The sequence below is a fragment of the Cohnella mopanensis genome (assembly GCF_022352055.1).
Taxonomy (GTDB): domain Bacteria; phylum Bacillota; class Bacilli; order Paenibacillales; family Paenibacillaceae; genus Cohnella; species Cohnella mopanensis.
On the sequence record NZ_JAKRWM010000006.1, the window covers coordinates 403,699 to 461,369 of the forward strand.

The 57,671-nt window shown below is 47.9% G+C and carries 50 protein-coding genes (2 of these 50 only partly in view); 11 read left to right on the plus strand and 39 right to left on the minus strand.

Features of this window, described 5'->3' with window-relative positions:
• The 4 genes from L3D05_RS12460 to L3D05_RS12475 all read right to left on the minus strand — a co-directional run.
• Positions 1 to 392 carry the beginning of an ATP-binding protein gene (locus tag L3D05_RS12460; RefSeq protein ID WP_239616373.1) on the minus strand. 1,231 nt of this gene lie to the left of the window's left edge, so only the first 392 of its 1,623 coding nucleotides appear in the window; its start codon is at positions 390 to 392; its stop codon lies beyond the left edge, outside the window.
• Entirely contained in the window at positions 389 to 820 is a 432-nt protein-coding gene (locus tag L3D05_RS12465; protein ID WP_239616374.1) for an EcoRII N-terminal effector-binding domain-containing protein, read from the minus strand. Before L3D05_RS12465 ends, L3D05_RS12460 begins: the two co-directional genes overlap by 4 nt.
• 12 nt (positions 821 to 832) lie before the next feature.
• A complete protein-coding gene (locus L3D05_RS12470) occupies positions 833 to 2,728 on the minus strand; it encodes a DEAD/DEAH box helicase (protein WP_239616375.1) in 1,896 nt (631 codons plus the stop codon).
• Between the two features lie 355 nt (positions 2,729 to 3,083).
• On the minus strand, positions 3,084 to 3,395 hold the full coding sequence (locus tag L3D05_RS12475) for a PfkB family carbohydrate kinase (protein ID WP_255807505.1): 312 nt from the start codon (positions 3,393 to 3,395) through the stop codon (positions 3,084 to 3,086).
• A 188-nt stretch (positions 3,396 to 3,583) separates the two neighbouring features.
• On the opposite strand from L3D05_RS12475, the gene L3D05_RS12480 reads away from it, so the two are divergent.
• Positions 3,584 to 4,192 carry a DUF1349 domain-containing protein gene (locus L3D05_RS12480; RefSeq protein ID WP_239616377.1) on the plus strand — a complete coding sequence of 203 codons (609 nt, stop codon included), beginning with the start codon at positions 3,584 to 3,586 and terminating at the stop codon, positions 4,190 to 4,192.
• Positions 4,193 to 4,260: 68 nt separating this feature from the next.
• Here L3D05_RS12480 and L3D05_RS12485 read toward each other — a convergent pair whose 3' ends face one another.
• On the minus strand, positions 4,261 to 4,623 hold the full coding sequence (locus L3D05_RS12485) for a divergent PAP2 family protein (protein WP_239616483.1): 363 nt from the start codon (positions 4,621 to 4,623) through the stop codon (positions 4,261 to 4,263).
• A 20-nt stretch (positions 4,624 to 4,643) separates the two neighbouring features.
• Positions 4,644 to 5,081 carry a UbiA family prenyltransferase gene (locus L3D05_RS12490; protein WP_255807482.1) on the minus strand — a complete coding sequence of 146 codons (438 nt, stop codon included), beginning with the start codon at positions 5,079 to 5,081 and terminating at the stop codon, positions 4,644 to 4,646.
• Positions 5,082 to 5,119: 38 nt separating this feature from the next.
• Here L3D05_RS12490 and L3D05_RS12495 point away from each other — a divergent pair, with 38 nt between their 5' ends.
• Entirely contained in the window at positions 5,120 to 5,569 is a 450-nt protein-coding gene (locus L3D05_RS12495) for an ion transporter (protein WP_239616379.1), read from the plus strand.
• 125 nt (positions 5,570 to 5,694) lie between these two features.
• On the opposite strand, the gene L3D05_RS12500 is transcribed toward L3D05_RS12495, so the two are convergent.
• On the minus strand, positions 5,695 to 8,481 hold the full coding sequence (locus L3D05_RS12500) for a glycoside hydrolase family 3 C-terminal domain-containing protein (RefSeq protein ID WP_239616380.1): 2,787 nt from the start codon (positions 8,479 to 8,481) through the stop codon (positions 5,695 to 5,697).
• Positions 8,482 to 8,702: 221 nt separating this feature from the next.
• On the opposite strand from L3D05_RS12500, the gene L3D05_RS12505 reads away from it, so the two are divergent.
• On the plus strand, positions 8,703 to 9,620 hold the full coding sequence (locus L3D05_RS12505) for an aldo/keto reductase (protein WP_239616381.1): 918 nt from the start codon (positions 8,703 to 8,705) through the stop codon (positions 9,618 to 9,620).
• A 92-nt stretch (positions 9,621 to 9,712) separates the two neighbouring features.
• On the opposite strand, the gene L3D05_RS12510 is transcribed toward L3D05_RS12505, so the two are convergent.
• Complete coding sequence (locus tag L3D05_RS12510; protein ID WP_239616382.1) at positions 9,713 to 10,297, minus strand: TetR/AcrR family transcriptional regulator; 585 nt, start codon at positions 10,295 to 10,297, stop codon at positions 9,713 to 9,715.
• Positions 10,298 to 10,450: 153 nt separating this feature from the next.
• Between L3D05_RS12510 and L3D05_RS12515 the strand changes: the two genes are divergently transcribed.
• The 4 genes from L3D05_RS12515 to L3D05_RS12530 all read left to right on the plus strand — a co-directional run bounded on the left by L3D05_RS12515 (position 10,451) and on the right by L3D05_RS12530 (position 13,188).
• A complete protein-coding gene (locus L3D05_RS12515; protein ID WP_239616383.1) occupies positions 10,451 to 10,888 on the plus strand; it encodes an anthrone oxygenase family protein in 438 nt (145 codons plus the stop codon).
• Positions 10,889 to 11,051: 163 nt separating this feature from the next.
• A complete protein-coding gene (locus L3D05_RS12520) occupies positions 11,052 to 11,681 on the plus strand; it encodes a YfbR-like 5'-deoxynucleotidase (protein ID WP_239616384.1) in 630 nt (209 codons plus the stop codon).
• A 214-nt stretch (positions 11,682 to 11,895) separates the two neighbouring features.
• A complete protein-coding gene (locus tag L3D05_RS12525) occupies positions 11,896 to 12,519 on the plus strand; it encodes a DUF1796 family putative cysteine peptidase (RefSeq protein ID WP_239616385.1) in 624 nt (207 codons plus the stop codon).
• A gap of 18 nt (positions 12,520 to 12,537) precedes the next feature.
• Positions 12,538 to 13,188 carry an SGNH/GDSL hydrolase family protein gene (locus L3D05_RS12530; protein ID WP_239616386.1) on the plus strand — a complete coding sequence of 217 codons (651 nt, stop codon included), beginning with the start codon at positions 12,538 to 12,540 and terminating at the stop codon, positions 13,186 to 13,188.
• Positions 13,189 to 13,299: 111 nt separating this feature from the next.
• On the opposite strand, the gene L3D05_RS12535 is transcribed toward L3D05_RS12530, so the two are convergent.
• From L3D05_RS12535 to L3D05_RS12555, 5 genes are all read right to left on the minus strand, one after another.
• On the minus strand, positions 13,300 to 16,722 hold the full coding sequence (locus L3D05_RS12535) for a glycoside hydrolase family 2 TIM barrel-domain containing protein (RefSeq protein ID WP_239616387.1): 3,423 nt from the start codon (positions 16,720 to 16,722) through the stop codon (positions 13,300 to 13,302).
• Positions 16,723 to 16,819: 97 nt separating this feature from the next.
• On the minus strand, positions 16,820 to 18,493 hold the full coding sequence (locus L3D05_RS12540; RefSeq protein ID WP_239616388.1) for an ABC transporter substrate-binding protein: 1,674 nt from the start codon (positions 18,491 to 18,493) through the stop codon (positions 16,820 to 16,822).
• Between the two features lie 103 nt (positions 18,494 to 18,596).
• Positions 18,597 to 19,469, minus strand: a complete 873-nt coding sequence (locus L3D05_RS12545) for a carbohydrate ABC transporter permease (protein WP_239616389.1) — start codon at positions 19,467 to 19,469, stop codon at positions 18,597 to 18,599.
• A gap of 15 nt (positions 19,470 to 19,484) precedes the next feature.
• Positions 19,485 to 20,447, minus strand: coding sequence for an ABC transporter permease (locus L3D05_RS12550; RefSeq protein WP_239616484.1), 963 nt, complete (start codon positions 20,445 to 20,447; stop codon positions 19,485 to 19,487).
• 80 nt (positions 20,448 to 20,527) lie between these two features.
• Positions 20,528 to 22,639, minus strand: coding sequence for an alpha-glucuronidase family glycosyl hydrolase (locus L3D05_RS12555; protein WP_239616390.1), 2,112 nt, complete (start codon positions 22,637 to 22,639; stop codon positions 20,528 to 20,530).
• Positions 22,640 to 22,932: 293 nt separating this feature from the next.
• Here L3D05_RS12555 and L3D05_RS12560 point away from each other — a divergent pair, with 293 nt between their 5' ends.
• Positions 22,933 to 23,715 carry an AraC family transcriptional regulator gene (locus L3D05_RS12560; RefSeq protein ID WP_439647944.1) on the plus strand — a complete coding sequence of 261 codons (783 nt, stop codon included), beginning with the start codon at positions 22,933 to 22,935 and terminating at the stop codon, positions 23,713 to 23,715.
• Between the two features lie 233 nt (positions 23,716 to 23,948).
• Here the strand turns inward: L3D05_RS12560 and L3D05_RS12565 are convergent, their stop codons facing one another.
• From L3D05_RS12565 to L3D05_RS12610, 10 genes are all read right to left on the minus strand, one after another.
• On the minus strand, positions 23,949 to 24,884 hold the full coding sequence (locus tag L3D05_RS12565; RefSeq protein ID WP_239616391.1) for a DUF2628 domain-containing protein: 936 nt from the start codon (positions 24,882 to 24,884) through the stop codon (positions 23,949 to 23,951).
• A gap of 142 nt (positions 24,885 to 25,026) precedes the next feature.
• Positions 25,027 to 26,418 (minus strand): ADP-ribosylglycohydrolase family protein, encoded by a 1,392-nt coding sequence (locus tag L3D05_RS12570; RefSeq protein WP_239616392.1) that lies wholly within the window; start codon positions 26,416 to 26,418, stop codon positions 25,027 to 25,029.
• Between the two features lie 49 nt (positions 26,419 to 26,467).
• Positions 26,468 to 27,400 carry a nucleoside hydrolase gene (locus tag L3D05_RS12575; protein ID WP_239616393.1) on the minus strand — a complete coding sequence of 311 codons (933 nt, stop codon included), beginning with the start codon at positions 27,398 to 27,400 and terminating at the stop codon, positions 26,468 to 26,470.
• Positions 27,401 to 27,426: 26 nt separating this feature from the next.
• Positions 27,427 to 28,371 carry a nucleoside hydrolase gene (locus L3D05_RS12580; protein ID WP_239616486.1) on the minus strand — a complete coding sequence of 315 codons (945 nt, stop codon included), beginning with the start codon at positions 28,369 to 28,371 and terminating at the stop codon, positions 27,427 to 27,429.
• Between the two features lie 21 nt (positions 28,372 to 28,392).
• Complete coding sequence (locus L3D05_RS12585) at positions 28,393 to 29,328, minus strand: ABC transporter permease (RefSeq protein ID WP_239616394.1); 936 nt, start codon at positions 29,326 to 29,328, stop codon at positions 28,393 to 28,395.
• A gap of 1 nt (position 29,329) precedes the next feature.
• Entirely contained in the window at positions 29,330 to 30,388 is a 1,059-nt protein-coding gene (locus L3D05_RS12590) for an ABC transporter permease (RefSeq protein ID WP_239616395.1), read from the minus strand.
• Positions 30,385 to 31,929, minus strand: a complete 1,545-nt coding sequence (locus L3D05_RS12595) for an ABC transporter ATP-binding protein (RefSeq protein ID WP_239616396.1) — start codon at positions 31,927 to 31,929, stop codon at positions 30,385 to 30,387. Before L3D05_RS12595 ends, L3D05_RS12590 begins: the two co-directional genes overlap by 4 nt.
• Positions 31,930 to 32,022: 93 nt before the next feature.
• Positions 32,023 to 33,114, minus strand: a complete 1,092-nt coding sequence (locus tag L3D05_RS12600; RefSeq protein ID WP_239616397.1) for a BMP family lipoprotein — start codon at positions 33,112 to 33,114, stop codon at positions 32,023 to 32,025.
• A 20-nt stretch (positions 33,115 to 33,134) separates the two neighbouring features.
• Positions 33,135 to 34,067, minus strand: a complete 933-nt coding sequence (gene rbsK, locus L3D05_RS12605) for a ribokinase (protein WP_239616398.1) — start codon at positions 34,065 to 34,067, stop codon at positions 33,135 to 33,137.
• Positions 34,064 to 35,062, minus strand: coding sequence for a LacI family DNA-binding transcriptional regulator (locus L3D05_RS12610; protein WP_239616399.1), 999 nt, complete (start codon positions 35,060 to 35,062; stop codon positions 34,064 to 34,066). Before L3D05_RS12610 ends, rbsK begins: the two co-directional genes overlap by 4 nt.
• Before the next feature lie 160 nt (positions 35,063 to 35,222).
• Between L3D05_RS12610 and L3D05_RS12615 the strand changes: the two genes are divergently transcribed.
• Together L3D05_RS12615 and L3D05_RS12620 are read left to right on the plus strand one after the other, a co-directional pair.
• The gene (locus L3D05_RS12615) at positions 35,223 to 35,480 is read left to right on the plus strand and encodes a hypothetical protein (RefSeq protein ID WP_239616400.1); all 258 of its coding nucleotides are present in this window, start codon (positions 35,223 to 35,225) and stop codon (positions 35,478 to 35,480) included.
• A 325-nt stretch (positions 35,481 to 35,805) separates the two neighbouring features.
• The gene (locus tag L3D05_RS12620) at positions 35,806 to 36,894 is read left to right on the plus strand and encodes a M24 family metallopeptidase (RefSeq protein WP_239616401.1); all 1,089 of its coding nucleotides are present in this window, start codon (positions 35,806 to 35,808) and stop codon (positions 36,892 to 36,894) included.
• A 109-nt stretch (positions 36,895 to 37,003) separates the two neighbouring features.
• Here the strand turns inward: L3D05_RS12620 and L3D05_RS12625 are convergent, their stop codons facing one another.
• The 7 genes from L3D05_RS12625 to L3D05_RS12655 form a co-directional block, all read right to left on the minus strand.
• Positions 37,004 to 38,464 carry an FAD-dependent oxidoreductase gene (locus L3D05_RS12625; protein ID WP_239616402.1) on the minus strand — a complete coding sequence of 487 codons (1,461 nt, stop codon included), beginning with the start codon at positions 38,462 to 38,464 and terminating at the stop codon, positions 37,004 to 37,006.
• An 87-nt stretch (positions 38,465 to 38,551) separates the two neighbouring features.
• The gene (locus L3D05_RS12630) at positions 38,552 to 39,130 is read right to left on the minus strand and encodes a hypothetical protein (protein ID WP_239616403.1); all 579 of its coding nucleotides are present in this window, start codon (positions 39,128 to 39,130) and stop codon (positions 38,552 to 38,554) included.
• Between the two features lie 132 nt (positions 39,131 to 39,262).
• Positions 39,263 to 39,946, minus strand: coding sequence for a Crp/Fnr family transcriptional regulator (locus L3D05_RS12635; RefSeq protein WP_239616404.1), 684 nt, complete (start codon positions 39,944 to 39,946; stop codon positions 39,263 to 39,265).
• Between the two features lie 121 nt (positions 39,947 to 40,067).
• Complete coding sequence (locus L3D05_RS12640; RefSeq protein ID WP_239616405.1) at positions 40,068 to 41,936, minus strand: serine hydrolase domain-containing protein; 1,869 nt, start codon at positions 41,934 to 41,936, stop codon at positions 40,068 to 40,070.
• Positions 41,937 to 42,107: 171 nt separating this feature from the next.
• Entirely contained in the window at positions 42,108 to 42,731 is a 624-nt protein-coding gene (locus tag L3D05_RS12645) for a hypothetical protein (protein ID WP_239616406.1), read from the minus strand.
• Between the two features lie 227 nt (positions 42,732 to 42,958).
• Positions 42,959 to 44,029, minus strand: coding sequence for an LLM class flavin-dependent oxidoreductase (locus L3D05_RS12650; RefSeq protein WP_239616407.1), 1,071 nt, complete (start codon positions 44,027 to 44,029; stop codon positions 42,959 to 42,961).
• A gap of 36 nt (positions 44,030 to 44,065) precedes the next feature.
• A complete protein-coding gene (locus L3D05_RS12655; RefSeq protein WP_239616408.1) occupies positions 44,066 to 44,470 on the minus strand; it encodes a DoxX family protein in 405 nt (134 codons plus the stop codon).
• 140 nt (positions 44,471 to 44,610) lie between these two features.
• Between L3D05_RS12655 and L3D05_RS12660 the strand changes: the two genes are divergently transcribed.
• A complete protein-coding gene (locus L3D05_RS12660; protein ID WP_239616409.1) occupies positions 44,611 to 45,144 on the plus strand; it encodes a helix-turn-helix domain-containing protein in 534 nt (177 codons plus the stop codon).
• 204 nt (positions 45,145 to 45,348) lie between these two features.
• Here the strand turns inward: L3D05_RS12660 and L3D05_RS12665 are convergent, their stop codons facing one another.
• The 9 genes from L3D05_RS12665 to L3D05_RS12705 form a co-directional block, all read right to left on the minus strand.
• Positions 45,349 to 46,107 carry an ABC transporter ATP-binding protein gene (locus L3D05_RS12665; RefSeq protein WP_239616410.1) on the minus strand — a complete coding sequence of 253 codons (759 nt, stop codon included), beginning with the start codon at positions 46,105 to 46,107 and terminating at the stop codon, positions 45,349 to 45,351.
• Between the two features lie 4 nt (positions 46,108 to 46,111).
• Positions 46,112 to 48,433: an ABC transporter permease gene (locus tag L3D05_RS12670; RefSeq protein ID WP_239616411.1), complete on the minus strand. Its 2,322-nt coding sequence runs from the start codon at positions 48,431 to 48,433 to the stop codon at positions 46,112 to 46,114.
• A gap of 55 nt (positions 48,434 to 48,488) precedes the next feature.
• Positions 48,489 to 49,118 (minus strand): TetR/AcrR family transcriptional regulator, encoded by a 630-nt coding sequence (locus L3D05_RS12675; RefSeq protein ID WP_239616412.1) that lies wholly within the window; start codon positions 49,116 to 49,118, stop codon positions 48,489 to 48,491.
• 226 nt (positions 49,119 to 49,344) lie between these two features.
• Positions 49,345 to 51,696: a glycoside hydrolase family 31 protein gene (locus tag L3D05_RS12680; RefSeq protein WP_239616413.1), complete on the minus strand. Its 2,352-nt coding sequence runs from the start codon at positions 51,694 to 51,696 to the stop codon at positions 49,345 to 49,347.
• Between the two features lie 5 nt (positions 51,697 to 51,701).
• Positions 51,702 to 52,544, minus strand: coding sequence for a carbohydrate ABC transporter permease (locus L3D05_RS12685; RefSeq protein ID WP_239616414.1), 843 nt, complete (start codon positions 52,542 to 52,544; stop codon positions 51,702 to 51,704).
• Entirely contained in the window at positions 52,541 to 53,425 is an 885-nt protein-coding gene (locus tag L3D05_RS12690; protein ID WP_239616415.1) for a carbohydrate ABC transporter permease, read from the minus strand. The genes L3D05_RS12685 and L3D05_RS12690 overlap by 4 nt, the downstream gene beginning before the upstream one ends.
• Before the next feature lie 66 nt (positions 53,426 to 53,491).
• A complete protein-coding gene (locus L3D05_RS12695) occupies positions 53,492 to 54,757 on the minus strand; it encodes an ABC transporter substrate-binding protein (RefSeq protein ID WP_239616416.1) in 1,266 nt (421 codons plus the stop codon).
• A 114-nt stretch (positions 54,758 to 54,871) separates the two neighbouring features.
• A complete protein-coding gene (locus L3D05_RS12700; RefSeq protein WP_239616417.1) occupies positions 54,872 to 56,419 on the minus strand; it encodes a response regulator in 1,548 nt (515 codons plus the stop codon).
• Positions 56,416 to 57,671, minus strand: partial view of a cache domain-containing sensor histidine kinase gene (locus L3D05_RS12705; protein WP_239616418.1) — the 3' portion only. Its footprint extends 502 nt past the window's final position; 1,256 of the gene's 1,758 nt are visible here — the last part of the coding sequence; its start codon lies off the right edge, out of view; the stop codon is at positions 56,416 to 56,418. The genes L3D05_RS12700 and L3D05_RS12705 overlap by 4 nt, the downstream gene beginning before the upstream one ends.

Genomic DNA, 57,671 nt, shown 5'->3' on the forward strand with positions numbered 1-57,671 from the left:
TCTAAATCCCATTGAGCTTTTAATATTGTCTCACTCTCGCTAGAACGAGATGTAACTGAAAGGGATCTACAAAACGAAGTCGATGCTGTTTTTAGACCAAGGCCAAATTTCCCTAAACTCGCCCGATCAGGGCGCACTGAAGAACCATAACGCATAGCATTGATCAAACCTTCTTCGTTCATTCCTATTCCATTGTCGGTGATATAAACTTCAATATCTCCGACAAAATCCATATTTACTCTGATATCAATCAGAGTAGCTTTAGCAGCGATACAATTATCAACGATATCTGCTATAGCAGTGTTAAACTCGTATCCAGTATCTCTGAGACCTTCAATCATTCTATTAGCATCTGGCTGAACCACCAATGTTTTTCTGTCAATGATGCTCATATGTTAACCACCTTCCATGATGTGCCTAACCGTAAAACATTGTCGGTATCATTCTCTAACTTATTTGTCCTCTGATGTTTAATTAAGAGCCTCCCATCATCAAGCCTAAGGAATATTATTTTATCTCCAGCTTTAAGATTGTTCGATTTAATAAAGCCCGTCATGCTCGTCAATCTAAATTCGTTTCTAGTACCTTTGTAAAACTTATTATTGTAATATATATAAGTAAAGTTCCATATAGCTCCCGATAGATCTTCAAATCTCAGGACACATCTAGGATTTTTCGTTTCCTTTCCTAATTGGGGAAAAAAAGAGAGGATATCTTCATCTTTTGGAACCAGAATGCCTGCTTGATGACCTCCGGTTTCTCCTGTATCATTTGCACTCAATACTTTGCATATTGCTTGTGGATGTACTAATAACTCCATCTTTATCCCTCCTTATATAGGTGTCAAAGTCATCGCTTTTAAAATATCTAGATAGTCATTTTTACTGCCATCTATACCAACTATGGCAGTTTCAGAAACCATTCTTTTACGTTCTAATCTATCATTCATAGCTTCTTCAACTGTACTTGCGTAAAATAACTTATAAATATTCACAGGCCTAGTTTGCCCCCGCCTATATGATCGAGCAGATGCTTGATCTTCTATCGCGGGATTCCATTCCAAATTATAATGAATTACATGATTAGCTGCTGTAATATTCAGACCCGCGCCGGCAGCACGCGGATTTAATACTAATATTGCTGAATCTTCTATTTTTGAATAAATATCGATTTTCTGCTGTCGATCCGAAATGGGTACCCTACCATCAATAAAGTCGCAATATATGCCAAATCTATTGAACAAATCACCCACTAAAATATCACTCATTTTAGTAAATGAAGTGAAAATTAATATCTTTTCTTTGTTCGCAATAATTTCCTCAATAATTTCTAACATTCTCATATATTTAATAAATAGCGCTGGATCTTCTGATTTCCCCGAATATAACATTGGATGAGTACAATAGATCCTCAACTTGATAAGTGCGATTAGTGAAGCATTCTTTCCATGTTCATCAATTATTTGCTTTCTCAACATTTCATATTTAATTGCTTCATTTTTTTCCATTTTTAATACTTGAGGAATATTTATTCGTTGTGGGAGATCCTTTGCAACTTCATTCACCCTTCTTCTGAGCATGATAGGAGAAACTGTAGGTTCTAAGCTCTTTGCACCGTCGAGATCATCTGAAAATTTTTTTTGAAATTGAGATAAATCTCCAAGAAAACTTGGAAGCGCAAAGTCAGTTATTGACCACAAATCTGTAAGTCGATTCTCAACTGGAGTTCCTGTAACTGCTATCGAGACCCTTCTAGGGACCTGTTTAACCGCCACTGTCCTCTTAGCACTTGGATTTTTTATTGCTTGAGCTTCATCTAATACTACTAAATTCCACTTAATCATTTGTATCATAGACAGATCCCTTAAAACGGAATCATACGTGGTTATAACTACATCATAATTTTGAAGATTTTGATAAAATCCTGTTCTTTTTGTACCTTGATGAATCATTACTTTTAATTGTGGAGCAAATTTTTCTAATTCTCTCCGCCAATTCTCCATTAATGTGACCGGAGCAATTACTAGAGAAACAGATTGCCTTATTGTTTTCTCATAAGCTAATAAAGCTATCACCTGTGCAGTCTTACCTAATCCCATCTCATCAGCTAATATACATCCAGCTTCTTCTTCAGAAATCATCTTAAGCCATCTATACCCCTGGTACTGATAAGGATACAATCTACCGACAAATAATGGAATATCTTCACTCAGTTCAGGAAGAATTGTGTTTTTGTCGAGAAGCATCGTACCTACTTCATCTTGCAACAAATGAGATGCTGTATTTCTAATATATAAATACTGTTTTATTGTGATTTTTCCAACAGTCATAATTCCAGCCTGAATTAAGAGATTTTTTATCTCCTCAAATATACCCTTCACAAACGGGTGCCACGTATCATTTATTAGGATGTAATCAATACCTGATTCTAATATAGTATTTAATTTAATCATTTCTTTTTTGTGCGTGCTTATTATTTCAGCTTGTATTGAAATACTATTTTCATGGACATGTTGACGGAGTAATATTTTTAGACTCATAGGCAACTTTGAAAATTTAATATTAGATAAATCATCACTTGGTTTTTCAACTTTGATTCCATTAACAATTAGAACGGTCCTAAATTGGGCAAAATAAATATCCTCAGCACTCGGATAATAAGTTTCATCATCATTTGTGATTATACATATATATCCAGAATCCTTGAGCACCCATTTACCACTTTTCATTTGCAACTCGCCCTTAAAATTCTATTAGTAAAGTAAAATTGTCATAATGTTCTAAATATAGAATAGTTGAATGTTAGTTATGTGTCATTAATTATTTTACGCTTTCTTTATAGCTCAACTGAACGGGAATCTGGATGACGAACCCGCAATAACGTTGAGACCAGTCCCTCTCTACAATCTTTCGTGCGTAAACGATCCGTCTTGATAACACTTTGCCTCCGCTCACTAGGGGGGATATAGCAGCTAATGGCGCAATTGGAAATGTCTGATTGATTGACTAACTTCGGCTTCCCTCCAATGTCATCCTTGAGCTTAAAAGCCCGACCGAGAATGAGATATGGATTCTTATACTCTATCAGAATCGCTCTACTACCCCAATCCCAAGCATCCCCGCCTGAGCACCATACTTAGTCACCGACAGAGAAGCTGCTTTCACGGCGAAAGTAAGAAATTGTTCAAGGCTCCAACCGGAATCGCGCCGTTCGCCCCCCGGAAGAATAACGATGCAATTGTCCTCAGGCGTATGCAAGATAGAGGCAATTCCTGTAGGCGTCTGTTCGATGATCCCGATTCCGTCCGTACGGATGTCGTTTTCTTGCATGTTGGACATCATTACAGATCCAAACATGTCGTCTCCGATCAAGCAAAGGTAAAACGATTGATTCAGCGGAGAAGAAGGTAGAGTTTAATCTGTCGTTATTCAAGCGATCCGTACGAGAAGCGGTTCCGATGGCTCGGTTCCGCAGACGGGCTATCCCGCCGGCAGGGTCGGCTTCCGATGCCCCCCCAACCAACACCCATATGATAAAATAAGGCACATAAGAATTTAAGATTCAAAAAGGAGTGACCCCATCAATGAGCACTTCAAGCATCCCATGGAGCAAAGGAACATGGACGACGGAGCCTATCTCGTCCAAAGATGAAGGCGGAATTCTGAAAGTCGAGGCCAAGCGCGGGAGCGATTATTGGGAGAAAACGCTCTACGAGTTCGAGCATAGGGATGGACATGCGCTGCTTGCCGATTGGGAAGACAGTGATGCGATCGAAGTCGGCTTCCGGCTCGATTCCTTTACCGAATTGTACGATCAAGCCGGGCTGATGCTGTGGCAAGGTCAGGAACAGTGGATTAAGGCCGGGATCGAGCTGAACGACGGAATCCCGCACCTAGCCGTCGTCGCGACGGACGGTTATTCGGATTGGTCGCTTGCGCCGGTACCCGAATGGGTAGGGCAGGAAGTGACGATTCGCGCTTCGCGCATAAAGGACGCGGTCATTATTCGAGCCCGTTCACGTTCCGAAGGCTGGCGCACGGTGCGAGTGGCGCGTTTTCCGTATACGACCGGCAATCAGGCCGGGCCTTTCCTGTGCGCACCGACCAGAGACGGACTAGAGGTCGCGTTTACCCGTTGGGTACGGACCGCTCCCGATGCCGAGCTGCACACCGATCCCCCTACGGAAGATTAAAGATAGCGATCAAACAAACAAAAACCGCGCAGCATCATGCTTTCGCGGTTTTTTTCCTTTTGACAACCTCAACCCACAACACTCATCGCATACCCCAACAATGCTCCAAGAACAAGCCCCCCCATGATCTCAACCGCGTTATGCCCCACGCTTTCTCTAAGCCTTTTCCCCTCCGGGTTCAATCCGTTGATCAACCGAGCGTGATGGCCGACATAGCGCCTCAAGCCCGAAGCATCCAAGATCACGATGAAGGTGATAGCCGTTCCCAGACCGAACATCGGACTCCTGAAGCCTTCGTTGAACCCGATCAGCATGACCGTTGTCGTCATAATCGTCGTATGGTTGCTCGGGAATCCTCCGTTTCCGCTTCGTTCTCGGGCATTGCCATAGCGAAAATGATTGACGGCATATTTGAGAACTCCGGCAACCAGCTAAGCAACGAATGGTGCGATCAAATACAGCCTCCATTCCTCCTCAGCAGCAATTCATGCCTGCGCTTGCCGATCGCCAGGAACAACGATAGGAAGAACACGAACATCAAGAACCACGAGGTGAAACCCGTTCGGATGACGAGTCCTCCCCCCACCGCCCTCATGGCGAAGCCGCATGCGATGATCATGATGTCCAAGATGACGAAATGCTTCAATTTCAAGGAATAAGCGACGTTCATCCTGAAGTAAGCAACGAGCAGGAGCCCGAACAGAACGTTCTGATAAAACCCCGCGCCGAGCGAGACAACGAGTAAAACTCCGCCAAAGGTTAGAGCCACTCTAGGATCGAGCCTTCCCGAAGCCATCGGGCGCTTAACCTTATCCGGCTGCTGCTGATCGGCCTCCCTGCTAGCCCTGAAAGGATCTGTCCAAAATTGTGGTTTACCCTTCCTAATCATGCTACACTAATTTTGTTTTGAGGCAGGAGGAATTCGACATGGCCAACGGCAAAACGATTAAAAAGTGGTACCTGATTATCTCTTTTCTTCTCTCCTTATATCTCGTAGTCGTCACCATCGTAAGTCTCACCGCGGCTTCCCCAGAGATCAAAGCGCCGCTCGAAGCGGTTGCCCACTATATTCTATGGTTTTTCATTGCGGAGTTAGCCGTGCTGCTCATCGTTACCAAAGACTTTCGTAAGTTTCTCAAGGAACAATGGCTAAGCATTCTAGCGGTAGGGACATCGATTTCCGTCACGCAATTTATGGATGCCATCGTCGGAATCGGTTCATTAACGGGGATTAAAGCCGTGAAAGGATTGAAATCCTTAACCGCGTTAAAGTCGCTCAAATCGATGAAATTAGTTAAGGCCACGAAGAGCGTAAAGCTCGCCAAATCGTACAAAATCGGCAAAAAAGCTTCGAAAGCCGTAAAAAGCCGCAAGTGAACTCCTGTGTCCGTTTGGGTGAAGCCGCAACACGATATCACGTTCTTAACCATAATAAAAAGGCCAACCAGAATACTCTCTGGTTGACCTAGTAATACGAATCCTATAAAGCGCCGCGTCTCGGCTTACACTTGTTTAAACTCGATCCAATCGATCTGCAAGCCCGGTTTGACGAATTCCAATTTCAATTCATATAGACCCGCTTCCAGCTCGATTTTCACAAGCCTTTGCCTGATCCATTTGCCTTCCGTTCCGTTCGTCTGAATGGTCGTCATCAATTGATCGTTCAGCGTCACGTTACATGCGCTTTGAGCCAATTCGGGCTCCGGAGACATGATGCTGACTATGATCCGGTATTGACCGGCTTGATCGACTTTCATCAAGGTCGATCCCGCTACCGCCGGTTTAACTTGCGCATTCTCGGAAAGGGACTGCGCTTGCTCAGGCGACAAGGATGAATTGGCCTTGAAAGCTTCAACCTTCTCTTCGATCACCTGTTTTCTAGAGAATACCGGCGCGTTCATAATGAATTCGCAGATGTTCATGGCGGAACGCTGAAGCTCTCCGCGGGTTAACGTGCCCTCTTCCAGCGACTCTATGGTGTTGTCATCATAGCCATTGATTTCCGCGCCATAGTTCGGAACGACCATATACAGATCGTTCTGCGCGCGAACCATCCAGTTCGTATATTTCCGATCTGCCGCGCCACCATGCGCAACATCGTTCATGACGGCCCACCAATCGGTCATCACGATACCCTTGAAGCCCCATTCACCGCGAAGAATCGTCGTGTTTAAATCGTAATTCGAAGCCGCCCAATGCCCGTTGACGGGATTATAGGAGGTCATGATCGAATTCGCTCCACCCTGTTTCACAGCAATTTCGAAGCCTTTCAGGTAAATTTCCCGAAGGGCTCGTTCGGAGACGATAGCATCTACTTTACTGCGATGTTTCTCCTGATTGTTGCAGGCAAAATGCTTCAACGTGGCGTTAGAGCCGCCCTTTATTATGCCTTTAGTGCAGGCTGCGGCAAACACTCCAGAGATTAACGGATCTTCCGAAAAATACTCGAAGTTGCGTCCATTGAGCGGACTGCGTCGAATATTCAAGCCGGGTCCCAGCAAGGTGTCCACGTTGTTACTTACTAATTCGCGGCCTTCCATGACATAAAGCTCTTCGACCAGTTCCGCATTCCACGTTGCCGCCAGCAACGTTCCGATCGCAACCTGAGTCGCCTTCTGCCCGCTATCCATGCGAATCCCGGACGGTCCGTCCGACGTGCAAGCAACCGGAATTCCATAATTGAACAAGCTATCGCTTACCCCGCCGAAAGCAGAAGCCGTACCCGGCGTAACCAGCGGACTGCTCATGCCTTCTCCTCTGACGATCGCGGCCAGATCCTGATCGTTGAGCTGCGCGATGAAGTCCTCCATGCTCACTTTCCGGTCGTAAACATCCCTTAATCGATAGCCTTGATTACCGGTTTGCTCCAACGTTGCGGGGAGATTGTTCTCGATCCGTTCCGCTAAAGAGACCCGTTGCTTAGGCACTTCTACGAAGAGGAGTTCATAGGAACCGTCATCCCTCAGAGCGCCCGGCTTCATTCTCGTGAAGCTTTCCGTCGGCGCCAGCGCCTCTTGCAGCTGCTCGACGACTTGAAGGGTTTCCACCACGTAACCGCTTTGCCCTTGGACGCCGATTTCCGCCAGATTTTTGACGCTCGTCCCCGCATAAATGCGATAAGTCCCTGCTTCCAGCACATAAGCGTAAGGTTGACCCGTTACGCCGGAGTCGTCATAAGAAGCCATAGAATGAACAGGAAAGCTCACGGTTAGTCGCTGTGATTCACCCGCTTGGAGAACTTTGGTCTTACCGAATGCCGCCAAAGCTTTAGCCGGTTGTCCCAGTTTTCCTTGCGGCGCTTCATAATAGACCTGCACGACTTCTTTGCCGGCATAGTCCGCTCCCGTATTGGTTACGGTTACGTCGATTGCTACGTATGTTTGTCCATCTTTGGTCGTCAGCTTAGCTTCCTCGGGCTCGACATTAAAAGTGGTATAAGATATGCCGTAGCCGAACTCATACTGAACTTTATCCGGGCAGAACGTCTCGAAATAACGATATCCCACATAGATATCTTCCTGATAGAAGTTCTTGAATTCATTGCCGTAATTACGTGTCGAAGGATAATCATCGATGGAATAAGCGATCGTATCCGTCAATTTGCCGCTCGGAGTCACTTCTCCGGCCAGAACGTCGGCGATCGCGTTGCCCCCTTCCATGCCGCCATGCCATGAGTAAATAGCGCACGGAATCGGATGCACGTAACTTTCGTCGTTCATCCAGCTCATATCGATAATGTTCGATACGTTCAGCACGACGATGGTTTGTTCATAATAAGCCGTTACCTGCTTCAGCATCGCTTGCTCGTCCGCCGTGAGCTGATAACTTCCCGGAGCGTCGGCGTTATCCTGATCTTCTCCCGCCGTACGACCGATCACGACGATGGCCTTGTTCGATTTGCTTCTGGCCTCCGACACCAGTTCATCGGTTAGAGGCATCTCCTTCTGATGCCAAGGTTCCGCAGCCCAGCCGCCCCCGCCATTATCGAACGGATTTTGCTCGATCCACTTCTCGTAGACAGCAGCCAGCTCTTCGTTAACCTTAAAGTTCATCTTACCGCGAAGACCATCCAACAAATTGGTCGTATAGGAAACATGGACGCTTCCGCCCGAACCCGTGCCGCTGCGATAGTAATTCACTTGGGTTCTGCCAAAAATCGAAACGGTGTCGCCGTCTCGTAGCGGAAGTACCTGTTTATCATTCTTTAATAGAACCGCACCTTCAGCGGCTACCGTTCGGCTAAATTCAGCAAAACCTTCTAATGGGACTCCAATATTCTGAGTACTCAAATTGTTTTCCTCCTTTTATTATCCTGCGAGCCCATGCCTGTTCCTTATAAAGTCCTTTAAAGAATAAAAGATATAAGATCAATATACAAGCAGTTACCGTGCTGTTATAGCGACATATCCTTCTCTACCCTAAGTTTAACGGTTATAATGTCCTTATCCCGCTTAACTGCTTACAAAAACCGCAATTACCCAATGACATTTGAATGAGGTGGACAACCGTTATGAAAACAATGAAACTTGGAAGCAGTACATTAGAGGTGCCCGTATTAGCTGTCGGCTGTATGCGGATAGACTCGCTAGACAAAGCCGAAGCTGAGCGATTTGTCCAAGCGGCGCTGGAAGAAGGCGCGAATTTCTTCGACCATGCGGATATTTACGGAGCTGGAGCCTGCGAGGAAATATTTGCGGATGCCATTCATATGAACAACGACATTCGCGAGAAAATCATTCTGCAATCCAAGTGCGGCATCCGCAAAGGGACGTTCGACTTCTCCAAATCGCATATCCTGGAATCGGTCGATGGCATCTTGAAACGACTGAAAACCGATTATTTGGACATTCTGCTGTTGCACCGTCCTGATGCGCTTGTTGAGCCGGAAGAGGTTGCAGAAGCTTTCGATCTGCTCGAAAGCTCGGGTAAGGTTCGGCATTTCGGCGTATCCAATCAGAATCCCCTACAAATTCAATTGCTGAAGAAATCGGTTAAGCAGCCGCTTGTCGCCAATCAACTGCAATTGAGCATTACCAACGCTAACATGATCTCCAACGGCATTAACGTAAACATGGTTAATGATGCTGCTCTGAACCGTGACGGTAGCGTACTTGATTATTGCAGACTGAACGATATCACGATTCAACCGTGGTCGCCCTTCCAATATGGATTCTTCGAGGGCGTATTCCTTGGAAGCGAGAAGTTTCCCGAATTGAATCTTGTGATCGACAGAATCGCTAACAAATACGAAGTCAGCAACACGACTATTGCCATCGCGTGGATTTTGCGTCACCCTGCCCGCATGCAACCGGTCATCGGATCGATGAATATCGGCCGATTAAAGGATTGCTGCAAAGCAAGCGAAATAGAGCTAACGCGTGAAGAATGGTATGAAATCTATCGCGCGGCAGGCAACGTACTGCCGTAACGGCGTTATATCACACAACAAACCACATCCGTCTGCGGGTGTGGTTTGTTGGTTTTTACAGAGTTGTCGCTTACTTAAGCTCGACTCATCGATTAGGACTCGCAAACAATACGGATCAGCGCGATTGCCATTTCTCTCGCGGCTGCCACGATTTCATCGTCGGTGCGCTGCATTCCGCCGGCAGCCATAACTGCTGAGTTGATGCTCATGAACGCCATTCTCACCAGAAGCAGCCGTTTGCCGTCAGCCTTGTCGCCTGCGACAAATGTGGCAAGGGCCTCCAGCCCGTTGGCGATCTCGCGGGAGTCTTCCCACATGTTCCGCATCGTGGCGGGATTCGCGACCATAAAACGGATTCCGCGCAGCTTGTCTATCGAGGTCGAATCCACCCATCTCAGTACCGTCCGTTCCATAAGATCAGGACTAGGCTCTTGGCTGCGGGCCCAGGCAAGGAGCTCTGTTGCTTCGTTGCCGCGGGCGGACACAATGGACTTGACGATGTCCTCTTTGCTTTTGAAGTGATAATATAGCGCGGCTTTACTAATCCCGAGATGCTCGGCGATCTCGCGAAGGGATGTCGCTTCATACCCCTTCGTAATGAAAAGCTCTAACGCTACACTTTGGGCCTCCGCCTTGGTCTCGCTCCCCGTCCGTTTCACCGGCTCGCTCATATTCATGATTCTCGCCCCCCTTCTCTTCATTTGCTCGCTCCTACTTTTAATTATAATTGACAACTTACCGGTCGGCAAGTAAAATGTGTTTTGAAGACAGCCTTACGCAATTATAAGGAGGACATTCCCCTGACCAACATCGTTATGGAGTTCATTAGTTTGTTGCTCGCTGGCATCCTGGCCGGCGAAGAGTTCGTGGTTCGCTATGGGGTGCATGTGTCCCTTGCTGCTCTCGACGAACCGTCCCAGATTAAAGTCCGTCAAGCGCTCATACTTAGACTACGCGTGCTCGTGCCAATCCTCTTTGTACTAACTGCCATATCGGCGGTTGCCGTACTCGTTCTAGATAGCTCCGGGCCTGGCTTCGGCTTCCGTTGCGCCGGGGTATTCGCCTTGCTCATCTTCATCTTGGTTACGGCCATCGGTACAGTCCCCATCAACAAAGGCGCGCTAGCCTGGCAACCCGATGCGCCGCCGAGCAATTGGAAGGCGCTCGTCCGTCGCTGGGAGCGATTAGATGTGATTCGTTCCTCGGCCGCGATCTTGGCATTTGCTTTCTTCTTGACAGCCGTGGCGTTGCAAGTGGCTGGAAACTAATGTGCGTATATGCGGAAAGCCTCCTATCGGAGGTTTTTTTCTTTCCGCGGTTGGAGATAATAATTCCCGTTCTTCGAGTTAATCGTCCATTAACAAAAAGAATATATACTTAACGTAAAGTCGCAACTACTCCATAACGTTGTCTAAGAAGGGAGCTCCACCTATGGGAATTCATACGTATTTCCAATCGCTAAACGATCTGGAACGGATTATTCGTTGCCCAGGCAAATTCAAATTCGAGGAGCATAGCGTATCGGCTCATTCATGGAAGGTCGTGCAATATGCCAAAACATTGGCGGATATCGAGGAAAGCAACGGAGTCGCCGTGGATTGGAAAAAGCTATACGAAATAACAAGTAGTCATGATTACGGAGAAATCTTTATCGGTGATATTAAAACGCCCGTCAAGCACTATTCGCTAGAGCTTCGCGCCATGCTGCAAAAAGTAGAGGAAGGCATGGTCGCCCATTTCATTGACGAGCATATTCCAGAGGAATTTAAGCCTACTTTCCGTAGACAACTACGCGAAGGCAAAGACGATTCGGTCGAAGGTCTAATCTTGGAAGTCGCGGATAAGATGGATCAAGTTTATGAGGCCTTTACGGAACTGCAACGAGGAAATACGGAAAAAGAATTTATCGTCATGTATCGAAGCGCTTTGATTAAAATTAAAGGGATTAAGCTTTATTGCGTTGATTACTTCCTGCAAAATATTTTGCCCGATTTGGTTAGCGAAGGATCCCGATCTCCTATCGATATTGCCAAGATTACGAATGAGGCGTTAGCTTCATAATCCCCCTGCGTTAGTCCCCTGTACTCTTCGCGATCAACACCCTTGCTTCCCTTAAAATCATTCTTAAATCCTAAAGGGCGAAGTGCCTCGCTTCGTCTTTTTTTGCTGTTCTTTTGTTCTGGGGTGTGTTTTGCCGTGACGCGCCTAAACGGGCTTTTATATACTAATTAAAATTGTCTCCGCTTTAATTTGAAGAAGACAAGGAGCGACCCCAATGAGATGGAGTGACGTTATAGGCGCCTACGGGGCTTATATTAGCTTGGGTTCAACTTGTCAAACCGCTTATCAGTTAAGAAGACTCCAATTGCGGACTTTTGCCGGCCCCTTGGATTGGTTTATCTCGCGCTCGGTTACCGATGTATCCCGTCTGATTCACAATCGTTTTCAAGGGTTTATGGAATTCAACCATCTCGAGGTGATCGGTACAGATACCGATCAGTACGTCGTAAGAGATAACAACTACAATATCTATTCTTATCACGATTTCCCGTTAAGATACCGATGGACGGATACTTACCCTTTTTTCAAACAAAAAATGAATCGTCGCGTGAGAGCATTGTTAACCGCGGCTAAGAACGGCCCTCTCTGTTTCATTAGAACCGACACTTCCAAGAATGAAGCGCAACAGATATATACCGCAATAAAAACAATTATTCCGTGTAGATTTAAGCTGCTGATCGTTAATAACGTTAACGACTATCAAGAGGTGAGACACGAAGACTGGGGAATTCCCCATATCGGGTCGGTTTACGTGTCTAGGGGGGCGGATTGGAGAGGATCTAACTTTGCATGGAATCAGATTATGAGTGGGTTTACTCTGAATGGACAAATCAAATAATGGAGTTGGTGACCTGTTATGATGTATTCCGCTCTCGGAGATTCCATTACTTTCGGGGAAAATGCCTCCAATATGGCAAAAGCTTATCCTCACCTAACCGCGTCTTCTTTGCAATCGGATTCAAATAAGGCTCACGTGTTTGTACTGGCTCGACCCGGTTGGAGCAGCGACGATCTCCTGGATGCTGTAAAATGGAATGGATCCCCCATGATAAGCCAATCCGCTGTTGTTTCTGTGTGGATCGGCGGGGTGGATTTAATTAACACGGCGTTACAATCGTTGAATACGAGTCAACAGCTGGATTTAAATCGAATGATGTCTGATTATAGTCGAAATCTTAGCGCCATTTTGACGTTCATTAAGAAAGAGAGCTGCGCTAAGGTCATTTGCTGTACGCAATATAATCCCTTTCCGAACAGCCCTCTTGCGGTTGAGGGAATTAACCGATTAAATCGGATGACAAGCGAGGTCGCCCATCGTTGCAGGGTTGCGATAGCCCCCGTTCATACGTGGTTTGAAGGAAAACAGGCAGAGCTAATTTATGGATACCATAAAGGTAAAATTGAAGACGCAGCGAGCGGGTCATTGCCCATTCATCCGAATGATCGAGGGCACCGGGTTATTGCCACGGGATTGGTTCGCCATATCATTCCTCGCAAACCGGTTTAGTTGTCGCGGGCAAATATATATGCATGCTTATATAAACATGCATATATATGAGATTCGCCTAATGCTTTTTTGCAGATAGCTTGGCTGCGGGATCGTCCCGCACGCCTGCTCTTACTTAATAAATTGAAACCAACCGAAATCGAAGCGGCTTCCCGGAAGGAAGACGAAGGTCACTTTTTGTACTCCCGTCACCTTTTCCAATTCGAATACCCGCTGTTCGTATCCATCGGATTTCACGAATTCGATAAGCTGAATGCTTTCGCTTTCCGCATTGGCTAATCGAATATGAATCGTATTTTTATCGATCGTCGACCTGCCGCAAACGACAAGCTTCGTAACTCCTTCGCTCGTAAAGTCCATGCTTTCGAACTCCAGGGAAACGTTATTGCCTATCTCTTCGATGCGATTGTCCGTTACTGTGAACGTATCCCCATAGATGCGATCGCATTCCGCCGCGTTATTCGGCTCAAGAGCTCTATTCTTTTTCTCGAATGAAAATCCCTTGATATGCACCTTCTGCCGGAGAACGAAACAAATCGAGGTAAGACCGCGGAGTCTTCTGGACAAGCGATACGTTTCTTCTTGATACACATTCCACTTGGATTGTTTTTGATAGACGACATCGGCTAGCAGCACGCTACCCTCTTCGTCCGGCATTCCTTCCCAAATCTGTAGCGCGTACTCGTCGCTTGATAAGGCGAATAGGGGAATCGTGACGGTATCCGAGCCATAAGAGCCGAAATCGATATCGCGAAACCCGACTTGGGTTTCTTCGTCTCTGCTTGTCGCTACGCCTCTTTCGTTGCCGTTACCAAGCTCGCCTTTACTATAATCATAGAGTCCCGCGGATATGAATCCGTAAGGATCTTTGTAGGCCGTGCCGAGACCGGTCGCCTTATATTCGAGCTGGGAGATGAGCTTCGTTTTGTCGCTGCCGTTCTTACTCATGCAACGAAGCCGAAATTGTCCATCCCCTAGCGCGGTGATCTTCGCTTCAAGACCGGATGCTTCTAAGCTGGCAATATTCGATGCGATCCCTGAGTCATTGACTACGCTCCACTCGACTTCTCGGTAAGAAGCATTCTCGGGGTATAGCCGTGCGCGCACGACCATCTCTTGTCTCGATTCGTCGAACGACTGTCCGGAATAGCTTACGATCTCGATCTTCCGAACGGGAATTTCCTCTTTCTCGCCCATGACGCACGGTAGCTCTTGATTCGCCATGCGCGCGGAAACCCCCTCTAGTGTCGCCGTTTCATCTCTTGCCGGAAGGGACTCGTATTCTGCAATTTGGTTCTCCAAACCGACGGAGGAAACTTCAACCCTAATCTTGCCGGATTCTAACGTGGCTCCTATTAGCGCCATCAGCTTGCCGCTGAACAATTTCCTGCTTAACCCTTTATACGGGTCGAAGTCCGTGCTATCCCCATTATCCAGTCCAAGCAATCGACCGGCTCCCGTAACCTCGACCTGGACGCGATTATTCGCGTTGTCTACGGGATTTCCATTGTCATCCTCCATGGTGATCTCGACGAAGATCAAGTCTGTCCCATTGGCAACCAGACGATCCTTATCCGCGCGCAACCGGATCTTGTTCGCGTCTCCGAACGATTTTCTCGCATCCGTCGCAATGACGGCGCCCTTCTCATCGTAGGCGATCGCTTTGATTTCGCCTTCTTCATAAGGGATCTTCCACCAGCCGACGAGCTGCGTTCCCCGCTCGCGGTCGAACGTATGGGTTCCGATCGTATTGCCGTTAAATTTCAACTCGATTTTAGGCGCGTTCGAGCACACCCGAACATCGATCGTCTGGCCCTTGTTGAAATCCCAATATGGGAATAGATGAACCATCGGTTTGGTCTTGTAATCGGTCCATGCCGCTTGATAAATGTAATACGAATCCTTCTTGAAAGTAGCCGTGTCGATCTGTCCAAAATAAGAGTTCTTGGTATGATAAGGCGTCGGTTCGCCGATATAGTCGAATCCTGTCCATATAAACTGACCGAGGGAAAATGGGGTATCCCTTTCCGCCACAATGCAAGCTTCCGCCGACTTAGCCCCCCAGCTCGTCGAACTGTTCCCTAGAGCCGAGCATTGCTCGTCGTCGTCGACAAGAATGGATTTCTCAAACGGAAAACGGTAGATGCCTCTGCTTTGCACGATCGAGGCCGTCTCGCTGCCATAGATGATCCAGTCCGGATGCTCCTCATGATGCTTGCGGTAATATTTTTCGGCATAGTTATATCCTGCGACCTTGACGATATCCGCGCATGCCTGAGCGTTCTCCCAAGGCATATAGTTCGATCCGATGGTAATCGCCGCGTTTTGTTTCGGATCGTATTTCCGCACTTCTTCCATAAGCATTCTCGTTACTTCTTGCCCTCTCTCGTCCGCGTGCGTATCGTAGATTTCGTTCCCGATGCTCCACATCAGCAGACTCGGATGATTGCGATCGCGCATCACCCAGCTTCTTACGTCGGCAGAAGCCCATTCCCTGAAAAATCTGGCGTAGTCGTAAGGCGTTTTCGGTCTTTCCCACATATCGAATGCTTCCGAGACGACAAGCAGGCCCATCTCGTCCGCCAAGTCCATCAGTTCTTTCGCAGGCATATTGTGGGCGGTCCGAATCGCGTTAACGCCCATTTCTTTCAGGATTGCAAACCTTCTTCTCAAGGCTTCTTTATAAAACGCGGCTCCCAAGGCTCCTAGATCGTGATGTTCGCAAACCCCGTTTAATTTCATGGTTCTTCCGTTCAACCGAAGACCTTCCGCAGGGTCGAGCAGGATCGTCCGAAAACCCATATGCTGGGTTACCGTTTCGATGATTTCCCCATCTTCATGTTGGATTTGGGTGATCAACCGGTATAAATGGGGATCATCCGTGCTCCATAACCAAGGATTTGGGACCGGTAGCCTTTGTCTATGGTGGGCAACGGGATGGTTGCCTGCAGCAATCCGATCCGAGACGGCCGCGACGATATGATCCTTGTACAGCAGCGTTTGCGAGATGAGCACGTCTTCGTGGATGTTCATATCCGTGTCGACTTCTACTTGCCAGCCATCTTCTTCCTGTCTTGCCGTTATATAAACGCCGTTCGTTGCGATATAATTGCGACCCCTGGTCTTCAACCATACGTTGCGATAGATCCCGGCACCCGAGTACCATCGGCTATTCGGGCTTTGGTAGACGACTTTCACGATGATTTCATTGTCCCCATCCACGAGGGCTTCCGTGATCTCGTGTTCGAAGGAGGAATAACCGTATTTCCATTCGCCTGCAAGCCGTTGATTCACGTATAGGGAAGAGTCCATATATACCCCATCGAAACACAAGAGAATCCGCTTGGCCTCTTTCGTGTATGTGAATCTCTTACGGTACCAACCGATACCATCTTCGTAGAGATTTAACGTCTGATAGATCAGCCAATCGTGGGGGACATCGACCGGTTGGAAGTGCACTCCGGTACTATCTGTCGCTTCGAGGCCGCTTTTGGCAAATTCCCATCCTTCGTTAAAAAGCGTTTTTTGGTTCATGATAGATGTGCTCGCTTTCTTCGGTAAAATAGAATCAGGATCTACGGCAACCCGTCGAATTGATCGACCGTGCCGCAGATCCCTTTTTACTTAAGCATCAATAGCCAAGCGTGCTTTTCGTTTTCTCAAAGATTTCATTTGCCTTGCTGGCATACCGTTCGCTGCCGCTCGCTTTGACTTGGGCTACATAAGCATCCCAATCCTTAGTGATGTCAGCCTGGCCGGTAATGAACTTCAGCGTCATCGTCTTCACGTAATCCATCAGAGGCTTCTGGATCAGGTTCATCTCTTCGCTCTCGTCAACGGTTGCCATAACAGGCGGATCGATCTCACGAGCTTGACGCTGTCCCAAGACCCGGTTGACGTAATCCCGCTCGCCATCCGACATCTTCGACGTTCTCAGCTTGTTCGTGCCGCCGTAAGCGAATACGCCGCCGCCGAAGCCGAAGTCGAAGTTCAATTTCTTCGTTGCTTCAGGGTTTAGGCCGTTATACGTAATGTCCGAATTCAGCTTGATGTCGCCGTTCGCGTCCTTCGTGTAGGTTTCTCCTTCAACGCCCCACAAGCTCAGCGTTTGTCCTTCATCGGAGTACCACAGCCAGTCGACGAAACGAAGCATCTCGATGAACTTCTCTTCGCCAAGATCCTTAAGCGCGTTTTTGCTGATCATGATGCCGTTCTCAAGACGCGAAGCCTCGATTTGAAGCTTTCCTTTAGGGCCGCCTGGCATAGTGATCATGTACAACTCGGCATCCGGAACTTGCATTTTCGTCATCATCTCGGCCACGTTCTGGTAGTTTGCACTCATGGCGAAGATATCGCCTTTATAGAATTTAGCAAGTTGTGGATCGTCTTCTGCTGTGAAGGATTCTGGGTCAAGAATGCCTTCTTTAACCAGTTTGTTGAAGAAGGTGAGGAAGGATTTGTAGTCTTCCGTAGAGTTGGAGAAATAGAACTTCTGCGCGGCATTGTCGAACTTCAAGCCGTTAGCCAAATCCCAGCCGGCTCTTACGCCATATTCAACACCTGCAACTTTCAACAGGGAATCGCCCTTGAAGCGATCCGACATGACATACTTCGCGCCCGTAGACTCTTTTACTTTCTTCATAGCTTCATAGAAGTCTTCATAAGTCCAGTTGGCCTCTTGTGTGACGTCTACGCCAGCCTTCTCGAAGATATCTTTCCGAATGACATAGGAATAGCCGCCGGCCGCATTTTCCCACAAACCCGGAAGCACGTAGTATTTGCCGTCAGCCTGCAGTTTGGCCTTCAGATCTTTCTCCATTCCCCAATCTTTGACGGCTTTCTCGTAGTTAGGCATGTATTGCACATAATCGCTGATCGGGACGATTTGGCCCCCGGCAATAAATGGCGACTCGTCGTACGTTTTCGGAATGATGTAAGGTGCGTCGCCGCTGTTCACGAGCAGCGCCTTCTGATTCTCATACTCGGATCTGGCCGCGAGGGTCAGGTCGAAGGTTACGTTGGTTTTCTCCTGGATTGCACTCCAAAGTCTCCAGTTCTTCTGGTATGGATACCCCTCGTGATCGCTGTACATCATGGAGTAAGACACTGGCTCATCGGAATGGAACGTGTTGCCTTCCCCAAAGGTGTAACCCAATTTCGTTGTTTCGCTGGCCGCAGCGGAGCTGGCCGGTGCCGAACTAGGTGCCGAGCTGGATGCTTCGTTGTTGTTGTTGCTGCATGCCGCAAGTCCGACTGCCAATAATGCCGCTAGCAAAACTCCTGTTGTCTTTTTAACCGTCTTCATACTGCGCCTCCCAATTTTCAATTTTTTATAATGGTAGAAATAGCTGCAGCTCGAAGACATATAGTTAAGGTCCGCGGTTGCAGCCTTTCTGTGAAACCGTTCATTACCCTTTCACGGAACCGATCAGCATCCCCTGCACGAAATACTTCTGAATGAACGGGTAGATGCAGATAATCGGTAAAGCGGTCAAGATCATCGCGGTGGATTTAATCGTCGCCGCAATCTGGGTAGATGCCGCGTCGGACGAACTAAATTCTTGCGTACTGACGAAGTTGTCAACGATCTGCCGCAAATACAAGGAGACAGGCCATGATTCCTTCGTGTTCAAGTACAAAGAAGCGGTAAACCAATCGTTCCAGTAAGCTACCATTGCGAACAGAAACATCGTGGCCAGAATTGGTTTAGAGAGAGGTAAAACAATCCTCGTAAAAATGCCGTAAACTCCCAGCCCGTCTACCCTTGCCGCTTCTTCTACTTCATTAGGCAAACCTGCGAAGAAGGTTTTCACTAATATGACATTGAAGGCGCTAATGGCGCCGGGAATCACGATTGCCCAAATCGTATCCCGCATCTGCAACTTTTGGGCGACGAGGACGTAGTTCGGAATCAGACCGCCCCCGAAATACATCGTGAAGAGCACGAACGGGATGAAGAACTTGTTCAAGCGAAGCTTTTCCTTCGACAATGGATAAGCCAGAATCGCCGTTGCGGATACCGAAATGAACGTTCCTAGTACCGAATACAGGATTGTGTTTCCGTAATAGCGGTAAAACTCAGGCTTTTTCAGAAGAAGCTCATACGTTGTAGTTGTGAACTCAACCGGGAACAGGAAGACCTTCCCCGCATAGATAGCACCCTCCGAACTGAAAGACTGCGCGAGCAGATAGACGAATGGGTACAAGGTAAAGATGACGACAACCGTCATTACGAGCGTGTTAAAGAATAGAAATCCACGATATGAGGATGATTCTTTCATGCGTCTTGCTCCTTTCTACCACAAGCTCGTCTTCGTCGTCTTCTTGGAGACGAAGTTCGCCATGGTCACCAGAATCAAACCGACGACACCTTCGAATAATCCGACGGCTGTCGCGTAACTGAAGTTGCCGCCGATGCCGTCTCTGCCGCCGATCCCCATCCGGTACACGTAAGTGGAGAGGACATCCCCGGTCTCGTAAGTAAGCGGATTGTAAAGCAGCAACACTTTCTCGAAGTTGGAGTGCATGATGCCGCCGATATCGAGAATGAGAAGTACCATGATTGTAGGCAAGATGCCTGGAATCGTAACGTGCCATGCCCTTCGGAACCGGCTCGCCCCGTCGACCTTAGCCGCCTCGTACAGTTCGGTGTTGATGGCGGTCATCGCGGCTAGGTACAGGATCGTGCCCCAGCCAAGCCCCTGCCAGATGCCGGACGTGATGTAGAGCGTCGGGAACCAATCCGGCTGCTGGATGAACGAAATCTTCTCTATCCCCAAATAACCAAGCAGCGTGTTGATTGGTCCAGTCAAGGAGACCATCTCCTTGATCATCCCTACCACGATTACCATTGAAATAAAATGCGGCAGATAAGAGACTGTCTGAACGAATTTCTTCACTTTAATACTGCGCAGCTCGTTCAGCAACAAAGCGAAGATTAACGTAACCGGAAAGCGGACGATCAAATAGGAGATGCTCAGGAAAATCGTGTTGTAGAAAGCTCTCCAGAAAGCAGAGTCCTTCCAGAACATTTCAAAGTAATGCAGACCTACCCATTCCGTCCCGAAAATATTCGGACCGCCTCTATATTTCCGGAAGGCGATAATGTTCCCTATCATCGGAGCGTACTTGAAAACGATAAAGTAGATTACTGGAATAAGCAGAAACGAGTAAAGCTTCCACTCTTTCCTTACGTGTCTCCATAGAGGAGTTGTCTTTGGGGCCCGAGAGATGGATTTTTGGAGTGCCGCCTCTTCCATTGCCATGTCCTCACCGCTTCCTTCAAGTGTAATCGCTTGCAGATTTGTCGTGGCCCTCTGCCCTCATTACTGGCTTCCGCTTAATAAATCGTCCGGTTATGCGCGTCGGGAATACCCGACTTACGGTAAAAGTACGTATTGACGACATCCCGCCATTCCGCCGCGTGCTCCGATTGTTGCTGCAGACGGCTTAACACGCTCGCATAGCGGTCGTCATCTACTTTCCCCTTCAAACCGCTCCACGCCTCCGCAAGCGATTCGGCCTGCTCGACCCCCTCGAAATGCGAATCGTAGATGTGTTGAATGACGGTCTTGCCGGACTTCAAAACGTGCGTATAAGGTACATGGTGGAAGAACAGCAACAGCTCATCCGGACAGCTTTCGATCGATTCGTAGCGTGCGGCGGGAATATCGTGGTACTGTCCCGTATAGCCTGTTCCCGTGCTTACGGTGCGGTCTACGCCAATGCCATGACAATCGGCGAAATGGTACGTCCCCCACACGGAGTATTCGTATCCGTCGACATTCGGGCCGTAATGATGACCCGGATTGACCATCCAGCCTACTCCTAGCGGCGACGTGTAATTTTCGTATATGGACCAGGAATCAAGAAGCATGCGGCTAATCGTCCTGACGACAGACGGATCGTTCCCGAACGCGAGCCGCACCCATTCATCCGTAATTCGCTCCGGCGTTAGTTCCGGATGCCAAGCAAGACGGCCGTAACCGTAAAAATTCGCTTGGGCTAAAATATGTCCGGTCCAACCAAGCTCGTCCCCGATGTTGGCTACGCCTGCGAATCCGCCGAGCGGGCGGTTGAACGATGCTCCGGTTGCCACTCTTGCTACCGTCGAGCCTTCGCCTAATGCATGCGTGTCAAAGTCGATCGCTTCCTTCCACTGCGGCACGAGATAGCACAGATGCTTCTGCTGCCCTGTGTACTCCTGGGTAATCTGCAATTCCAGCAGTTGGTTCGTTAGCCGCATACCGCCGAATAACGGAGATGCCGGCTCCCGCACCTGGAAATCCATAGGGCCGTTTTTGATTTGCAATACGACATTCTCGCGGAACCTCCCGTCAAGCGGGCGAAAATGGTCGTACGCCGCCTTGGCCCGGTCGGTCGATCGGTCGCGCCAATCCTGCAGGCAGTCATACACGAAGCAACGCCATATCACGACTCCGTCGTAAGGCTGAAGCGCCTCGGCGAGCATATTCGCTCCGTCCGCATGGTCGCGTCCGTACGTAAAGGGCCCCGGTTGGAATTCCGAGTCGGCTTTCACAAGGAAGCCGCCGAAATCCGGAATGTGCCGATACACGTCTGCTGATCTTTCCGCCCACCATTCTCTAACCTGCGGGTCAAGCGGATCAGCCGTCGTCAACCCGCCAAGCTGAATCGGGCTAGCGAAGTTGATGCTCAGATAAATCCGGACGCCGTATTCCCTGAATACGTCCGCCACTTTCGCCACGGAAGGCAGCAGCTCGGGAGCAATCAACCTCGTTTCCGTCTCATGGACATTCACGTTGTTAATGGAAATCGCGTTCAACCCGACCGCTGCCATCAACCGAGCGTAATCCCGAATGCGCTTCCAATCCGCAACGAACGTTCCCCGATGGAAAAACAACGATCTACCCGCGTATCCCCGTTCGATGCTGCCGTCCATATTGTCCCAGTGGTTGATCATTCTCAGCTTGGCGGCTGGTTTCTCTACGACGCGAAGATCGCTAATGCGTTGTCCGGTTTGAAGCAGCCGGAGAAAATGAAACGCCCCGTACAGCGCGCCTTTGTCCGTTCTGCCGGCAATGGCAATGAAGCGGCGTTGCGGTTGTTCGACGGTTCGCAGCACATACCCCTCTTCGCCCAAAGCTTCCATTTCGGCCTCGTCCAATATACCTTGAAGATCGGCGCTATCCAGCGTGCCGATGAGGAGAAAGCGTTCGCGATCCGTGTTCCGAACCTCTTGCGGCTTGCGGCCAAACATCGAACCGATACCGTTCGTAAGCTCCTCGCACGCCGTTGCCACAAGCTGAGCATGCCCGGAAGAAGCAACGACGACCGTTTCGCACCAAGGCGCGTATTCCTTCGCTTGATCAGGATGCAGCGGGGCATAACGTAGCCAAGCTTCATAAGAGTCTCTCGTCAGCTCCCCGCTGTGGAAGGTCGTTTCGATCTTTGTCTGGTTGTCATTTCCCATCCCAAAATCCTCCATTGACTTGCAACAATTAAGCGCACTTTGGACGGAAAAATATGCTCGTCTCTATATGCATTTCATTTATTAGCCATGCAAAACCGTTGATATGGCAATGTTAATATGTGATCATTATAAAATTAAGCGTTTACATTTTCTATAGAGCAACTAGATATTAATTGTAATTATTAAACATGTTTTTAATCGCTTTTGCTTGATTTGAATCTTTATTTCGTCCAATTTCGGTGATACGATGAACTCGTAAGACCAACTTTCGGTCATTAAGGGCGGTGTTCGACTTGGATTTGGAGCAGATGCAACATTTCGTCCCCGACATTAATTACTTTGTCGACAGACGGTGTTTTCCCGATTGGGAAATTATTAAGCAAAACATCGATTTTCACGACCTTACGTTCGTCGTCGAAGGAAAATCGAATTATTACGTTAATGGCGTCCAATACACGGTGGAAGCCGGCGACGTGATCTACATCCCCATGGGCAACGTCCGCGAAGCGCATACGTTCAAGGAAAATCCGATGCATTCCTATGCTTTCAATTTCAACTGGATGCCGCACGGAAGCCCGGAAGCGCTCCCGCTCCAAACCGTGACCAAAAACATCATCACGAACGAATTATTCGGATACATCAAACAGTTCACGCAAGTATGGATGGGCAAGCAACCCGGATACGTCATGCAATCCAGGGCGTTATTCATGCTGATCATGCATCGGCTTCTGACGATCTCCTATCGTAACGGCGTCCATCATCAACCCGATCAAAGGGTCAATAAAGTACTGGAATACGTGAACCAACACTATGTGGAGGAGCTCGATTTAACCGGTATGTCCAAAATCGTTAACCTTCATCAGGTGTACCTTGGGAAATTGTTTAAGAAGAACACGGGCTATTCGTTCAAGGAGTATTTGAACCTGATACGTATCAATCACGCGGAAATGCTGTTATCAACCGGCGGATTTTCCGTGACGCAGGTCGCCGATCGGTGCGGCTTCCGCGATATTTCGTATTTCAGCAACGTGTTCAAATCGATCAAAGGATACCCTCCTTCGACCGTAAGCAAATAAAACGGCACAATAAAACTAAGCCCCGGTCCTCCGGTGGCTTTTTCTATTGTCAATCCCTTGGATTGGTTTATCTAACTCCTTAAAAACAATTATTCCGTGCAAATTTAGGTTGTTGATTGTTAATAATATAAAGGACTATCAAGAGGTGGACACGAAGACTGGAGAATTCCCCATATCGGTTCGGTTTATGTGTCTAGGGGGGCGGATTGGAAAGGATTTAATTTTGTACGGGATCACTCAATATTCACTCGACCTGAGCCGATTAAATCACCGGAAGGCTTGGTGAACGAAATATCATATTGTCCGGATTCAATGAAATTATATTCGAAGCCGAATGTACCCCATTTAGGGTCAATGGCTTCATCATAATGTTTTACTATTAGCTCCGATCCCCCAACCTTTTTCGTAATCGTTATTTTAATGTTGTTTACCGCAAAATCATCATAGGAACGAAGAATTACCATAACAGTACCTTGCGGGAAAGTGGTTCCTGGATGAATGGCATTTAATTGATCATCTGCGTCTTCAGCAAAAATAACTTCTGGGCCTTTGGAATAAAACACAGATCTCGTTTCGGGATTTACGGTTTCATCAACGAATACCATGAGAACCGAGGAGGCAAGAACTAACATAATCCCACAAAATATTCCCCAACCGGATGTCCCCCCCTTCTTACCTATTAAAAGTAGCCGCCTTTCTTTATCTTCGTGGAGGGCCATAATCTCTTCAATAGTTTTCTTCGCTTTGCGATAGTAAATCTTGTTTCCGTAAACACCTGCAAAAATCGAGATCAGCAAATAAATCGAGCTGGACATATAGCCAACAAACGACTCGATGATGGAGAGCAAAACTATTATTCCAAAATATATAGCAGATTCAACGTATAATTTTCGATAGGCCATCCAAATTGGAGGGAAAAGGAACGCTGGCCAGTTCCACCCCGAATTTTTCCCCCATTTTGCTAGATATACGTCTTTTTTTGTAAATGCTTTTAAGAATTCAACGGGAATTCCTGTCGTTCCAAAAATCTGTTCTTCTACTTTATCTCCAATTTGGAATCCGTTTCCTTTGCTACAATTGAGACAAGGCTGACCGGGAATATCTAATCGTTGCCCGCAAAATGAACAAAATTTCGACTCCAAACCCCCACTTCCTTCCGTAATATACATTTCTCGACCACCGCTTTTATAATCATACTATACATAGTCATATTTTCCCATGTCCAATGAGATTAGGAGATTCCATTATATTTGAACAGCCTACAAAAATAAGCAGCCACCACAGAAAATCACTGTGATGGCTGCCCGCCGTTTACTGAGCTTGATGCTTCCGTACCGCCGATACCGTCCAATCGGATAGCTCGGTGATCTTCATTTTCTTCATCTCGCGCAAATACGTGTCGAGCACGTCTCCGATCGGATCGGTCCATTTGCGGTCAATGGAGGAAAGTCCGTTCATAATGCCAAGCGCCGTGACGATTTGCGCAGCATTACAGTCGACGTCCTGGCCCACCATCGCAATGATGTGCAGCGTCTCGTCGAAATCGCCGTTACCATACCATAATGCCACCACTTCCGCCATCGCGTTCGGATAGGCATGGATCCAGTTGTATTCTTTGAACATTTCCTCGCACAGTTTCCAGGTCTCACGCCAATCGCTATGCTGGCGACACCACTGAAGGGCCTTCGATACGAACGCATAGTATTCGCTGTCTGCTGGAATCGCGTCTACGGACAATTCTACGATTTTCCGAATATCCTTCTCGACGAAAGCGAGCGATACGAATACCGCGTTGAAGATTTCTCCCAGCACCCCGTTGTTCGCATGCGAGACGACCGCGTCCTTCCAAGCTAGCTTTGCCGCTTCTTTCGGATTGCCTGGCGCAACCATGCCGCAAATCGCGCCGCGCATCTGGGCACCGATCCATTCCCGGAACGGGTTGTTCAAATACCCGCTCTCGGGCGGATAGATCCCGCTCCGGATGTTCTTCAAGGCGATATCTTCCGCCGACCAGCCACTCGGTACGAGCGCCACCCATTCTTCGGCGATCGTGTCTGACGAAACCTCATAACCAAGTTTATCGAACGCGCTCAAGAAGGCGATTTCGAACGTAATGTCATCGTTATACGTATTCGGCTTACGTACATAACCCCGAATGTCTCCGAACTTCTCTTGCAACTTCTGCGACGTATACCCTTCAATCGCGGTTCCGAGAGCACCGCCAACAATCTGGGCTACCCATCCTGCGTTAATCCGGGATGCGAAATCGTCCGTATGAACATTGTACGATTCATAACCTTGGAATTTCGCCTTCTTCTCGTACGCATCCCATGTCTCGTAAGCCTGATAGCGCCAATACTCGGCCCCTTCGTCCTTAGGCAAACGAGACAACTCGTTCATCAGCCGGGCGGTTATCCGTTGAAGCTCCAACATATCGTTCTTGTCGAACGCCGCTTCTCCGGCCTCAAGCAGAGGAGTAAGATGATCGGTCTTATAGCCCATATTATGCATCGATTGCACAGCAGCGACGGCCAGCATCTCCGGTGCTCCGGAACCTGGAACATTGCTATGCCAGAATAGCTTCAAGGTCATATCATAAAATTGCTCCACCTGAGTCATGGCCAACCAAGTTTGTTCTTCCTCGTCCAGTACGACCGGATTCGCGTTTTGCATCAATCGGTAAGCTTTCTCCCATGCTTTCATATCGTAATTCCTCCCCTTTAGTGTGATTCGTGGCAGCAGCTTCAATCTCTTACACTACCCGGCTCATAAAATGAGCAAGGAACCGTTCCGCGTCCACCTCAAGACATACGTCGATACTCGGACGCCCGTCCGGGACGACGTTACGATCGGCATAGGTTTGACCGGCAGTATGTTCCCCCTCCGTATCGACCTTCACCGGCATCGATTCCGTCCGGCAGAACGTGGGGTCGATGACCATGCCAACAGCTAGCGGATCATGCAGGGCACAGCCTCCGATACCGGGGCTGAATCTTTCGTAGGCATCGATATAAAAATCCGTCGCGTCTGCCAAGAAGTGCGACATCTTGGTCCCCTTGTCGCGCCACTCCTGTAACCGAGTACGCGGCAGCAGCGTCTTCATCGTTACGTCTAACCCGATCAGCTTAATCGGTAGCCCCGAGCCGAACACGAACTCGGCAGCCTCCGGGTCGCTATGGATATTGGCTTCCGCATGCGGAGTAACGTTGCCAGGTACGGTGACGGCCCCGCCCATGATGACGACTTGACCGACCAAGCTCACGAATTCCGGATCTAAACGAATAGCCGCGGCCAAATTGGTCATCGGACCTACGGAAACGATGTTTAATTGACCGGGCATGCGCCTCGCCTGCTCCACCATAAATTGCGGGGCAGTAAGCGATTCGGCTCGACCTTTAGGAAGAGCATCGAGCAACGCGCCGCCTAAGCCGTCATCGCCATGCACGTGCTTGGCGTACGCATCCTTATTCCGGGACAACGGCTTGTCCGCGCCGGCGTACACCGGTACATCCTCGCATCCCAGCAGTTCAAGCACATAGAGGGAGTTACGGGTAGCTTCCTCCACGGTTACGTTCCCGAACAGCGTCGTCACTCCGATCAGCTTCACTTCGGGAGAATGAGTCGCATAAGCGATCGCCATCATATCATCAATACCCGTATCCACATCCAGAATCATCGGTTTCATCCCGTTCACCTCGCTGTCATAATCAACTAGTTGGACTTGGAATATTTCGACAACGTATCAACCATCAATTGCCAGAACTTATCCTGATCGAGATCCAGCGCCACTTTTACGTTCGGTTCCTTACCCGTTACGCCAAGCATATCGACTACCGTCATCCCGTAGCTGAATTCGCCTTTTGTCTCGATGTCTACGCGTAGATCGCGGTAGGTAAATATGGACGGATCGATACAATAAACGACGCAGCATGCATCATGGATCGGCGCGCCTTCGAAACCGAACACTTCCTTGTACGTATGCATGAAAAATTGCAACAGCTCCACGACGAAATCCGATATCGGATTGCCGATCTGCTTGATCCGCTCCTGAATCTCGGGAGTGGCTTGCGCTTTATGCGTCAAATCGAGCCCGAACATCGTCAGAGGCACGCCACTCTCGAAGACAACCTTGGCCGCCTCGGCATCTACGAAAATGTTGAATTCCGCCGCAGGCGTCCAATTTCCGAACGTGCCTCCGCCCATGAGAACGATTTCGCGGATCTTGGGAATAATCGCGGGTTCTTTGCGCATCGCCATCGCTATGTTCGTCAACGGAGCGGTTGGAACGAGCGTAATGTCCCCGTCCGAAGCTAGCAATTGCCTAATGATGAAGTCGACCGCATGTTCTTCTGACATCGTCATCGTTGGAGTCGGAAGTATCGGACCGTCCATTCCGCTATCCCCATGGATATCCGCCGCGGTTTCCCGCTTGCGCACGAGCGGCTGCGGCGCTCCCTTAGCAACGGGCGTATCCAGCAGCCCCGCGATTTCACACACCTTTAACGCATTTATGGTCGTTTTATCGACTTCCGCATTGCCTGCTACCGTTGTAATGCCAAGCAATTCCACTCCCGGATTCGCTCCCGCAAGCAGTATCGCAATTGCGTCGTCATGTCCCGGGTCGCAATCAATAATAATCTTTTTAGCTTCAGTCATACCCATCGTGTCCTGTCCCCTTTAGGTTAAAGTTGCGAGCTTTCTCTTCTGCCGCATCGCGAAAAACACGAGCGCGGCAATGGTTACGACATACGGAATCATCTGAATGAATTGGCTTGGGATCGGCGCATCCGGAACGGTCTGAACAATCGTCGCTAACGCGCTGGCGAGACCGAAGATCAGCGAGCCGAACAATATACCGATCGGGTTACGGTTACCAAGCAGTACGACGGCTAGAGCGAGAAACCCGGTTCCTCCGGTCATGTCTTTTACGAACATATTGGTCAGTCCATTAGACATGAAGGCACCCGCTAGCCCAGCGAAAACGCCGCTCCATGCCAGCGCGGAATATTGAATCCGCGTAACGGGAATGCCTAGCGATTGTGCGGCTTGAGGCGCTTCGCCGACAGAACGGAGGTGAACGCCATAAGGTGTCCGGTAGATCAGAACCATACAGAACACAACGGCTAAGATGGCGATCCAGACCATCAGATTGTGCCCGCTCAGCAGCTTGCCCAGCAGGGGTACATCTTCAATGAACGGGATATTCACAGTCGGGATCGGCGCAGCCTTGCTCGGGGAATAGTTCCCGGTCACGCCGAAAATCTTGCTCATCAGGAAGATCGTAAAGCCCGAGCCGAAGATGTTGACTGCGAATCCGGTTATGATGATATCCACCTTCATCTTGAGCGAGAAAAATCCCATCCCGTAGCTGATAAGAACGGACACCCCAACTCCCGCTAGCACTCCGAGCGCCCAGTTTCCCGTGCTGGAGCCGACCGCGATCGAGGTAAACGCCGACATCAGCATTAATCCTTCAAGTCCGATATTGATGGCACCGCCGATGTCCGAGATGAGCCCGCCCAAAGCAGCCAGTAGGATCGGCGTCATTACGCGCAACAGCACTGCGAACAGCGAAAGGTCTATAATCTGGCTCCAAATGGTTTGCCACACCATCTTACTTCACCGCCTTTTGCTCGGTTTTGGCATACCTTTGTTTAATAAAGGTAAAAATCGCCTGCGCCGTTACGAGCAACACGAGCATGACTTGAATAATGACCGCAACCTCCCGGGGCATATCGCTCCCATATTGCATCGTTTGGGCGCCTACCTGGATATACGCATAGAATAATCCGGCGACGAGCACGCCCACGGGATGGTTACGAGCGAGCAATGCAATGATGATGCCATCAAAACCGAGACCCGCCGAGAAGTTTTGTTTGAACGTCTGTTGAATCCCGAGTATTTCCACGATTCCGGCTAATCCGGCCAGCGCGCCGCTAATCATTACGCTGATGACTATGATTTTGCGTGTTGCGATACCGCCATAGCGGGCAAAATGTCCATTTTTCCCGACCATCCGCAGCTCGTAGCCGATCGACGTTTTATAAAGAAGCAAGTATACGACCACAACGGCCGCCAGCGCGATCAGAATACCGGCATGGGCGCTCGTGCCGGGAATAATCTTGGCGAGCAGAATGTTCTTATCGATGTTTTCCATCTTTGCGTAGCCGCCGCCGTGCGACTTAAACTGATTATTGACGAAATAGGACGTGAGCAGAATCGCCACAAAGTTAAGCATTAGTGTCGTGACGATCTCATTCGCGTTCAAATAGGCTTTCAGCAGCCCCGGAATCGCCCCGAATAGAGCTCCCCCGATGAGCGCGGCTAACACTACGAGCGGCAAATGAATCCATGGACTTAAGCCCGGCAAGTACACCGCGGTAAGCGCCCCAAGAAAGCTGCCGATGTATAATTGGCCTTCGGCCCCCATGCTGAATACGCCCGATTGGAATACGACCGAGAGCGCGAGACCCGTTAAAATCAAGGGAACCGCTTTGTTTAGAATCGTGCCCACGTTGAACCAACTGGATAACGGGTCAAGAAACAAGGCGCTAACGGCCGCAAACGGTTCGCTGCTCGTCAGAAAAATAACGACAAATCCGCACAGCAGCGCAGTTATGACCGCCATCAGAATTCCGCTAACTTCCAGCACAACCATTCTGGACGATTTCATCGTACCGCCTCCTGTTCCTGCTTCTTGATGCCTAACATGTAATAGCCGATTTCTTGTTCCGTCAGATCAGGGGTGTTATCCAGAAGCGCCACGATTTCGCCATTGTAGAGGACAGCGATCCGATCGCTCAGCGCCATGACCTCCGACAGCTCGGCCGATACGACCATGACCGCCGCTCCGCCGTCACGCCGCTTAATAATCTCCCGATGGATGAACTCGATCGCCCCGATATCGACCCCGCGGGTCGGCTGGGAGGCAATAAGCAGCTTTGGATTTTTCGATAGCTCCCTAGCCACGACGACTTTCTGAAGATTGCCGCCCGACAGCGCGCCTGCCATAATTTCCTCGTTCTGGGCACGTACGTCATACGCCTGCATCATCGTTTGGGCGAATTGCTTGATTTTATTATGATTAAGGAAAATCCCCCGTTTGAACTCGGGATTCCGATAATGGTCAAGAATCAGGTTATCCGCAATCGTAGAGGTCAAGCTGGCTCCGGAGGTTTGCCGATCTTCCGGGATATGTCCGACTTTCATTCGGCGAATCTCGGCGACGCTTGCACCGAGCAACTCCTTACCCTGATACAGGATATTGCCCGCAACCGCTTTGCGAAGCCCGGTAATCGTCTCCACCAGCTCGGTTTGACCATTGCCTTCCACGCCTGCAATGCCGAGAACTTCGCCGCTGCGAATATCGAAAGAAATTCCCTGCAGCGCCTTGGTTCCCTTGTCATCCAACGCCTCAAGATCACGGACGGACAGCACCACTTCTTTGGGGTCGGCGGGTATTTTGTTCACGCGGAACAGCACTTCGCGCCCGACCATCAGACGGGAAATCTCTTCTTGGTTCGTGTCCTTCGTCTGCAATGTCGCAATCGATTTGCCAGCTCTCAGTACGGTAATGCGATTGGAAATGCGCATGACCTCGCGCAGCTTGTGCGTAATGAAAATGATCGTATGGCCTTCGCTAACTAGCGCTTGAATGGAGTCGAACAACTCATCCGTCTCCTGCGGCGTCAGTACGGCCGTCGGTTCGTCCAGAATGATCAGCTTCGCGCCCCGATAAAGCACTTTCAAAATTTCCACCCGTTGTTTCTGCCCGACCGGAATCGTCTCTACCTTCGCCTGCAAGTTTACCTTCAAGCCATACGTCGCAACCAAATGCTCGACTTCCCGATATTCCTTCGCCCGATCGCGAAACATGGAGAACGGGCCTTTCTTCGGCTCGTTGCCAAGTACGATATTTTCCGACACCGAGAGGGACGGAGACAACATAAAATGCTGATGCACCATGCCCATGCCTTGCTGGATAGCGTCTTTCGGTCCGCTAAACCTAATCGGTTGTCCCTTATATTCAATCGTCCCATTCGTCGGAGCTTCCAGTCCGAACAAAATTTTCATCAAGGTCGACTTGCCGGCTCCGTTCTCTCCCACAAGCGCGTGAATTTCTCCTTCGTGAACGGTCAAATCAACGCCCTTATTAGCGGCTGTTCCGTTAGGATACACCTTATGAATGTCTTTCATTTCTAGTAAAATCGGCATGTCTATCCCCCCAGCCAGAAAATGACTTCACTCGTATACGGGGTCCCCGTGAAAAGAAAGAGAGATGAGGCTACCTCACCTCTCCTATGTTACTTATAACGAAGATTTTACGGTGATCTCGCCTTTAGCAAGCTTATCTTCGATCTCTTTCATCTTATCTCTGATCGATTGCGGTACGTTTTTCTCGTACAAGTCATCCTTCGCTAGACCGACGCCGCCTTCTTTAATGCCCAGCACTTCGCCGCTGCCGAGAGGCAATTCGCCCTTGGCCAACAATTCCAAAGCACGGAAGACCGATTGGTCAACGTTCTTCAGCATGGAAGTCAGTACGCTGCCAGGGTAAAGCGGATTTTGGTTAGCGTCTACGCCGATCGAGTACACGCCTCTTTCGTTAGCGCCTTCCAACGTACCGAGACCTGCTGCGGAAGCTACGCCAAATACGATATCGGCTTTTTGCGAATCGATTTGCGCTAATCCCAACTCTTTGCCCTTTGGAGCGTTAACGAAATCTCCGACATAAGAAGTGACGACCTTCACGTCTTTGTCCACATAAGCAGCGCCTTGCTCATATCCCGATTTAAAGTCGTTAATGATCGGAATATCCATACCGCCGACGAATCCAACGACTTTATCCGGGTTAGCGCCTTTTAGCTCCGTGTTGGTCGTTACCAATGCCGCGAAAGCTCCCGCAAGGAACGAACCTTCGCTTTGAGAGTAAAGCATCGAGTATACGTTAGGAACGCCTTCGATTAAATCATCGAAGAAGATGAACTTAATATCCGGATAGCGTTCTGCCAAATCCTTCGTCACATCAATCATTTGGCTCGTCCCGACGACAACTACGTTATATTTTTTGCTAGCCACTACCGCTTCCAGACCTGACGCCCAGTCCGCGGAGTTGGCGCCGCCTTCAACCGTTTTAGACTTAATTCCGAGTTCTTTGACCGCTCTATCCATACCCGCTTGCGCAGAATCGAAGAAGCTCTTGTCGCCAAGCGTGCTGTTTACATAGTAAAGGGCGTTGATCTCTCCGCCGGAAGTCGCTCCGGACCCGTTCGATGCAGTCGAAGAGGCTGCTGGAGATTCACTGGATTTGGACTCGTTATTCTTCGTTCCACATGCCGCCAAAATTAATGCAATTGAAAGAAACATAACGCCGAGCGTGCTGAGTTTTTTCATGTTCATGATGATAGACTCCCCTTTGATCACTGGTTGTGTGCTGCCTCTTTAATGAATTTTTCAGCTTCTTCTAGCATCGGCATGGAAGCTTGCGCTCCCTTGCGCGTCGCTGTAATCGCACCGATGGCGGAGGCGAATTTCGCGGCCGCCCAGATGTCTTTGCCATTGACGAGCGCCGCTCCTACCGCACCTGCAAACGCATCTCCTGCCGCCGTGGAATCAACAGCATCGACTTTATAAGGTTCCACGAAGAAGGTTCGATTCGCGCCTACGACAACGACGCCTTTTTCCCCTAATTTCGCAAATACGGTCGACACGCCCTTGTTGATTAATTCGACAGCCGCAAGTTTGGCCGACAACTGGTCGGAAACCTCAACGCCGGTCAACTGGGCAATTTCCATCTCGTTAGGAAGAATGTAATCGACCATTGCGAGCAGCTCTTTCGGCAGCTCCTGCGCTGGCGCAGGATCAAGTAGAACAGGTACCTGATGCCGCTTCGCAATCGTAATCGCTTCCTTCACCGTCTCTAGCGGAATTTCAAGCTGTACCATGAGCAGCTTGGCCTGCTTAATCAGGCCCTCCTGCTTGCGCACATCCTCCGGCGTTAGCCGAAGATTGGCTCCTGCGGCGACGACGATACTATTATCGCCTTGCGGGTCCAACGTGATGAACGCTACTCCCGTCGCTTCCTCGGCCGTTTTCTCGATCGCGCTGCAATCGACCCCGACCTGTTCCAGATTGGCAAGCAATTGATCGGCGAACAAGTCATTGCCCACTTTCCCAATCATCGCCACTTCAGCCCCGAGCTTGCGGGCCGCGACCGCCTGATTGGCCCCTTTGCCGCCGGCATTCATAAAGAAATCTTTGCCTAACACGGTTTCTCCCCGGTCCGGACGATGGTTCAGGCTGACCACCATGTCCATATTTAGGCTCCCTACGACTACAATACTAGCACTCATTTCTGGTCCACCCCGTTACATGATTCTCTGTGTATAAGCTTGTGCTCCAAAATCACGTTTTTCGAGCCCGACCTCACCCCCTTCATGTGATCATCTAACAGCTGCACCGCGGTAACTCCGATCTGATACGCAGGTATCGAAATCGTACTCATCATCGGTCGCGACATGGCACAGAAAGCAATGTCATCGCAGCCGAAGATCGAAATATCCTCCGGCACACGCAATCCGCGGCGATAGATTTCGTGCATGGCTCCAAGCGCCATAAGATCGTTCGCGGCGAATATGGCCGTCGGTCCGTATTCCTCAATCAAATCCCCCATCTGGTGCACCCCCGATTCGTAGCTGAAGGTGCCGACGCTGACGAACGGCTCGAGATTCGCCGCAAGCATGGCGTCTACGTAGCCCGTTCTTCGACTTACCGCCGATTGAATATTTTTAGGACCCGCTAGGTGGGCGATTCTAGTATGTCCCTGTCCGATCAAATAATGGACTGCCTCTTGCGCCGCTTTATAATTGTCGATCGACACGGCGTCGAACGGTTTGTTCTCGATTAGTCGGTCACAAAGCACGATAGGCGTTTGCAAGCTCGTCAGATCGTTGACTGTCTGCTCGTCGAGCGTCGATGAGATAAGCACGATTCCCCCGACTTGTTGTTCCACCATTTTGTAAATAATATCCTGCTCTAGTTTCGGATCATTATCCGTATTGCTTATAAAGAGTGTATATCCGAGCCTGTGCGCCGCATCCTCGATCCCCCGGGCCAGTACCGGGAAGTAAGGGTTCGTAATATCCGGCAGGATCAGTCCAATCGTATTGGTCCGGTTCGTCGCCAAGTTTCTCGCAATCGTGCTTGGACGATATTTGAGCTCCTCGATCGCGCGAAGAACGCGCTCCTTGATCTCTCCTTTGACTTGAGGATTGTCGTTAAGCACTCTCGATACCGTCGCCTTGGAGACTTGCGCTCGTTCTGCAACATGTTGAATATTGGGTTTCATTCGCTTATCACCGTCATTTCTTCCAATCCAATTTCGGTTTCAGAAACCGGTTACACAATTTTATTCAAATCAGAAAGCGGTTTCTAATTCATACTATATCATGTCGAAATTTGTTTTGCAACCGTTTTCATAATAATTAATAAATCAGGAGATTAACCTATTGAATCGCACGATAAGCGAGATCACCCATCGTTACCGGGTAGCGATAGCCCCCGCTCATACATGGTCCGAGGGTAAACATGCAGATCTTATTTACGGATACCGTAACGGTAAGATTGAAGACGCATTGAGCGGGTCGCAGCCAATTCATCCGAATCGTCGAGGGACAGAACCTAATAGTTTGAATTCCCATCCGACGCCGAGGAAGCAAGAATATCCCAATGGGCATAAGCTGGCTACTCTTCAACGGTTTAAGTAGAATAAAGGTTAATGCTTAGACCCCCCGGGAGCAATTCAAGGCACATTTTTGGCCTTCGCACTTCATGCCAGGCTGTTGCGGCTCATTCTAGGCACTTTTTTGGCCTTCGTGCTTCAAACCAGGCTGTTGCGGCTCATTCAAGGCACTTTTTTGGCCTTCGTGCCCAAACCAGGCTGTTGCGGCTCATTCAAGGCACTTTTTTGGCCTTCATGCCCCATGTGCATCGCCAGTCGGCTCATTCAAGGCACTTTTTTGGCCTTCATGCCCCTGTGCATCGGGTCGGCTCATAAGCAGTAACGAATAAAGAGGAAAGGTCGTTGAAGAAATGACTTCTCGAATGAACAAGCTGTATGCCTATTTGGATAACAACAATATGGATGCGATGCTGATTACTTCTCCGAAGCATGTCTATTACTTAACCGGCTTTGCAACCGATCCCCACGAAAGGTTCCTTGGACTGCTGCTGGCGAAAGGAGAAGAGGCAGTGCTGCTCTTGCCGGCGCTCGACTTCGAAGCCGCCCAAGCAGCCTCTTCTGTTAAGAATATTCATGCTCATTCGGATACGGATGATGCCATTGAAATCCTAAGCAAGCTGATGCCCCGCGGCATTCGTAATCTTGGCGTGGAGAAAGAGGATCTAAGCGTCCAACGCTTCGAAGCGATCAGCGCGGCGGTCGAAGCGACAACATATGTCGATATTGGTTCTCCGCTTCGTGAGATGCGCGCAATCAAGACTGCGGACGAGGTCGCGCGGATGAAACGTGCCGCGCTTATCGTCGAGGATGTACTACGCTTAGGCGTGTCCAAGGTGAAGCCTGGCGTCACGGAAATCGAGCTTGTAGCGGAGTTAGAATATCAGATGAAGAAACTGGGGGCGCAGGGGCCTTCTTTCGAGACGATGGTATTGTCCGGCGCTAAGTCGGCGCTGCCGCATGGCACCCCGGATAACCGTAAAGTGGCGGAAGGCGAGCTGCTCTTGTTCGATCTCGGCGTATACGCCGACGGTTATGCCTCGGATATTACCCGGACATTTGCAGTGGGGGACATCTCGGATGAGATAAAAGGAATTTACGGTGCCGTGCTGGACGCGAACCTCAAAGCCATCGAAGCCATCCGTCCGGGCGTCACCTTCGGCAGCTTGGACCGCGCCGCCCGCGAGTCGATCGAAAGTGCGGGTTACGGCCCTTATTTCAATCATCGGCTCGGACATGGCCTCGGAATGGACATTCATGAGTATCCGTCCATCCACGGGCGAAACGAGGATCTCTTACTGGCGGGCATGGTCTTCACTGTCGAGCCGGGTATCTATGTCCCTTCCGTCGGAGGCGTCAGAATCGAGGACGATGTTCTCGTCACGCAGGACGGGGTCGAGGTTCTGACTTCATTCTCGAAACAGCTGACGGTTATTGGATAACATGATGATAGCAATGGGGTGGCCCGCTTAGCGGACCACCCCATTTTATTTGCTTTTCGATAGACGCTTAAGACTGAGTAACCAATACTAGCGTGGAAGCTCGTTATCTCTATACGCTAATATGATAATCTTTCTTTAGATATTTATGGATTCTAGTAAAATCCTGCGGTGTCAATTGCTTCAGTCTATGGGATTTAAACTCTCTCCCCAAGATGATGCCAATCGTCTCCGCGGCTAAGCCGTTGTTCGCCATAATGCGGGCACTTCCATATGCTTTGATTGTGGCGCCGACGTTTTTGCCTACGACGATCACATTCTCGTATCCTTTTAACATAAAGGAACGCAGCGGCATGCCGTAACGATCCGGCACTCCGAACCCAATGCCGGACGGAATCTTTTTCGTACCTTGCAAATCCATCGCATATCCGCCTATGCTGACATTATCCCAGAACATTCGACTGCTTCGAATATCCGAATCGTTAAGAATGTAATCCGTTTCAAAACGATTATAATCACGGATGTATAGATAATCGGGAAAGCCGTTTAGTTCGGCCTTTTCGAAGCCGGGCATTTTTTTGCGTAGAAACTCGAGTATGAACGGAGCTTCCGCCTTGGCTTTTTGAATGGCGTTCCGAACGGAGGCCTCATCTGAAGGATCAACATCATATGTAAGCAAAGCGTTTATGATTACCTGGCCATTCTTTTGATTGAGAGCATTAATTCCTCGTAGCAAAAGCTGTGAATCTTTGGGTTTGTACTGACTCATAACTTTTCCGTATCCGGTTGCAATATTCCAATCAACGTAAGTGTTTTTCCCGTATTTTTCCTGAAGATGGGATAGCGGATATTCTTTCACGGAAGATTGGTGAAGCTTGTTCCAATCCACCTTCTTGAACTTTAGCATCATCGTTGCCGACATATAATCCGGAGTATCCTGATCGATGCCCAAGCTTTCCATCCCCGGAATACGACGGACATCGAGTTTGCTGGTCAGCGCATTAAAATCGGTATTCTCGACGAAATAACTGGACTTCACCGTATAAAGCGTTAAATCGTTTTTCAATCGATAAGTAATCGATTGAAGCGTTTGATCTTCTTTATTCGGTACGGAATGGACAGATGAAATCGTAATGTTATTATGAATGGGAATTCCTTTGAGTAATTGATCGTAGTACTTTTGAAAATCCGCCGTACTGCGTATTTTGCCTGATTTATAACCATCGAAAAGCCGTTTCATTTCGCCTTGCACAAGGCTACGCTTTTTCTTGTCATGAGGCTCGTCAAGAAATTGCATTTCTCCTTGAATGAGTTCTCCCCCAGGTTTTCCACGGGGGTCAAGCACGAGGACGGAACGGCCAAGGTCACGGGCGGCCTTCGCGAGAAGGATGCCTTGAAGCTCGCTTCCTATTACGACAATGTCGACGGAAGTGCAATGTTCTCCGCAGGAGATTAAATTTTGCTGTCTCTCTGAAGCTACTAATAAGGTAGATAAAGGAAAGAGGGATATTATCATCAAAACACAAACGGAAATAATAAGTATAGCGCGTTGTTTGCTCCTAATAAATGTCATGGGAGAGACTCATATCCCCTTTTCTGTTGTTATTTCAAAGTCTTATCAGGGTTACTCCTGGTATTTATTTAAACGTGCTACCTCACACTATAGTTTAGTTTCTTGTTCCTCGTCCGAACTATTCGAATAAACAATGTACAGGAAGTTCGATCCTCCACCATAATCGCTGACATTCAGCTTTACTTTCGTCTTCTTGTCTTTAATCATCCACACGGTTTGAATGGAATCTGCCAAACGTTTCATTCGTTCCAATATCTCATCGTTTGATTGATTCGCGGTCATGGCATCATAGTTATCCTTCGACGGATCCCCATATTTCTCGGAGAGCTTCTCTCGAAGCAAGAGATACTGTTCCAATAACTGATCGAATGAAGTATTATCCGATTCGAAGTCGTATTCCACTCCGTGAAGCTTGTCTTTATCGAAGTCATAAATCAATTGGACAGGCATGCCGAATAACGAGTCATTGTAAATGAGGTACCCTTCGTCCGCATGTTCCTCAACAGGATCGGAATTTTCACGCTTCTTAACTTCCCCCATCGTCATGCCCCAGCTTACGTCTCGTACCACCGTGGCCGACGAGTCCTTGTTGGGATTATTTGTACCCGTTGAACTGCAACCTGCAAGAATAACCGCGAACAATAAAATAGTAGCCATCTTTCTCATGGTGGATATCGCCAACCCTTATGTTGAAATTATGATATCTTCAAATACTAGCATAATGGGATATTTCAGGGGACTCACTACGCATCACCATCAACAACAGTAACCCAGATTACATTTTGCAAATAATTAAACTCAAATTGCCTCCAATATCTTTCTAAGCCTATCCATGCTGCACACGATTATTTTCTTCTGGTCAATACGTATCAATTGCTCGTTTTGTAGATCGAGCAATAATTTCGTCACCGTCTCGCGCGCCGTTCCCGTCATATCTGCCAAATGCTGATGAGTCAGCTTCAAATCAATTAAAGTACCATCGGCAGAGGCTACGCCATGTTGTTCCGTTAGTCGCAGCAACAAACGGGCAATGCGCGTACGCACGTCGAGAATGGTCAAGTCCGTTATTAATTTATTGGCATCCCGCAGACGATCTAAAGTTGTTTCCAAAATGCCGATCAGGATTTCAGGCCTGCTTTTTACTAAAGTAATGAAATGACGTTTTTTCAAAATGCATAAGGTAGACTTCTCGATTGTCCTCGCGGAAGCGGAGCGCACTTTTTCATTTTGCAGTAAAGCCATCTCTCCAAAGAAATCGCCTTCTCTGAAAATAGAAAGAATGATATCCCTGGAATGGTTATCTTGATAGATTTGAACAACTCCAGACATCACTAGATAGAGTTCATCTCCCTCATCGCCTTCAAAGAAGATAGACTCGCCTTTGGAATAATCGCACTTGCTGCATAACTTAGAAATTTCAGCTAAATGTTCATCATTAAGATGCTCGAAAAGCGGAAAGTCTCGTAATAATTGCGGGTTCATTATCAAAACCTCCGGTATCAATAACTGTATGTAATCCTAATTATACCATCAATAAAAAAAACGAGATTATTATTAGCGAAAATGCAAAATCCACAACCTCAAACGGTTGCGGATTTACATCCTATTCCATCCCCGACCAGCCGAAGAGGTTCCAGTATTCAAGATACCAAGCGAACGCGAATTGCAGCACAATCGTCGAAACATAGATCCATAAGAAAAACCTAGATTCCGTGCCAATTCTCCCCCTGCGGACGACGGCGGTTACCGCGGCCCCAATCGCAACCAGAATCGACGCCACTGGCAACGCCAGTAGCACACGGAGAAGCGTCCACGTACTATTTCCGAAGTCCATCACGGAAAGCACCGTTAACCCGGCCACGAATGCCAAGTTGATCCATGAGGCCGCAGCGGGAAGAAACGTGACAAACTTCCTTTTGCGAATACAAATTACCGCTCCATGCACCCCGCAGGCCAGCAATGCGAGAAACAACAATGCTTGAACTCCATTATGTAGATACTCGTTTTCGAACCAATCCATCTTCCTATAGTCGACCGCCGGCGAGCCGGCAAACTGCAGGAAGAAGCCGTCAGCCGTTTCTCGGGCAGCGAATGCGCTGTCGGTACTGGCCCACACTCCTCCCGCCCTGCGGTAAAAATCGATATTTTCACCGTCTTGACCCCTGAGAGTCAATGAATCTTCGTCTTTACGCTTTAACGTGAATTTCAAATTATCGTTGAACACGCTATCGATTTTTATTATCGAGGCTTCGGAATACCGAGTGGAGATATACGTGCCCTCATACTTGGCTGCCGATAGTCCCTCCGGATGTACCGCCTTCACGTCCGATAAAGCATTCACCGAAACCGTAGCCGGGAAAAACCGGTTCATGAACGCATTTATGAACTCTTCACGGAAGTACGGATCATCACCGTTGATCGAAATGAACACCCCTACATTATTTTCCGGAATTATCCATAGTCCACTGTGCCATCCGGAAATATCCCCACCGTGCTCCCAAACCTTGAGGCCATGGCGAATTGTCGTAAAGAAGCCGTAAGACATGCCCCCGAACTGCGGCTCATAAGTCGCGTGCAAATCCGTCATGAGTGTCAGCGTCTCTGACTTCATCACCCGTTTGCCAGCCAACTCTCCTCCGTTAAGCAAAGCTCTCATGAACTTGCCCATGTCCTCCCCCGTCGACGCAAAAGCGCCCGCAGGTACATATAAGGATCTCATTCCTATTCCTGGGAGGGGTTCCCCCTTCGAGTCGTATGTATGGGCCAAGTTCGATTTCATTTCGTCCGTGAGGCGGAACCCGCTTTGCTCCATTCCAAGCGGTCTAGTGATGTGATCCGTTACATATTGGACGAAAGGCTGCCCCGACATCGTCTGCACGATATAACCCGCCAAAGACATCCCGAAATTGCTGTAGCTCTTGACGGTCCCCGGCTCCCGGACAATGGGTGGAATGGATACTACTTCCCAGCTCTCCAGTTCTCCCGTTTCCGGCCACTTCTCTCCCTGAACGTTAGTCGTCTCGTCAAACCCTGCGGTATGCGTCAATAAGTTCTCCAACGTAATGAGCTTTTTGCCAGTCTGAATGGGGGCCGGAAGATACCCGTTGATGTCCTCATCCAAACGCACGGTTCCCTCTTCCGCCAACTGCATAATTGCCGTCGTCGTGAACAGCTTCGAAACAGACCCGACTAGAAAGTCGGTCTTCCCAGGATCTATGGCGAGTTTCTTTTCCACATCTGCATAGCCGTATCCTCGCTCGAACAACACTCCTTCTGGGGTGACAACCGTGACAACTCCTCCAGTAATGCGATCCAAACGGCTCTCGAAGTAATCGTCCATGTATGCGGTTATGGAATCTTCGTCCAACAAAGCATTTTGCGCGCTTGCAGCGGCAGGTAAAGAAGAAAAAAAGAGGACCAGTGCAAGGATAGCAGTCACCGACTGAAATCTGAATTTCCATGTAAGGATCATATCGATTCACACCCATCGAATTGTTTACTCTAAGTGTATCGCTTGAATATATGGATGCATACTTAATTTTAGGTAAAATATGGGTTTTAAAAACAAAAAGAAGCCGCCACAGATGATGATCTGCGACGACTATCTTCAAGCTGCAGCATTGAATATCATGGCTTTAACTTATCAACGCATATTTCCTATAATACTGCTTCTTGAATCTTGCATTTTTTTAATAAAATTAGTCATAACATCGAAGGCTTCGTTACGTTTATTAGTTAGACTTTGCAGGCGAAGCATTTCCATTTGCTGACTGTTGCTTGCACTATCAATCTGTGTCTTGATTTGTCCCAGCCGGCTCTGAAGTTCCCCTTTTGTTTTCGGTATTGCCATACCCATAGAAGTAAACATGGCACCCTTGTCAGCAAGCTGCACGGCATAATCAGCCTTAGCATCTGAAGGAAGCTTCCCTAGCGCCTCATTAATAACTCCCGATAATTGGTTCAGTTTCATAATGGTTTCATTACGGGCTTGTACGGATGCGAGTTGATCTTTCAACTGACTCTCTAACAAACTTGCACGATTGTTCTGTACAGCCATCAGCGCTGTTTCAAGATCCATGCCGCTAACGTTAATCTGTGTCATACCACCAATCCCATTTATGTTGCCTACTGAATTCTGCGTGGCATTTCCATTCAGCACATCCTTAACTGAGTTGTAAACCGAATTATTATACAACAAGGTAGCTCCGACGATGATCCCCAATAAGAAAGTGCCTGACATAGATAAAACCAACTTTTTTACATTCATTCCATTTCCTCTTTTCATTAATAGATATTTATCCGTTGCGTGCTTCCCTTATTGTTATATCATCTAATGTGATTACAAATCTGTAACCCTGATTACATTTTGCTAAGTTACAACTAAAAGTAATAGAAAACAAAAAACCACAACCGCATGAGGTTGTGGTTTGGCATGGTGGAGGCGAACCGTGGTGTACAAAACTACAATTCGCGGGAGTTTTGATTGAAAAATTCTCACTTACTCGTTTCCCTGCGTACAATGGGTGCTACTTCCGTAGCTAAGAGCTCAATGCCCTCTATTACTTTCTTAAACGGTATCCCGCCAATATCGATCTGAGCAATGAAACGCCGATGCCCGAACAGCTCGTGTTGACGAAGGATTTTCTCGGTGACCTGTTGCGGACTACCTACGAATAAGGCGGTATCCGGGCCTGCCATGTGTTCGAAATCCGTTCTAGACATGCTCCCCCCCATCCCTCGCTGCCGGTTAACATAAGACCAATAATTTGAATAATAAGGATAGAATTCGTCCTTGGCTTGTTGGGTCGTCTTCGAGATGTATCCATGTCCCGTTACACTTACTTTGAGATCCTCCAGAGCATGACCAGCCTCGATACCAGCTTTACGATATATATCGACAAGCGGCATAAATCGGACTGGATCGCCGCCGAGGATCGCAATAGCCATCCCAACGCCTAACCTGCCGGCACGCGCTGCGCTCTCCGGTGTACCCCCAACGCCAACCCATATGGGCAATTGACTTTGTACAGGTCGGGGGGCAATTTCAGCCTGCCTTAAGGCAGAGCGGAAGCGGCCCGTCCAAGAGATACTCTCCGCTTCATTGAGTTGCATAAACAAGTCCATATTTTCAGAAAATAAGGCATCATAATCACTCGTGTCATATCCGAAAAGTGGAAAAGATTCTACAAACGCTCCCCGACCGGCGATTATTTCTGCACGTCCGTCTGAAAGCAAATCCAAGGTAGCAAAGTCCTCAAACAGTCGAACAGGATCAACCGTGCTTAATACGGTTGTTGCGCTTGTCAATTTAATCTGTTTGGTTACTTGGGCAATAGCTGCCAACACAACTGGAGGTGCAGATACTGCATAGTCCAGCCGATGATGTTCGCCAACCCCAAAAACCTCAAGTCCAGCCTCGTCAGCAAGCTTAGCTGCTTCGATGATTTCCTTTACTCGTTGTTGGGCGCTAATTGTTTTACCTGTATGAGGGTTTGGACCTATATCCCCTAGCGTATAGAGACCGATTTCGACTCCTGATTTTTTAATTCCTACATCATCTTGCATGGCAATCTTCACCTCCATTTAAATTTGTAAAAGGTGTTACGATTGTTTACCTTTTGCAAACAGAATGTGATCAACCGATAACTTTGTAGATCCCGAAACCATCAAATGAATAGCTATCATAATATACGCCAAGTCCAACTCATAGCCGCCTTGTCCATTACCTAGTAAGCCTAATGACCATTTCATCGTCACAACAGCCCCTATCAGCATAATGATGAAGAGCCCTGATACATATCTCGTGAAGAGTCCGATAATTAGCAAGATTCCTCCAAACAATTCAAGCGGACCTGCAATATATGCCAAGAACCCAGGCGTTCCCACACTTTCAAACCATGCCGCTACATTTCCAAGCCCCATTTGAAATTTATCGTAGCCATGCGCTACAAATAATATTCCCAACACTACTCGCATTAACGTGGATACCAAAGATGTTTTACTCATTATTACGCCCCCTAATATATTTGCAATACAAAAATAATATTTGTATAGACACTATATTCCACACCCCCTAGAATGTCAACGAGAAATTTGCTAATATTAATTTATATTTTGTATTTGTAATATTGGAGGAGCTGAGACTCATGGATATCGGTACGACCATACGAACAATTCGTAAAAGAAAAAATATCACGATTACCCAGCTCTGTGAGGAAACGGGGTTATCGCAAGGCTTTATGAGCCAAGTGGAAACGAATAAGACCTCCCCCTCCATCTCCACCTTAGAAAATATTGCAACTGCACTAAAGGTCCCTCTGGCTTACTTGCTACTTAAAAAAGAAGAACGCATGCAGGTGGTACGGAAGGATGAACGAAAGGTCACCACAAGCGGCAACGAAGCACTTCGAGTAACACACTTAAGCTCCACAAGGAATATAAGTATGCGGATTGTTGAACTTCCCCCTGGCTCCTCAACCGGCCCACTTCCATTGGCGCATGAAGGCGAGGAAGTGCATATGGTTATCAAAGGGACGATCTACGCCGAACAGGGAGAAGACTCGGTCGAGCTAAAGGAAGGTGATTCCTTTAGTTGGAATGCCTGCACGCCGCATTTGGTCAAGAATATAGGTGATGATACAGCCGTTGTTCTCATTTCTGTATACACGGAAATGGAGTAGGAGTGAACGACTAGCTATGGTCCTCCTTCGGACTGGGACGATCCCCCTATTTACTCCACCATAAGAACACTGACCTCAGTGCGGTCAGTGTTCTTATGGTGGAGGCGAGGGGATTCGAACCCCTGTCCGAAGACAACGCCATATGTACTAGGCTTGGATGTCACCCAAGTATCACCCCGTCACCAATTCGTCCATAATACTAGATTATATTCCTATTTCCCTCATATTCACCATAACTCTCTCGACCCTACCATCCAAATCAGTCCCTTCAAACTTCGGAAGGTTCAGTTCGCTTACGATTTTTCCGTCACGCATAAACATAATGCGTTTTGTCCGCGCCGCAACCTTGGCATCGTGAGTTACAAGCATAACCGCAGTACCATCCGCGTTAATTTCAGAAAATATATCCATAATCATCTCCGCAGATTTTGAGTTGAGTGCACCCGTCGGCTCGTCGCCGAAAATGATTTTTGGGCTGTTCATAAGCGAGCGGCATATTCCCGCACGTTGAAGCTGACCTCCCGAAACCTGCGTAATGTCTCGCCTTTCAAGCTCCGCAATGCCTACCCTTTTCATAAGCGCTCTTGCCTTCTCCAAAATTTTTTCGACGTTTTTTCTGTTGTCGCGCATTGACGGAAGAATGATGTTGTCGAGGATATTTAGATTTTTCAGCATAGTCGGCTGTTGAAAAACAAATCCCATTTTTGTTCTACGTATATCTGAAAGCTCATTCTCAGAGGCCGACGATAATTCCCCGCTGTCAAAAACGACCTTTCCTTCGTCAACCCTGTCCATTCCGCTCAACGCAAACATCAGCGTCGATTTTCCCGAGCCGGAAGGTCCCATAACTGCAACGAACTCGCCCTCGTTTATTTCAACGGACACTTCATTAAGAACAATACGCTGTTCATCGCCCTCGCCGAAAGACTTTACGATATGATCACCGATAATAAGCTTCTTCATATGTCTACTCCTTAATATTTTCGGATACTTTTATTTGTCCCGCGCCTGATGTGCCGATCATTGTTGCGATGAGTACCACGCAAATCATCATTAATGGACTAAACAGATACGCCGAAAGAGGATTTACCGCAAAATTAAACGTCGACGCTCCAAACGAAGAAATAACCAAACCCGCAAGCATCTCTCCGAGGGTGTTTGCCAGAAACGTGCCGAGAACAATTCCGACAATCAGAACGAAAACCGTACGCGAAACATACTGTGCCTTAATATCCGAGTTTGTAAAACCGAACGCTTTCATTACGGCAATAGAATATCGGTCCTTCGCCACAAGCATTTTCATAAATAACAAGGTAACCAATATAGTTATAACCAACGCAACGGCGACCGCGACGTTGGAGGCTATTTCGACGGAGCTTATTGTCGAGCCGAAGGTCTGTGAAACAAATTCATCAATGTCTGAAATCTTTGCATAATCAAAATGGTCTGCATATTCCGTAACCTTCGCATCAACAAGTGATTTATCCGAAAGTTCAGCGCTGACAATGCTCCACATAATGCCCGCCGAATTGTCTGTGATTATGGCCTTGGCGGTTTTGCCGCCGTTGGTAATGTCGGAATAGATTCCGCTTACCGTGAGATCTTTCTCCAGTCCCTCAATCTCCAGCGTAATAACATCGCCGACCTTTTTGCTCATCTCATCGGCGTATATAGTCGAAAGCGCAATTTCGTCATCCGCGGCGGGTGCTCTGCCTTTAGAATATTTGATAGGAAATATCGAATGGTCGCCGAGTTCAATTTTAATATTTTCCTCAGATCCGTCTTCCATTTTTGCCTTAAATGTTTTTGTTGTAAGGACGGCAACCTTTGAGATGGCTTGATCGTTTTTCACCGTCTTTACGATTTCAGCAACTTTTCCAGAGATATTATCGATATTTCCGGGCAACTGTATGCGCAGATCATAGTTTCCAATCCCCATATAACTGATGAAGCTTTTGGAGGAAATCGTGTTGTACAGGTTCTGCGGAACAATCATGATAAATGTCGAAAACACCAGCACAGCTAGCATTGTTGCATAAAGTCTCTTCCTTGAGAGAACATCTTTGATACCAAGAAAAATATTCGCGTTAAACAGCCTGTTTCCGCTCAAGGTAAAACGCTTATCACTTCTGTTTTTGTCCTGGGAGGTGCCAAAGCGTATGGCTTCCGCTGCTGAAATTTTCCGAAAGCGTTTCAGTATTGCGTTAACATAAGCCGTAATGGCAAAGAATACCAGTAATATGCCGATGACTCCTACAGCTACAGCAAAAGAAGAATTTTCACTTCCCCCCATATAAAGCCTTATGTTTTTGAGAAGCACACCTTTGAAAACAAACGAAAGAGCAAAACCGAGAATAGAGCCTGTCGCCGCAATTGCCGCGTATTTGGCTAGATAAATCTTCTTGATGTCGGAGATTCGCAGCCCTATAGCTTTCATAACACCAATTTCGCGATAATCGTCTTCGATTTTCGCAAGAAGCGTAAAGCGTATGCACATGAACGCGATGGCAACGACAAGCAGACTTACTAAAAGGATAACCCCAATCATCATCCCGTCGGAAATCGCATTCATTAATCTAAAAAGCGAATATGTAACCGTTGGCCCATTCATTTCAAGTCCTGCGGAGGTATATGCGGTCTCAAATGCGCCTAACGCCGACATATCCTTTAATCTGAACTCAATCAGATACTCTATATTTCCAAGGTTTTTTATTTCCGCATAATCATTGTCGCTTACAAGAAATCGCTTTGAGGCGGAAAGTGAAGAATTCATTGTCGAATCGCGGAGAAATCCCTCAACGGTAAATTCTTTTCCGCTTATTACTGCCGTATCGCCGATCTTTGCAGTGTTATCTTTCATATAACTTATCGGAACATAAATCTCGCCGTCAGATACGTTGATGACGTTTCCGTCCAGATCAAGAAGATAATCGAATTTTTCGCTCTGTACGCTTAAACCGTTGTCCTGAACGCTATTCGCAAGCGAATTATCACCCATTATAATCCGTGCGCCATCAATGTTCAGAAATTCTACTACTTGAAATTCATCGATGTTGCTGTTTTGTTCCGCAAAAGCCGTAAGCCGCGCAGTATCAATCTCACCCGAGTGCATCTGCATAAAATGTGGAGTTTTCGCTTGCGTCATTAGCGTATCCAGCGCTCCAGAAAGATTGACGACGAGTATCGCCGCGAGTGAAACAAGCATAGCTGAGGCAGCGACAAATATCATTGTCGTCAGTGATATCACTTTGCTCTTTAAAATGTCATTACGGATAATTCTATAATACATATTTCACCTCTGTATGAATTCTCGAAGGATTTTCCCGATTTATTCATTGCTTCCTCTATCCACTGCCAAACATCTGCATTACGTCTTTAAGACTTCCGCTTTTGACACCAAGCAGCCTTTCTACATTGAAAACAAAGGCCTGTATGCGTGAAGCACGCTCCTCGCTCGTTATTTGAACCATATCTTCATCAAAAACGGTATTCGCATAGATCACGACCATTTCCATGCATTCATACGGATACGGCGTGTGGAATAGTCCCTGCTGGATGCCCTCGTGGATGATTCCCGTTAGTATCGGTGTAACGCCATTGATGATGACCTTTTCTATTTTCTGATGCATAAGCGCGTTCTGCGGCTTGTGAATATGCTCCATAATTTCCATGCTGCTTCCGCCACTTAAGTTCAGTGCCATAACAACGCGAATAATGCGCTCGACTACAGGTATGCTCTTGTCTGCTGCAATTTCCTGCGCCGTTCCTAAAAGACGGACACTATACCGCTCAATCAGAGCGTCCATAATATCCTCCTTCGACTTGAAGTGATGATATAACGTTCCGCGCGCGATTCCGACCTTTTCGAGAATATCGTTTGTACTAGTGCCGTCAAAGCCCTTCTGACCGAAAAGCTCATCAGCTGCGTCAATTATTTCGTTCCTGCGTTCCTCAGCTTCTTTTACAACTCTCATCTTTACACTCCCTCCACAAACCGACCGACTGTCTGTCTATCAATTTCATTAATAATAACACGTCATTCTATCATTTTGTCAAGATAACGTTTTAATTATCATCATAAGTATTAAACGGGATTAATTAGGCATAAATCCAATTCATCATTCTACATAATATTTCCGCAAGGGTATAACAAAAGAACAGTTAAGGCATCTATTTTCGCCCTAACTGTTCTTTTATTAATTAAACCAAACTGTTACGAGCTTTAACCTTCCACCCCTCACGTGTAACTACAGAGGTGGCTTTATTCTTGTAAACTTCACGAATAGAGCTGCTCGTGACAATCAACTCATACAGGGATTGATCGCGCGGGTCAAAGACAGAAGCTGTATATTCTTCATCTGTACTGATATCCCTTTCAAATAAGACGAAATCAAGATCATCCCAATCTTGGAAAGCTGTCGACAATGCCGGCTTTGCATGAGGAATGACTGCACCCGAGCGAACCAGCATAATAATCGGCAGTTCACCTGCTGCAATTCGGTACCAACGTCCTCCTTCATAACGCAGGCCGGTCTGATAATCAAACCATTCCCCAGAAGGCAAATACACATTACGCTCCTGTTCTGCTTCAAAAAACGGGGCCACTAGAATATCGGATCCAAACATATATTGATCCTCAATAAGCCAAGAGCCTGCATCCTCTGGAAACTCAAAAAATAAAGTGCGGAGCATAGGATAACCGGACTCCGAGCTCAGCTTGGCTTGGGTATAAACGTACGGTATTAAGGTATATTTCAAATTCGCGCTTTTGCGGAACAAGGACATGAATTCCTCGCCATAGGCCCAAGGCTCTGTCGGCGGTGCTCCATGACAGCGGCTATGTGAGGTCAGCATTCCAAACGGAAGCCAGCGGCTGTAAAGCTCTTCCGGACTGCTATTGACGAAGCCACCAATATCATGGCTCCAGAACGAAAATCCGCTTAAGCCTAGCGACAATCCGGCGCGCAAGCTTGCTGCCATGGCACTGTTCGTATTCTCTGCATCTCCTCCCCAATGAATCGGGTAGCGCTGACTGCCAGCCCATGCACTCCGTGCCCAAATGATAGATTCATCGTTGACAGACTTCGTAATTTCAGAGGCTGCCTTATTGTAACGGAGGGGATACAGATTATGCTCATGGAACCCGCTTTGCCCCGAAGCATAGATGCCATTCAGTGGAGCCGCTTCACCAAAGTCGACCTTGACGGCAGCGACTCCGAGGTTAAGCAGGCTTGCCAATTGCTTCTGATACCAAGCAACGGCCTCCGGATTACTGAAATCAACAATCGCATCCTCAGTTGGCAGCCTCCCGTCGGTTGTGCGGATGGCATAACCTTTATCCAGGATTTCATCATATAAAGAGTTGTTTGGAGTAAAATATGGTAGCTGCCACAGCGATACTCGATACCCCATCTCTTTCAAATCAGATAGCATCACGCCTGGGTCGTCAAAGCGTTCCCCCGAAAACTCGTAATTGCAGCGCCAATCCGTCTCGAACCAGCCTGTATCCAGATGGATGACATCACAAGGGATTCCATGCTCCTGTAATTTCAGCGCAACCTCGCGAACTTCATGCTCCGAGCTATAAGTAATGCGACTCATCCAGAGACCGAATGACCATAGCGGTGGAAGCGGGCTTCGGCCCGTCACTTTCGTATACTCAGACAGAATCTCCTTGGGAGTACCAATGAACAGAAATAAATCCAGCTTCTCTTCACCTGTATAGAGAGTATTCGTATCATCATAAGTAGCGCCGAAATCAAAGGTTAGCGGCGTGGAGGTGTGAACAAACATCCCGTACCCTTCGCTGCTCATAAAGAAAGGAATCGGTTTATATGTCTTCTGCGTCTGGGCGCTTAAAGCATCCGTCGTAAATAGATTCAGCTTCTGCCCGCGCTTGTTCAGTCGTGTGAACGACTCCCCTGTTCCAAACAACTTCTCATCCGGTCGCAGAAGGAAGCTTGCCGCTATTCGGTTGCTTAGATCCGCCGTGCTTCTTTTGAAGGAAAAAGGAAGGCCATTCGCATTCAGTAAAGATGAACAATCGCTAAAGTGGCGGGTTTCCGTTAAGACACGACCCGTTTGATCCCTAAGAATGATTTTCCACGGGTTACGTTGAATAACGACAGAGCCTGCTGAGCTTGAATAGACAATCTGTTCCTCTGTACTGACGCAATCCCAAGGTAAGGACAACGTCTCCACCGATTCGTTCAGCATGAGAGACGGCACAGCAGCTTGCCGATCAGCTCTCGGCCGCGTATGAATTCGTAACCGTAGCGTCCTGTCCGATAAGAAGGTCAGCTTGAACTCGCTTGTTGGCGATTCCTCATACTCTTCAGGAAACTCCCACGAAGGCGTCTCTGTGAACGGATAATCCATCTGGTTAAAAGATAATCTAGGTTTGCGCATATGACGTTTCCACATCAGGGTTCCTGTTTTTTCATCCGGATTGAAGGCCGTTACATGGGAAGGAAAGAAATACTGGTCCGCAACCTCCTCGAAATCCGCGCTCATGTCGATGGGCTGGTTTAATGCTGTTGACTTGAATTCCATGCCATCTACCCCTTCACCGCACCGTTCGTCAGACCGCTGACGATATAACGCTGCACAAATATAAATAGTAAAGCAACCGGCAGCATGCTCACCGTACCGAAAGCCATTGTGTTGTTCCATGACGTGCTCTGGAAGCCGAGAAAATTATATATTCCCGCAGTAATTGGCCGTAACTCTTCATTCCCAATGAAGGTCATGCCATAGATTAAATCTCCCCAAGCGAACAAGAACGAGAAAACCATTGCAACCACGACGCCAGGAACGGCAATCGGTAGCATAATGCGCGTGAATGTCGTAAACGTGTTGCAGCCATCGATTTTGGCCGACTCTTCCAGCTCCTTCGGCAACGTTGCAAAATACGTTCTAAGAATAATGACCGAAAAAGGGATGCCAGCTGTAGCATTGGCTAATATCGTACTCCAATAGCTAGCTCCGATCAGTCCAATTTGCTTAAACAAGATGAATAACGGCGTCAGCAGTAAGGATGCTGGCAGCATCTGCGTGACAAGAAATATAAGGATGAAGCTATGCCTGCCAGGAAAGCGAAAGCGAGCCACGCCATAGGCCGCCGGAATTGCTAATAGTGTGGATACGAGCAACGCTCCAACTGCGATGGCAAGACTGTTTCGGAAACCATTCACAATATCGAAGGAAGAGCCCGTTAACTGCTCCGTATAGGACTTGAATTGCCACACCTGAGGAAACCAGGTTTGCGGTGACCGGAAGATCTCAGCCTCCGTCTTGAATGAAGTGACGACAAGCCAATATAGCGGGAACAAAAAGATAACGACAATGATGATGCTGACCAGCGGGAGTAACCAACGAGACTGTTTAAACATCGTCCTCATAATTGTTCCTCCTTCTTCAGGAGTCTCAAATAAATGACACCGATGATCAACAGCAGGACGAACATCACGTTAGAGATGGCTGCGCCTTGGCTGTATTGAAATTGATCAAAGGAAAGCTTGTACGCGTACGTGGACATCATCTGTGTGGCATTGACTGGACCGCCGTTCGTGATGATAAGAACCAAATCAAATACTTTGAACGTATAGATAAAGCCCAGCACTAGCAGAGACATGATAGCCGGCTTCAGCAGCGGAAGCGTAATCTTGAAAAACCGTTTCACAGCCGTTGCCCCGTCGATAGCCGCACTTTCGTAGACATCCTTAGGAATGGTGGTGAGACCCGCTGTTAGTAGCATCATATTGAATGGAATGCCGATCCAGGTATTCGCCAGAATGATCGTAAACATCGCTGTCCCTGAGTTAACAAGCCACTCAATCGGGCTGCTGATAAGATGAAGCTTCAAGAGTAAGTCGTTGATAATCCCGCCTGAGCTAAACATAAACTTGAACATCATAGCTGTTATCGTGGCGGGCAATAACCAACTGATCATGACAAGACCTCGAAGTCGTTGTGCAGTTCGGAATTGCAGATTAAAGAGCATCGCGAACGCAAGTCCAATGATAAACTGTAGAACCAAGCATGAGATTGTGAAAATAAGCGTATTCTTCAGCACTTTTTGCAGGGTGCCTTCTTTGAATAATTCAATGTAATTATCAAGTCCGACAAAAGATTGGTGCCCCTTAGTGAGATTCATAACGTTGACATCGAAAAGACTTAGCCGGATGTTATCGATAATGGGATATCCGACAAAAAAAATCATATAGAGAAGTGCCGGCAGCACGAATAAATAACCGGCGATGCGCCCTTTGGCATTGGTCATAGTTGTGCACCCTTTCAAAAAAAGTGGAGCACCGGATCGCTCCGGAGCACCCCACTTTTCTTCATTCTACTTATTGCCTAGTATTTTATCGATTTTCGCCTGTGCTTCAGTGGCAGCTTGTTCAGGTGTGGTGGTAAGCGTTAACGATTTGCTAAGAGCTTCGGAAATGGCGTTCGAGATCGTAGGCCATTGCGGATGTGGGCCCCGCGGCTGAGCGTTCTCCATGTTTTCTGCGAACACCTTCAACTGCGGATTTTGTGACCAATACGGATCGCTTGCAACGTCTCTTCTCGCCGGGAAGTAACCGAAATCTTGCGAGAATTTTTTACTGACTTCAGGAGTTGCAACGTATTTAATGAATTGAACCGCTTCATCTACGTTAGCACCATTCATTACGCCCAAGTTTTCTCCACCTAATACGGAAGCAAACTTGCTATCCTTCGGTACGAAAGCGATACCGAATTTCAAATCAGGAGCTGTTTTTGTCAGATCCGGAATTTGCCAAGGTCCGTTTACCATCATTGCAAGATTGCCCGAAGCAAATTGCTTCATCACGTCGGATTGCGTCCAGTTAATGACCTCTTTGCTCATGGAGCCGTCTTTGATCAAGTCAGCCAGCATGCTGAATGCTCTTGTTCCATCCGGTGCGATATGATCAAAGGTTGCGCCCGTGGATAACAACCAAGGAAGGAATTGGAACGTTCCCTCTTCGTTCTGCGGAGCGGAAATACCGAGTCCCTTCACGTTCCCTTTCGTAAGTGCTTTTGCTGCCACGCGAAGCTCATCCCAAGTTTGCGGAGGCTTAACGTTGGCATCTGCCAGCATTTTTTCGTTATAGTACAAGGCTAAATTATTGCTTCCGAGTGGAATACCATACTGCTTGCCCTCGTAGGATGCCGACTTCCAAGGCCCTTCGAAGTATTGGTCCTTATCTGGCCAATCCGCCAGCTTGTCTGTAATATCGGCGAACAATCCCATTGCCGTATACGCCGCATGATCCGGGTTATCGATGATGACGATATCTGGGAGGTCAGACGCTGCCAGACCTACAGAAAGGCGTTTCTTGAAATCCGCGAACGGGATGTAGACAGGCTTGACTTCGATGTTCGGATTTTTCTGCGTAAAGCCATCTGTTAGTGACTTGATAATGTCGAATTGGGATTTACCTTCAAAATAAAACCATAACGTCAATTTCTTCTTGCTGTCAGTTGGAGCGGTTGCGCTTTCATTTGACTTTTCTGTTGGCTCTGCTGCTTTATCCGAACCGCAGCCTGTAAGCGCTAATGTCAATATAAGCATCAACGACATTAGCAATAAACTTGCTCTTTTCATGTTTCTCCCCCTAATGGCGTATTGTCTACACCTTTAGATTAAAGCAATGTAAGCGTTCTTATAATTCTAATTATCTAAAAAAGGTGGACGATATTAAGCACAAATTAAGCGTTATCATAGCTCATGATTCATTTTGTGATAACTTGCAGGCGACAGTCCGGTTACTTCCTTGAACACCCGCGAGAAATACTTCGAATCGGAGTACCCTACGATAGCGGAAATTTCGAATATTTTTAGCTCGGTTGTTAGCATTAAGGTTTTGGCATGCTTGATCCGAACATTCTTGATATACGTGGAGAAGTTACTCTTCACTTCTTTGGTGAACAAGGCACTGAGATATTCCGGGGTAATCTGTAAGGAGGATGCAATTTCATCCAATGTGATCCCTTCCTTGTAGAGCTCGTGGATAAGCTTAAGCGCTTTCTGCACGATGAAGCTGTACGGTGGGGATTGAACCGCTTGGCTGATTTCCGTCATTTCTTTTACAACCCGCTGGATTGAAGCATTCAGTTCCGTGCGCGTTTGGGATGCCAAGATAGGCTGAAGCCATGCTTTCTGAAAATGGAACGCCCATGTATCGCCGAACGTTTCGCCGACACTCCGCAATGCTGCAGTTACCAGCCGCACTGAACCGTCGATGATATGCTGCGGATCATAGCGACGTTCATAGCAAAATTGCAGCCATTCTTGAAAATAACGCTCAAGAGGCTCCCATTTCTGCTCCGCTATCGCCAGCTTGACTTTATTCTCCAGCGCATGCGGGAAAATGAACGGCTCGATGCTGATTATACCAATGTCAGACTCTCTCATAACCGTACGAGTTTCATCCAACGCAATGAACCATTTTCGAGTGGAGTTCAATAGATTGAACTTATCTTTAAGCATGTGCAATCCTGCGAGGAGTACGGTGCTAATCCCTGCATAGGGTGCTATAGAGTGGATCGTTGACTTCAGATCCTGTTGGATAAACATAGCGAGATCTATGCCCGTCATGCTGGGCTGAAGCAATGCAACGAGCGAGGATTCTTGCGGGACGACAAATACCGAATAGCGGCAAGTCTGTTGGAACTGCTGCTCTAATCTAGCTTTAATCTGTACGGCGACATCAGGCTGAGCTTGACCAATATAGATGCAAACCATGTGATAAGCTTCATCTGTTGTGAAGAAGGCCGCTTGCTCCGCAAGCGGCGCCAGTAAAGCCAGATCAAGCTGCTCCTGTATGACGGACTGCTGCAGGTAATGCTCCAATCGCGCGGCAGCATGTCCCCGTGGAATGCCTGCAACCTGCTGAAGCATCAGCTCCTGCTGTGCTTTAACTAGCGTATCCTTCAAATCTTGAGCAGTAATCGGCTTCTCAAGAAACTCTAAGACGCCCAATCCTAGTGCTTTTTTCGCGTATTCATATTGTGAGTAGCCGGTTAGTATGACCGTTTGGTGACGGTGCCCGTTGCGCTTCAGAGATTCAAGCATCTCAATTCCGCTGAATTGCGGCATTCTAATATCGGTGATGACGAGGTCCGGCTTCATTTGCTCAATCAGCGCCAGTCCAACCTCCCCATTATCTGCATCGCCCACTATTTCATAGGGCTCGCCTAGCTTGTTAATTAAATTAATAAGGCCATATCGGGTATTATCCTCGTCTTCAATGACTACGATTTTCATTGCTCATTATCCCCTCTCCGCATGGCGGGCATCGTTATTCTGACTTCCGTGCCTTCCCCGATATGGCTATGAATTTCACAGGAGGCTTGCTCCCCATAGTACATTCTCAGTCGCTCCATCACATTACGCACACCGATTCCTTGCGAATGAACCGGGCTCTCGGATAAAACTTCGGCCAGCTTGTCGGCTTCCATACCGGTCCCGTTGTCTCGTATCGTCCATTCAATGGAATGAGCAGCGATTAAATTGATCTCTATTCGCAGCTCTCCCCCCTTCTTAACGCCAGAGAAGCCATGAATGATAGCGTTCTCAATAAAAGGTTGCAGGATCAGCTTCGGAACTAGATAGTCCATAGCTTGCTCGTCACACTCAACGGTACTGGAGAAGGAGGAGCGAAACCGATATTGCTGAAGGAAAATATAACGATCCATCCATTCAAGCTCTTCCCTTACAGTGACGAACTTGTTGCTATCCTTAATACTATATCTCAGAATTTGAGCGAGCCCTTTCAGCATATGGCTGATTTGATGCTCATCCTTCTCAATGGCGAGCCAATTGATTGAGTCCAGTGAATTATAGAGAAAATGGGGATTGATTTGCGATTCCAACGCCCTGATTTCGGCCTCTTTCCGCTTCTCGCTTGTTTCCTTGACCTCTACCATCAACTCGTTAATTGTATTCATCATTTTGTTAAAGTTAAAAGCAATGGCGGATATTTCATCCTTAGATTGCTCTTCCACATGGACCGTGAGTGCGCCTTGACTGGCAATTCTCATCGCTTTGACAACCTTCCGGATCGAGCCCGACAATCGGCCGGCAAAATAGAAGATTAATAGTGCCGCGATAAGCAGCGCAGCAAAACCGACAATCAGGTTTAAACGCTGCATGGCATACATTTCGCTGAACAGCTTCTTTTGATCAATCAGGTTATAGATCGTCCAGCCACTATTGGGATTGCTGTAAGTGTTGCTAATCGTCGAGCTCGTTTGGATCTCATCGACATGCTTGCCTATGTCGTCCTTCGCTGCCGCAGAAATGATGAGGCCCCGGCCATCAGTCAGAAAATTTCGGTTATCGATTTGATGCGCTTGTCCCACATCCGGCACATCCAGGTTAATTGCGCGAGCGAGCACAGACTCGTAGACAGTAATAACAACAACCCCCATACTGTCCAGACTGATCATATTGTAATCGATTAACTTTCTTGCAAGATGGAAGCCGTATTGTTCCTCCGAATTAATAGAGTCCATTT

What these genes read in the sequence shown, in the direction of transcription:
- L3D05_RS12550 (WP_239616484.1), bottom strand. Translation starts at nt 20,447, where the DNA reads ATGGAAGAGGCGGCACTCCAAAAATCCATCTCTCGGGCCCCAAAGACA.
- L3D05_RS12580 (WP_239616486.1), bottom strand. Translation starts at nt 28,371, where the DNA reads ATGACTGAAGCTAAAAAGATTATTATTGATTGCGACCCGGGACATGAC.
- L3D05_RS12470 (WP_239616375.1), bottom strand. Translation starts at nt 2,728, where the DNA reads ATGAAAAGTGGTAAATGGGTGCTCAAGGATTCTGGATATATATGTATA.
- L3D05_RS12625 (WP_239616402.1), bottom strand. Translation starts at nt 38,464, where the DNA reads ATGACATTTATTAGGAGCAAACAACGCGCTATACTTATTATTTCCGTT.
- L3D05_RS12565 (WP_239616391.1), bottom strand. Translation starts at nt 24,884, where the DNA reads ATGTATATTACGGAAGGAAGTGGGGGTTTGGAGTCGAAATTTTGTTCA.
- L3D05_RS12585 (WP_239616394.1), bottom strand. Translation starts at nt 29,328, where the DNA reads ATGGTGTGGCAAACCATTTGGAGCCAGATTATAGACCTTTCGCTGTTC.
- L3D05_RS12620 (WP_239616401.1), top strand. Translation starts at nt 35,806, where the DNA reads ATGACTTCTCGAATGAACAAGCTGTATGCCTATTTGGATAACAACAAT.
- L3D05_RS12635 (WP_239616404.1), bottom strand. Translation starts at nt 39,946, where the DNA reads ATGAACCCGCAATTATTACGAGACTTTCCGCTTTTCGAGCATCTTAAT.
- L3D05_RS12690 (WP_239616415.1), bottom strand. Translation starts at nt 53,425, where the DNA reads ATGACCAATGCCAAAGGGCGCATCGCCGGTTATTTATTCGTGCTGCCG.
- L3D05_RS12685 (WP_239616414.1), bottom strand. Translation starts at nt 52,544, where the DNA reads ATGAGGACGATGTTTAAACAGTCTCGTTGGTTACTCCCGCTGGTCAGC.
- L3D05_RS12675 (WP_239616412.1), bottom strand. Translation starts at nt 49,118, where the DNA reads ATGAGAGTTGTAAAAGAAGCTGAGGAACGCAGGAACGAAATAATTGAC.
- L3D05_RS12640 (WP_239616405.1), bottom strand. Translation starts at nt 41,936, where the DNA reads ATGATCCTTACATGGAAATTCAGATTTCAGTCGGTGACTGCTATCCTT.
- L3D05_RS12505 (WP_239616381.1), top strand. Translation starts at nt 8,703, where the DNA reads ATGAAAACAATGAAACTTGGAAGCAGTACATTAGAGGTGCCCGTATTA.
- L3D05_RS12680 (WP_239616413.1), bottom strand. Translation starts at nt 51,696, where the DNA reads ATGGAATTCAAGTCAACAGCATTAAACCAGCCCATCGACATGAGCGCG.
- L3D05_RS12555 (WP_239616390.1), bottom strand. Translation starts at nt 22,639, where the DNA reads ATGGGAAATGACAACCAGACAAAGATCGAAACGACCTTCCACAGCGGG.
- L3D05_RS12510 (WP_239616382.1), bottom strand. Translation starts at nt 10,297, where the DNA reads ATGAATATGAGCGAGCCGGTGAAACGGACGGGGAGCGAGACCAAGGCG.
- L3D05_RS12590 (WP_239616395.1), bottom strand. Translation starts at nt 30,388, where the DNA reads ATGAAATCGTCCAGAATGGTTGTGCTGGAAGTTAGCGGAATTCTGATG.
- L3D05_RS12530 (WP_239616386.1), top strand. Translation starts at nt 12,538, where the DNA reads ATGATGTATTCCGCTCTCGGAGATTCCATTACTTTCGGGGAAAATGCC.
- L3D05_RS12480 (WP_239616377.1), top strand. Translation starts at nt 3,584, where the DNA reads ATGAGCACTTCAAGCATCCCATGGAGCAAAGGAACATGGACGACGGAG.
- L3D05_RS12670 (WP_239616411.1), bottom strand. Translation starts at nt 48,433, where the DNA reads ATGTATTATAGAATTATCCGTAATGACATTTTAAAGAGCAAAGTGATA.
- L3D05_RS12610 (WP_239616399.1), bottom strand. Translation starts at nt 35,062, where the DNA reads ATGAAACCCAATATTCAACATGTTGCAGAACGAGCGCAAGTCTCCAAG.
- L3D05_RS12650 (WP_239616407.1), bottom strand. Translation starts at nt 44,029, where the DNA reads ATGCAAGATGATGTAGGAATTAAAAAATCAGGAGTCGAAATCGGTCTC.
- L3D05_RS12495 (WP_239616379.1), top strand. Translation starts at nt 5,120, where the DNA reads ATGGCCAACGGCAAAACGATTAAAAAGTGGTACCTGATTATCTCTTTT.
- L3D05_RS12700 (WP_239616417.1), bottom strand. Translation starts at nt 56,419, where the DNA reads ATGAAAATCGTAGTCATTGAAGACGAGGATAATACCCGATATGGCCTT.
- L3D05_RS12630 (WP_239616403.1), bottom strand. Translation starts at nt 39,130, where the DNA reads ATGAGAAAGATGGCTACTATTTTATTGTTCGCGGTTATTCTTGCAGGT.
- L3D05_RS12660 (WP_239616409.1), top strand. Translation starts at nt 44,611, where the DNA reads ATGGATATCGGTACGACCATACGAACAATTCGTAAAAGAAAAAATATC.
- L3D05_RS12645 (WP_239616406.1), bottom strand. Translation starts at nt 42,731, where the DNA reads ATGAATGTAAAAAAGTTGGTTTTATCTATGTCAGGCACTTTCTTATTG.
- L3D05_RS12655 (WP_239616408.1), bottom strand. Translation starts at nt 44,470, where the DNA reads ATGAGTAAAACATCTTTGGTATCCACGTTAATGCGAGTAGTGTTGGGA.
- L3D05_RS12570 (WP_239616392.1), bottom strand. Translation starts at nt 26,418, where the DNA reads ATGAAAGCATGGGAGAAAGCTTACCGATTGATGCAAAACGCGAATCCG.
- L3D05_RS12545 (WP_239616389.1), bottom strand. Translation starts at nt 19,469, where the DNA reads ATGAAAGAATCATCCTCATATCGTGGATTTCTATTCTTTAACACGCTC.
- L3D05_RS12665 (WP_239616410.1), bottom strand. Translation starts at nt 46,107, where the DNA reads ATGAAGAAGCTTATTATCGGTGATCATATCGTAAAGTCTTTCGGCGAG.
- L3D05_RS12520 (WP_239616384.1), top strand. Translation starts at nt 11,052, where the DNA reads ATGGGAATTCATACGTATTTCCAATCGCTAAACGATCTGGAACGGATT.
- L3D05_RS12540 (WP_239616388.1), bottom strand. Translation starts at nt 18,493, where the DNA reads ATGAAGACGGTTAAAAAGACAACAGGAGTTTTGCTAGCGGCATTATTG.
- L3D05_RS12465 (WP_239616374.1), bottom strand. Translation starts at nt 820, where the DNA reads ATGGAGTTATTAGTACATCCACAAGCAATATGCAAAGTATTGAGTGCA.
- L3D05_RS12600 (WP_239616397.1), bottom strand. Translation starts at nt 33,114, where the DNA reads ATGAACATGAAAAAACTCAGCACGCTCGGCGTTATGTTTCTTTCAATT.
- L3D05_RS12695 (WP_239616416.1), bottom strand. Translation starts at nt 54,757, where the DNA reads ATGAAAAGAGCAAGTTTATTGCTAATGTCGTTGATGCTTATATTGACA.
- L3D05_RS12490 (WP_255807482.1), bottom strand. Translation starts at nt 5,081, where the DNA reads ATGATTAGGAAGGGTAAACCACAATTTTGGACAGATCCTTTCAGGGCT.
- L3D05_RS12525 (WP_239616385.1), top strand. Translation starts at nt 11,896, where the DNA reads ATGAGATGGAGTGACGTTATAGGCGCCTACGGGGCTTATATTAGCTTG.
- L3D05_RS12595 (WP_239616396.1), bottom strand. Translation starts at nt 31,929, where the DNA reads ATGCCGATTTTACTAGAAATGAAAGACATTCATAAGGTGTATCCTAAC.
- rbsK (WP_239616398.1), bottom strand. Translation starts at nt 34,067, where the DNA reads ATGAGTGCTAGTATTGTAGTCGTAGGGAGCCTAAATATGGACATGGTG.
- L3D05_RS12575 (WP_239616393.1), bottom strand. Translation starts at nt 27,400, where the DNA reads ATGAAACCGATGATTCTGGATGTGGATACGGGTATTGATGATATGATG.
- L3D05_RS12535 (WP_239616387.1), bottom strand. Translation starts at nt 16,722, where the DNA reads ATGAACCAAAAAACGCTTTTTAACGAAGGATGGGAATTTGCCAAAAGC.